This window comes from Nitrospirota bacterium (assembly GCA_016219645.1).
In the GTDB taxonomy this organism is placed as follows: domain Bacteria; phylum Nitrospirota; class Nitrospiria; order Nitrospirales; family Nitrospiraceae; genus Palsa-1315.
Genome location: JACRLR010000026.1, coordinates 1 through 57,463 on the forward strand (window position 1 = coordinate 1; position 57,463 = coordinate 57,463).

56 protein-coding genes and 1 tRNA gene are annotated in these 57,463 nt (G+C 56.1%); 37 read left to right on the plus strand and 20 right to left on the minus strand.

Translation table 11 applies throughout. From position 1 onward, the window contains the following. The first annotated feature begins 185 nt into the window (after positions 1-185). Positions 186-500, plus strand: a complete 315-nt coding sequence (locus HZB34_10995) for a hypothetical protein (protein MBI5316488.1) — start codon at positions 186-188, stop codon at positions 498-500. Between the two features lie 432 nt (positions 501-932). On the opposite strand, the gene HZB34_11000 is transcribed toward HZB34_10995, so the two are convergent. The 6 genes from HZB34_11000 to HZB34_11025 all read right to left on the minus strand — a co-directional run bounded on the left by HZB34_11000 (position 933) and on the right by HZB34_11025 (position 8,582). Continuing rightward, a complete protein-coding gene (locus tag HZB34_11000; GenBank protein ID MBI5316489.1) occupies positions 933-2,777 on the minus strand; it encodes an adenylyl-sulfate kinase in 1,845 nt (614 codons plus the stop codon). Positions 2,778-2,915: 138 nt separating this feature from the next. Further along, positions 2,916-3,713 (minus strand): sulfate adenylyltransferase subunit 2, encoded by a 798-nt coding sequence (locus HZB34_11005; GenBank protein ID MBI5316490.1) that lies wholly within the window; start codon positions 3,711-3,713, stop codon positions 2,916-2,918. Positions 3,714-3,734: 21 nt separating this feature from the next. Beyond that, positions 3,735-4,796, minus strand: coding sequence for an anthranilate phosphoribosyltransferase (locus HZB34_11010; GenBank protein ID MBI5316491.1), 1,062 nt, complete (start codon positions 4,794-4,796; stop codon positions 3,735-3,737). Continuing rightward, on the minus strand, positions 4,796-5,503 hold the full coding sequence (locus HZB34_11015) for a phosphoadenylyl-sulfate reductase (GenBank protein MBI5316492.1): 708 nt from the start codon (positions 5,501-5,503) through the stop codon (positions 4,796-4,798). Before HZB34_11015 ends, HZB34_11010 begins: the two co-directional genes overlap by 1 nt. 124 nt (positions 5,504-5,627) lie before the next feature. Then, positions 5,628-8,123, minus strand: a complete 2,496-nt coding sequence (locus tag HZB34_11020; GenBank protein MBI5316493.1) for a sulfurtransferase TusA family protein — start codon at positions 8,121-8,123, stop codon at positions 5,628-5,630. A 9-nt stretch (positions 8,124-8,132) separates the two neighbouring features. Continuing rightward, positions 8,133-8,582 carry an Rrf2 family transcriptional regulator gene (locus tag HZB34_11025; GenBank protein ID MBI5316494.1) on the minus strand — a complete coding sequence of 150 codons (450 nt, stop codon included), beginning with the start codon at positions 8,580-8,582 and terminating at the stop codon, positions 8,133-8,135. Positions 8,583-9,330: 748 nt separating this feature from the next. Here HZB34_11025 and HZB34_11030 point away from each other — a divergent pair. Together HZB34_11030 and HZB34_11035 are read left to right on the plus strand one after the other, a co-directional pair. Continuing rightward, positions 9,331-9,681 (plus strand): 4a-hydroxytetrahydrobiopterin dehydratase, encoded by a 351-nt coding sequence (locus HZB34_11030; GenBank protein MBI5316495.1) that lies wholly within the window; start codon positions 9,331-9,333, stop codon positions 9,679-9,681. A 42-nt stretch (positions 9,682-9,723) separates the two neighbouring features. Then, entirely contained in the window at positions 9,724-11,583 is a 1,860-nt protein-coding gene (locus tag HZB34_11035; GenBank protein ID MBI5316496.1) for a RiPP maturation radical SAM protein 1, read from the plus strand. A gap of 20 nt (positions 11,584-11,603) precedes the next feature. Here the strand turns inward: HZB34_11035 and HZB34_11040 are convergent, their stop codons facing one another. The 3 genes from HZB34_11040 to HZB34_11050 all read right to left on the minus strand — a co-directional run bounded on the left by HZB34_11040 (position 11,604) and on the right by HZB34_11050 (position 13,285). After that, positions 11,604-11,936: a carboxymuconolactone decarboxylase family protein gene (locus HZB34_11040; protein MBI5316497.1), complete on the minus strand. Its 333-nt coding sequence runs from the start codon at positions 11,934-11,936 to the stop codon at positions 11,604-11,606. Positions 11,937-12,033: 97 nt separating this feature from the next. After that, complete coding sequence (locus HZB34_11045) at positions 12,034-12,318, minus strand: hypothetical protein (GenBank protein ID MBI5316498.1); 285 nt, start codon at positions 12,316-12,318, stop codon at positions 12,034-12,036. 148 nt (positions 12,319-12,466) lie between these two features. After that, entirely contained in the window at positions 12,467-13,285 is an 819-nt protein-coding gene (locus HZB34_11050) for an inositol monophosphatase (GenBank protein MBI5316499.1), read from the minus strand. Between the two features lie 197 nt (positions 13,286-13,482). Between HZB34_11050 and HZB34_11055 the strand changes: the two genes are divergently transcribed. Next, positions 13,483-13,992 carry a winged helix-turn-helix domain-containing protein gene (locus tag HZB34_11055; protein ID MBI5316500.1) on the plus strand — a complete coding sequence of 170 codons (510 nt, stop codon included), beginning with the start codon at positions 13,483-13,485 and terminating at the stop codon, positions 13,990-13,992. A 238-nt stretch (positions 13,993-14,230) separates the two neighbouring features. On the opposite strand, the gene HZB34_11060 is transcribed toward HZB34_11055, so the two are convergent. The 6 genes from HZB34_11060 to HZB34_11085 form a co-directional block, all read right to left on the minus strand. Further along, positions 14,231-15,199 carry a UDP-3-O-acyl-N-acetylglucosamine deacetylase gene (locus HZB34_11060; protein MBI5316501.1) on the minus strand — a complete coding sequence of 323 codons (969 nt, stop codon included), beginning with the start codon at positions 15,197-15,199 and terminating at the stop codon, positions 14,231-14,233. Positions 15,200-15,453: 254 nt separating this feature from the next. Further along, a complete protein-coding gene (locus tag HZB34_11065) occupies positions 15,454-16,125 on the minus strand; it encodes a response regulator transcription factor (protein MBI5316502.1) in 672 nt (223 codons plus the stop codon). Then, entirely contained in the window at positions 16,112-17,221 is a 1,110-nt protein-coding gene (locus HZB34_11070) for a hypothetical protein (protein MBI5316503.1), read from the minus strand. Before HZB34_11070 ends, HZB34_11065 begins: the two co-directional genes overlap by 14 nt. 100 nt (positions 17,222-17,321) lie before the next feature. After that, positions 17,322-17,786, minus strand: coding sequence for a transcriptional repressor NrdR (gene nrdR / locus HZB34_11075; GenBank protein MBI5316504.1), 465 nt, complete (start codon positions 17,784-17,786; stop codon positions 17,322-17,324). A gap of 31 nt (positions 17,787-17,817) precedes the next feature. Beyond that, positions 17,818-19,080, minus strand: coding sequence for a serine hydroxymethyltransferase (locus HZB34_11080; GenBank protein MBI5316505.1), 1,263 nt, complete (start codon positions 19,078-19,080; stop codon positions 17,818-17,820). 17 nt (positions 19,081-19,097) lie between these two features. Further along, positions 19,098-19,571 (minus strand): 50S ribosomal protein L9, encoded by a 474-nt coding sequence (locus HZB34_11085; GenBank protein ID MBI5316506.1) that lies wholly within the window; start codon positions 19,569-19,571, stop codon positions 19,098-19,100. Positions 19,572-19,777: 206 nt separating this feature from the next. Here HZB34_11085 and HZB34_11090 point away from each other — a divergent pair, with 206 nt between their 5' ends. Then, complete coding sequence (locus tag HZB34_11090) at positions 19,778-21,229, plus strand: hypothetical protein (GenBank protein MBI5316507.1); 1,452 nt, start codon at positions 19,778-19,780, stop codon at positions 21,227-21,229. A 63-nt stretch (positions 21,230-21,292) separates the two neighbouring features. Next, positions 21,293-21,379, plus strand: a tRNA-Leu gene (locus tag HZB34_11095). 125 nt (positions 21,380-21,504) lie between these two features. On the opposite strand, the gene HZB34_11100 is transcribed toward HZB34_11095, so the two are convergent. After that, the gene (locus tag HZB34_11100) at positions 21,505-22,425 is read right to left on the minus strand and encodes a MerR family transcriptional regulator (GenBank protein ID MBI5316508.1); all 921 of its coding nucleotides are present in this window, start codon (positions 22,423-22,425) and stop codon (positions 21,505-21,507) included. Between the two features lie 125 nt (positions 22,426-22,550). On the opposite strand from HZB34_11100, the gene HZB34_11105 reads away from it, so the two are divergent. From HZB34_11105 to HZB34_11165, 13 genes are all read left to right on the plus strand, one after another. Beyond that, a complete protein-coding gene (locus tag HZB34_11105; protein MBI5316509.1) occupies positions 22,551-22,847 on the plus strand; it encodes a hypothetical protein in 297 nt (98 codons plus the stop codon). A 58-nt stretch (positions 22,848-22,905) separates the two neighbouring features. Continuing rightward, the gene (locus HZB34_11110; GenBank protein MBI5316510.1) at positions 22,906-23,871 is read left to right on the plus strand and encodes a formylglycine-generating enzyme family protein; all 966 of its coding nucleotides are present in this window, start codon (positions 22,906-22,908) and stop codon (positions 23,869-23,871) included. An 84-nt stretch (positions 23,872-23,955) separates the two neighbouring features. Next, complete coding sequence (locus HZB34_11115; protein MBI5316511.1) at positions 23,956-25,473, plus strand: SDR family oxidoreductase; 1,518 nt, start codon at positions 23,956-23,958, stop codon at positions 25,471-25,473. 71 nt (positions 25,474-25,544) lie between these two features. Next, the gene (locus tag HZB34_11120) at positions 25,545-25,916 is read left to right on the plus strand and encodes a hypothetical protein (protein MBI5316512.1); all 372 of its coding nucleotides are present in this window, start codon (positions 25,545-25,547) and stop codon (positions 25,914-25,916) included. Between the two features lie 47 nt (positions 25,917-25,963). Continuing rightward, positions 25,964-26,758 carry an SUMF1/EgtB/PvdO family nonheme iron enzyme gene (locus HZB34_11125; GenBank protein ID MBI5316513.1) on the plus strand — a complete coding sequence of 265 codons (795 nt, stop codon included), beginning with the start codon at positions 25,964-25,966 and terminating at the stop codon, positions 26,756-26,758. Positions 26,759-27,242: 484 nt separating this feature from the next. Continuing rightward, complete coding sequence (locus tag HZB34_11130; protein ID MBI5316514.1) at positions 27,243-27,821, plus strand: hypothetical protein; 579 nt, start codon at positions 27,243-27,245, stop codon at positions 27,819-27,821. Between the two features lie 469 nt (positions 27,822-28,290). Then, positions 28,291-29,208 carry a TIGR01777 family protein gene (locus HZB34_11135; protein ID MBI5316515.1) on the plus strand — a complete coding sequence of 306 codons (918 nt, stop codon included), beginning with the start codon at positions 28,291-28,293 and terminating at the stop codon, positions 29,206-29,208. 109 nt (positions 29,209-29,317) lie between these two features. Further along, complete coding sequence (locus HZB34_11140; protein MBI5316516.1) at positions 29,318-29,815, plus strand: PDZ domain-containing protein; 498 nt, start codon at positions 29,318-29,320, stop codon at positions 29,813-29,815. 9 nt (positions 29,816-29,824) lie between these two features. Next, positions 29,825-29,962, plus strand: a complete 138-nt coding sequence (locus HZB34_11145; GenBank protein MBI5316517.1) for a hypothetical protein — start codon at positions 29,825-29,827, stop codon at positions 29,960-29,962. Next, a complete protein-coding gene (locus HZB34_11150; GenBank protein MBI5316518.1) occupies positions 29,962-31,407 on the plus strand; it encodes a deoxyribodipyrimidine photo-lyase in 1,446 nt (481 codons plus the stop codon). Before HZB34_11145 ends, HZB34_11150 begins: the two co-directional genes overlap by 1 nt. Continuing rightward, positions 31,404-32,357: a DUF523 and DUF1722 domain-containing protein gene (locus tag HZB34_11155; protein MBI5316519.1), complete on the plus strand. Its 954-nt coding sequence runs from the start codon at positions 31,404-31,406 to the stop codon at positions 32,355-32,357. Before HZB34_11150 ends, HZB34_11155 begins: the two co-directional genes overlap by 4 nt. Before the next feature lie 30 nt (positions 32,358-32,387). Next, entirely contained in the window at positions 32,388-32,897 is a 510-nt protein-coding gene (locus tag HZB34_11160; GenBank protein ID MBI5316520.1) for a CbiX/SirB N-terminal domain-containing protein, read from the plus strand. 78 nt (positions 32,898-32,975) lie between these two features. Next, positions 32,976-34,181, plus strand: a complete 1,206-nt coding sequence (locus HZB34_11165; GenBank protein ID MBI5316521.1) for an SUMF1/EgtB/PvdO family nonheme iron enzyme — start codon at positions 32,976-32,978, stop codon at positions 34,179-34,181. Between the two features lie 165 nt (positions 34,182-34,346). Here HZB34_11165 and HZB34_11170 read toward each other — a convergent pair whose 3' ends face one another. Continuing rightward, positions 34,347-34,988 (minus strand): DUF2628 domain-containing protein, encoded by a 642-nt coding sequence (locus HZB34_11170; GenBank protein ID MBI5316522.1) that lies wholly within the window; start codon positions 34,986-34,988, stop codon positions 34,347-34,349. Between the two features lie 143 nt (positions 34,989-35,131). On the opposite strand from HZB34_11170, the gene HZB34_11175 reads away from it, so the two are divergent. The 10 genes from HZB34_11175 (at position 35,132) to HZB34_11220 (ending at position 46,467) form a co-directional block, all read left to right on the plus strand. Continuing rightward, positions 35,132-36,328, plus strand: coding sequence for an acetylornithine transaminase (locus HZB34_11175; protein MBI5316523.1), 1,197 nt, complete (start codon positions 35,132-35,134; stop codon positions 36,326-36,328). Positions 36,329-36,360: 32 nt separating this feature from the next. Then, positions 36,361-37,332 carry an ornithine carbamoyltransferase gene (gene argF, locus HZB34_11180; protein MBI5316524.1) on the plus strand — a complete coding sequence of 324 codons (972 nt, stop codon included), beginning with the start codon at positions 36,361-36,363 and terminating at the stop codon, positions 37,330-37,332. Next, positions 37,329-38,540 carry an argininosuccinate synthase gene (locus HZB34_11185; GenBank protein MBI5316525.1) on the plus strand — a complete coding sequence of 404 codons (1,212 nt, stop codon included), beginning with the start codon at positions 37,329-37,331 and terminating at the stop codon, positions 38,538-38,540. The genes argF and HZB34_11185 overlap by 4 nt, the downstream gene beginning before the upstream one ends. Next, complete coding sequence (argH, locus tag HZB34_11190) at positions 38,540-39,952, plus strand: argininosuccinate lyase (GenBank protein ID MBI5316526.1); 1,413 nt, start codon at positions 38,540-38,542, stop codon at positions 39,950-39,952. Before HZB34_11185 ends, argH begins: the two co-directional genes overlap by 1 nt. Positions 39,953-39,954: 2 nt before the next feature. After that, complete coding sequence (locus tag HZB34_11195) at positions 39,955-40,215, plus strand: hypothetical protein (GenBank protein MBI5316527.1); 261 nt, start codon at positions 39,955-39,957, stop codon at positions 40,213-40,215. A gap of 277 nt (positions 40,216-40,492) precedes the next feature. Beyond that, positions 40,493-42,445: a B12-binding domain-containing radical SAM protein gene (locus HZB34_11200; protein MBI5316528.1), complete on the plus strand. Its 1,953-nt coding sequence runs from the start codon at positions 40,493-40,495 to the stop codon at positions 42,443-42,445. Next, positions 42,438-43,700, plus strand: a complete 1,263-nt coding sequence (gene lysA, locus HZB34_11205) for a diaminopimelate decarboxylase (GenBank protein MBI5316529.1) — start codon at positions 42,438-42,440, stop codon at positions 43,698-43,700. The genes HZB34_11200 and lysA overlap by 8 nt, the downstream gene beginning before the upstream one ends. A gap of 44 nt (positions 43,701-43,744) precedes the next feature. Next, positions 43,745-44,617: a 4-hydroxy-tetrahydrodipicolinate synthase gene (locus HZB34_11210; protein MBI5316530.1), complete on the plus strand. Its 873-nt coding sequence runs from the start codon at positions 43,745-43,747 to the stop codon at positions 44,615-44,617. Between the two features lie 21 nt (positions 44,618-44,638). Then, positions 44,639-45,442 carry a 4-hydroxy-tetrahydrodipicolinate reductase gene (gene dapB / locus HZB34_11215; protein MBI5316531.1) on the plus strand — a complete coding sequence of 268 codons (804 nt, stop codon included), beginning with the start codon at positions 44,639-44,641 and terminating at the stop codon, positions 45,440-45,442. A gap of 764 nt (positions 45,443-46,206) precedes the next feature. After that, on the plus strand, positions 46,207-46,467 hold the full coding sequence (locus HZB34_11220; protein MBI5316532.1) for a YHS domain-containing protein: 261 nt from the start codon (positions 46,207-46,209) through the stop codon (positions 46,465-46,467). Here the strand turns inward: HZB34_11220 and HZB34_11225 are convergent. Beyond that, a complete protein-coding gene (locus HZB34_11225; GenBank protein MBI5316533.1) occupies positions 46,464-46,775 on the minus strand; it encodes a hypothetical protein in 312 nt (103 codons plus the stop codon). The two genes, HZB34_11220 and HZB34_11225, sit on opposite strands and share 4 nt — an antisense overlap. Positions 46,776-46,971: 196 nt before the next feature. On the opposite strand from HZB34_11225, the gene fsa reads away from it, so the two are divergent. Beyond that, positions 46,972-47,619, plus strand: a complete 648-nt coding sequence (gene fsa / locus HZB34_11230) for a fructose-6-phosphate aldolase (protein ID MBI5316534.1) — start codon at positions 46,972-46,974, stop codon at positions 47,617-47,619. Between the two features lie 2 nt (positions 47,620-47,621). On the opposite strand, the gene HZB34_11235 is transcribed toward fsa, so the two are convergent. Further along, a complete protein-coding gene (locus tag HZB34_11235; protein MBI5316535.1) occupies positions 47,622-48,329 on the minus strand; it encodes a uracil-DNA glycosylase in 708 nt (235 codons plus the stop codon). A gap of 117 nt (positions 48,330-48,446) precedes the next feature. On the opposite strand from HZB34_11235, the gene HZB34_11240 reads away from it, so the two are divergent. From HZB34_11240 to xth, 5 genes are all read left to right on the plus strand, one after another. Then, positions 48,447-49,514: a lytic transglycosylase domain-containing protein gene (locus HZB34_11240; protein MBI5316536.1), complete on the plus strand. Its 1,068-nt coding sequence runs from the start codon at positions 48,447-48,449 to the stop codon at positions 49,512-49,514. Positions 49,515-49,618: 104 nt separating this feature from the next. Further along, a complete protein-coding gene (locus HZB34_11245) occupies positions 49,619-51,028 on the plus strand; it encodes a glycerate kinase (protein MBI5316537.1) in 1,410 nt (469 codons plus the stop codon). A gap of 87 nt (positions 51,029-51,115) precedes the next feature. Continuing rightward, positions 51,116-53,665: a hypothetical protein gene (locus HZB34_11250; GenBank protein MBI5316538.1), complete on the plus strand. Its 2,550-nt coding sequence runs from the start codon at positions 51,116-51,118 to the stop codon at positions 53,663-53,665. A 112-nt stretch (positions 53,666-53,777) separates the two neighbouring features. Then, positions 53,778-54,119, plus strand: a complete 342-nt coding sequence (locus HZB34_11255; GenBank protein MBI5316539.1) for a hypothetical protein — start codon at positions 53,778-53,780, stop codon at positions 54,117-54,119. 165 nt (positions 54,120-54,284) lie between these two features. Further along, the gene (gene xth, locus HZB34_11260; GenBank protein ID MBI5316540.1) at positions 54,285-55,058 is read left to right on the plus strand and encodes an exodeoxyribonuclease III; all 774 of its coding nucleotides are present in this window, start codon (positions 54,285-54,287) and stop codon (positions 55,056-55,058) included. A gap of 90 nt (positions 55,059-55,148) precedes the next feature. On the opposite strand, the gene HZB34_11265 is transcribed toward xth, so the two are convergent. Beyond that, complete coding sequence (locus tag HZB34_11265; protein MBI5316541.1) at positions 55,149-55,319, minus strand: hypothetical protein; 171 nt, start codon at positions 55,317-55,319, stop codon at positions 55,149-55,151. A 110-nt stretch (positions 55,320-55,429) separates the two neighbouring features. Between HZB34_11265 and HZB34_11270 the strand changes: the two genes are divergently transcribed. Both HZB34_11270 and HZB34_11275 read left to right on the plus strand, forming a co-directional pair. Beyond that, entirely contained in the window at positions 55,430-56,707 is a 1,278-nt protein-coding gene (locus HZB34_11270) for an NAD(P)/FAD-dependent oxidoreductase (GenBank protein ID MBI5316542.1), read from the plus strand. A 194-nt stretch (positions 56,708-56,901) separates the two neighbouring features. Next, positions 56,902-57,375 carry a PilZ domain-containing protein gene (locus tag HZB34_11275; protein ID MBI5316543.1) on the plus strand — a complete coding sequence of 158 codons (474 nt, stop codon included), beginning with the start codon at positions 56,902-56,904 and terminating at the stop codon, positions 57,373-57,375. Positions 57,376-57,463 lie beyond the last annotated feature (88 nt).

Here is a 57,463-nt window from a genome sequence, read left to right on the forward strand (position 1 = left end):
CCGAGGTTCCGGGCGGCCCGACAGCGGGCTAACCCCGAGAAAGACGCGCTCGGACCAGCGGATTCCCACCTGTTTGCCCCCGTTGATCCACCCAGGAACAGAGTTCTTCGTGCAAACATGAATTAATCAGACCTTCCCTAGCTGTCACGCTGGCCGGCATCCTAGCCTTAGTCGCCACCACAGTGCTGCCTTTGCAAGCGGTATTCGGGGAGGGCGGGGCGCGGCGGGACGTTGTGCGTCAAGAAGAGCAGAACCTCAAGGAGGCCCTTGAGCACGCGAAAGAAGCGGTGGACCATGGCAAACAGGGTCATGCTGAGACACTCCTGGCACATGCGGAAGCCGCGCTGCAACATGCCCTGAAGGGAGGCACGGATCATCCGCATGTGGCCGAAGGGATTGCACATCTGAAAGAAGCCATTGAGCATGGGAAAGCGGGCCATGCTGACGTAGCCACGAAACACGCAGAAACCGCTGTCATGCACCTGTCTCAGGGAAAGTAAGATAGTAAGGCAAAGAGGGTAGGTGAAGAAAAGGGAGTCAGCAACAGTGGGGGTGCTTAAGGGGTCTGACCCCTTTTATTCCTGATCGACCGCAATTCCAACCGTCCCTATCTCAAAAACCGCCAACTTCAACAGCTCCGCTTGATCCCCTGAACACTTCACAGAGAATCAAATTGGGGAAACCCAGCCGTTCTCTCGGCAACTGAGCGTCAAGCCATTCGGTATGGGGAGTACGCGTTCCCCGGAGGTAATCGACCCATACCGTCGTATCGAGAGTGAGGTTAAGGGGTCTGAGGTGGCCCGGATTTGACAGACACCTTGAAACGGGGAAAAGGGTGGGTGGGATGATCCCGACTGCGCGCGTCCAACGAGGGGAGTCTTCGACCGCGCGTTGCGCGAGCAAAGGGATCGTCCCAGCTACCCCGTTCCCTGCTAGATCGAATACTGAAAGATCGGCTTCGCCCCAATCGCCTGAGCCAGCACTCCACGGCGTTTGAGTTCTTCGAGAATCAGCCGAGTGGCTGCATCGAAGTCTACCGGACCTGAAAGTACGATATCGGTATTGGGCGGGACTTCCTCCGGTACCTTGCTCATATGAACGGCAACCACCGGGACCGGATGGACGAGCGTCCTGATAGCCTGTGCTGCTTCGACATAGGCCATGCCGAAAGGATTGGTCGTCGAGACCACAATTAACCCGGTATCGACAAGTAACCTCGCGACTTCTCCGTAGCGGCGAGCCATCTCTGTCGCCTGGCCTCGCTCCCCCTCCGAAAGATCTGCATCGAGCCCCCGTCGGAGATTCTCGCCATCGAGCAGGTATGCATGTCGGCCGTCCGCTACGAGTCTTGCTTCGATGGTTCTGGCAAGGAAAGACTTCCCCGTATGCCGCCCCCCGGTCACCAGCACTATGGCGGCCCGGTGGCCGTACTGTTGCGCGCGATCCTCGACGCCGACCTCGCCTTTCACCCAGGCGAAATCCCGTTGCCGCGCTTCTTCGCGGAGAAACTCCTGATCGTCACGGACCAACTCTGTCACGATCCCGCCGCCGGCAATGTCATACTCGTCCACGAGGACAAACCGGCCCGTTGCCTCAGACGAAACCGAGAGGTCAAATGCGACCGGCGCTTTCGTCCGAATCGTCAATTCAGCAACCTGGTTCTTATTCACGACCGCGCTGCCTTGCTGCTGCGCCAGATCCATCGTGTCGATGATTCGATGGATAGTGGCAATTTCACAATCGACTTCTTTCGTCGCCACTCTGAGCTGATAGCGCCTGCCCCGCTCCAACGGCTTCCGGCCCAGCCAGAATACGTTGGCTCGAAAGGCCGTCGATACCAGCGGGAGTTCATCTTGATGTGAGGCGATCTCTCCTCGTTCCACAAAAATCTGCTCGTCGAGCGTGACACCGACTGACTGGCCCGCATGGCCCTCGATCGGTGGAGGATCGATATTGAACGCCTCAATCGACTTGATCGTCGCCCGTTTGTTCGACGGTGAAAAGACCAGAGAGTCGCCGACCTTGACACGCCCGGCTGTGACGCGCCCTGTAATAATGCGGCGGGCATCGAACTTGTACACATCCTGAACCGGCAGGCGAAGCGGCTGCTCGGACCGCCCCGGCTCCTTACGAAAGGCACTGAGTGCGTCCAGCACGGTCGGACCGCTGTACCACGGCATTGACCCGCTCCGGTTGGCGATATTGTCTCCGAGTTTGGCACTGACCGGAATGATCTGCTGGGGAACCGCCTTGAACTGCCCGAGGAATTCCCGATATTCCTTTTCAATCCCGTCGAACACATCCTGCCGGTAACCGACCAGATCCATCTTGTTCACCACGACGGCAAACTGGCGGACGCCCAGGAGAGACAAGAGATAGCCATGTTTTTTGGATTGTTCCTTCACTCCCTCCAACGCATCGATCAGCAGCAACGCCCCTTCGGCCCTGGCCGCCCCGGAGATCATGTTCTTGAGAAACTCCTTGTGCCCCGGCGCATCGATGATGATGTAGTGCCGGCCCTTCCAGCCAAAGAAGGTCCGCGCCGTATCGATCGTGATGCCCTGCTCCTGTTCTTCAAGAAAGGCATCGAACAGGAACGCATACTCAAATTCCTTCCCCTGCTGCTGACAGATGGCTTGGACCTTTTCAAGTTTGCCATCCGGCAACGATCCCGTATCGGCATAGAGGCGCCCCAGCAATGTCGACTTCCCGTGGTCCACATGCCCAACAATGACGATATTCAGACTGTCCGATGGTTTCGAGATTGTTTCTGCCATTCCTAGACTCCAGAATGTTCAAACAGGCAGTCCAGCAAGGCCGCAGGGAGCCCAGCGACTGAGGCGTACCCTTGTGGTACGTCGCAGGGAGATGGGCGACTGAGAACGCCGCTGGATGCCTGTTTCAACATTCTGCCGCTACATGTAGCCATCTTTGCGAAGCAACTCCATCCCGCGCCCTTCGTCCTGTGCTCGACCCGATCGCTCTGCTACCGTCGTATGCCGCAACTCATCGATAATGTCGTCCACAGACTTCGCGGTCGACTTGATCGGGGTCGTACAGGGTGCACAGCCGAGACTGCGGTAACGGGTGCCGTCGCCTTTGTCGAGGTACAGATCCATGAACGGGATGTTTTCGAGCTTGATATATTCCCAAATATTGATTTCCGTCCAATCCAGCAGCGGATGGATCCGGATGTGGGTTCCCGGAGGAAAGGTCGTCTTGAATTGATCCCAGAGCTCCGGCGGCTGATCACGGAAATCCCAATCGCCGTGCTTGTCGCGCGGCGAGAAGTAACGCTCCTTGGCTCTCGTCCCTTCCTCATCTGCGCGCACTCCCAGAATGATACCTGTATAGCCCTTCTGCTCAATCAATTGCTTGAGCCCATTGGTTTTCAAAGCCGTGCAGCAGTTAACGCGGCCCAGCGTATGGTTCATTCCAGCCGCGAGCGCTTCCTTGTTCTGGCCCACGACTAAGTTCAGGCCCCACTCGCGGGCCATGCGGTCTCGATATTCGATCATGGCGGGGATTTTATAGCTTGTGTCGACGTGTAAAAGGGGAAACGGGACGTGGCTGAAAAAAGCCTTTCTGGCCAACCACAGCAGCACGGTCGAATCCTTCCCCATCGACCACAGCATCGCCAGGTTGTTGAAATGTTTATAGGCTTCTCTGAGGATATAGACGCTCTGATCTTCTAATTGACGAAGGTGTTGCACGGACTCAATCCTCTCGTATGCTCAATATGGTCGACCGGCTGCACCAATTTCCACCGGCTCCTGAGTCAATTCCTCCAGCTTTCGCGCCGCCGCCCCCTCTTCAATCGCACGTCGCGCCAGCGGCACACATGAGGCCCATGTCGCCCCCTTGCCTGCGGCATACAGAATCAACGATGCGTTCATCAATACCCAGTGGTAGGGTCCGCCAGGAACTTGATTGTGAAGAATCCGCCGGATCAGATCCGCTTCTTTCTCTCGCTGATCAGACGGAAAACCAGCCATATCGCGTGGTGTGCCCAGCGGCATCCCGACGTCTCTGGACGCGAACGAGAGAGGCGTAATCCTCTCATCTCGCAATTCCAGCACCCTGGTGATGCCTGCGACCGAGAGCTCAGGGTCGCCTTCAACGCCGCTCACCACCAACGCACGGGGGCAAGCCAGCATTCGCAATACTTCAGCCGTCTTTTCAAAATGGGGAGGATGGGATAGTCCGACGACCTGAGACAAGGCACGAGCCGGGTTCAAGAGCCTGGCTATAGGATGAAACACATTCCGCACCCCCAACTCTTGCCGCATTTCTAAAAAACGATAGACCGGAGGGTGGTAGAGGGCGATGTCCAGATAGGCAAATCCATGCCGTGCCACTGCCTCCGCCGCTTCTTTCGGCCCCATCTCAACCGGCAGGCCCAAGGCTTTGAAGACCCCGGCATTTCCTGCCCGGCCGGGAATCCCGTCATAGCCATGCATCAATACCGACGCGCCTGCCGACACCGCCACGATTGCGGCAGCAGCAAGAGCATGAAAGGTTTCTTGTTTGCCGGCGTAACTCGGCAGATCCACAACGCCGAGATCTCGCTGGATCGGGACAGGCGCCACATAGGAGCGCACGACTGCGGTCATCGAGGCCAGTTCGGTGACCGATTCCGTCTTGACCCGCATGGCAACGAGAAAGGCCCCCACCTGTGCCTGCGTGGCTTCCCCTTCAATGAGCGATTTCATCGCCCGTTTCGCTTCGTCCCAGGTGAGATCCTTGGCAGCTCTCGGCCCCTTCGCAATCTTGGCGATCAGATCCTGCATCGACATTATGAGGCCTTGTGTAACCCGCACTCGGTCTTGGTAAAAGTTTTCCACCGCCCCGCGCGGGAATCTTCGCCGGGCATCACGGGGCTCGTGCAGTATGTGCAGCCGATACTGGGATAGTTGCGGTCATGCAATGCGTTGTAAGGCACTCCATGGACACGGATGTAGGTCCAGACATCCTCCCAGGTCCACTGCGCGAGTGGATTGACTTTCGCTAACTGAAATTTCTGGTCCCACTCGATCAGCTTGGCATTGGCCCTCGTGACAGACTGGTCCCGCCTGATCCCGGTGATCCAGGCGTCGAACTCCTTAAGCACTCGCGTGAGGGGTTCCACTTTGCGCAACTCACAACATTGATCGGGCTGGCGCGTCCACAGGGCCTCGCCATACTGAGCCGCTTGCTGCTCCGGCGTGAGCAACGATTTCACCTGCATCACTTGTTGTGGCTGCAACCCGTAGCGCTCGATCACGCGATCACGCGTGGCATAGGTTTCGGGAAAGAGAAAATCCGTGTCGAGGTAGAAGAGTGGCACAGACGGATCAATACGGTGGACCATATCTACAAGCACAACATCTTCCGCCCCGAAGCTGCAGGCCAGAACAATCTTCGGCTCGTACCGTTCAATCGCAGCAGCCAGCACCTCTTGCGGCTGCCTTGCCTCGAACGACTCGCCCCACGCCTGTAGTTCTTCCGATGAGATATTTCCCATTGACTTCTTTCTACCTTCACTCACACCCCGTGCGGCGAGAAGGATGATTTCCAACTGCGCGCGTCCAACGAGCACTTTCCGAATGTGCGCGTTGCGCGAGCAAGGAAACATCCTTCTCGCCGCACTATTCCACTTTTTCGACCAAAATCCGATAGTGATCTGCGGCGGCTTCGAGCGGTTCCTGCACCAACAATTTATGCCCATCGTTTTTCAAGCTCAGGGGCACGTTCTTGATGGGTTCCCCCGCATCGAGCCAGACTTCCAATTGTTCGCCTGCATCCATCATTTCCAGTTTCAGCTTGGTCTTGACGTAATTCATCGGACAAGCCACTCCTCGTAGATCGTATACCGGCACGCTGGACGGGGCAGGTGCGGGAGCAGACAATACCGTAGGCGTAACCTCCTGTGCCACGCTGGTCGCAGCGCCTTCTGCCTTCCCCACTGGCGCCAATTTGAGATCTTTCCCCATCTGATCCGTGGCGGCACGACAGGCATCGACGAATCCCTTGGCAAAGGCCATCTTGTCGCGAGCCGATTCGCCCGTGGTGTCCTTCGGCCCTAAATCGCCGACGCTTTTCCTCAAGTCTCGATACATCGCGGGAACGATGCCTTTTTGCGCGATCCGGCTGTCGAATTCGATGAAGGTTTCTGCATCGGTCGAAGGTTCAAGCCCTTCCGTGACCAGCAACGCCTTGGCAGCGGCCAACACCGCGCGATACGACTTGTTCACCGAGACGGAATACTGATGGTTATCGACAAGCAGTTTCGCCTGATACAGCTCTTGATCGGCTTCCAGAATGCCGTTTTCAATCATTTCAAGTGCGCCGCCGGCACACTCACCGGGACCGAGGTCCTCCAAGACAAACTCGTCTTCCCCTTCCCAGTCATAGTAGAAGGTCGGATCATCTTGGAAAGACGGGACGATCGTGTAAGGGATCAATTCATCCTTGAGTTTGACCTTGCCGACGCGATCGATGAAGGCCGGCAGCCCTTCGCCGGATACACGGTCACGCCGATACACTTCAATCAAATGTGTGATGGCCGCTGACACACTCTTGGCCGGCAACTTGACCACCATCTGTCCGATCTTCGCCGTCCCGTCGACCCGTCCACCCAAATGCAATTCGTAAAATGGCGCAACGTGCTCGCCGATTCGTTTTCCCACTCCGTGCAAGCCGATCGTGGCGATATGGTGCTGCGCGCAGGAGTTATGGCAACCGCTGATCTTGACGCTGACATCTTTCAGATCCTCAGGAACCAACCCGGCCGGGAACACCTCTGCCAGGGCTCGCGCGAGCCCCTTGGAAGACGTGATCCCCAGACCGCACGTATCGGTGCCTGGGCAGGCGATAATATCTTCGACCAATTCGGCGCCGGGGTCGGCTAAGCCCTGTGAGGCCAAGTCATCATAGAGGTCGGCGATGCGCGACTCCGGTATCCATCGAATGACCATGTTTTGATTGATCGTCGTCCGAATGTTGCCGTTGGAGTAGCGATCCGCAAGATCGGCGATGTGCAGCATCTGTTCTGTCGTGAGATCGCCCATGAATAATTTCGTCACGGCGGCGACGTAGCCTTCCTGCTTCTGACGAACCACATTGGTGCGTCGCCACATTTCAAACGGCGTCTCCGGTCGCGTAGCCTGGTGGTGTCCATTGTTCTGCGCCGCTGATGGCTTCGCCCCATTCGACGTGGGCATGATCAGGTGGAGCGGCTCGTCAGGATAGGAGAGTAACTTGATCGGCTCATGGGTCGGACGGGCATGCCCCATTGAGACATACGCCTCTTCCCACCGACGTTTGAATTCCTCGAACCCCAGCTTTTCGATGACAAACTTCATCCGGGCTTTCGTGCGATTTTTTCGATTGCCCAAGGTGTCGAACACCCGAATCACGGCTTCCACACTTGGGATCAGCTCATCCATCGGCGTGAATTCCCGAAGAACCTGCGCGAGTCTGGGAGCTGACCCGAGACCGCCTCCTGCAACCATGCGAAAACCGACGGCTCCGTCCGCGCGCTTGGCTGCAAGAAGCCCGATATCGTGAATCGGCGTGAGCGCGCAGTCCTGCTGACAGCCGGAGAAGGCAATCTTAAATTTGCGCGGGAGACTCTGGTTGAGTGGATTCCTCAAGAGGTGGAGCGCGACGGTTTTCGCATAGGGCGTCACATCGAATACTTCCCCTCGGCAGATTCCGGCGAGATGGCAAGCTGTGACGTTACGCACCGTGTTCGCGCAGGCCTCTCTCGTAGTCAGGCCGACTTCCGCCAATCCACGCATAATGGCCGGCACATCCTGTAATTCGACAAAATGGAGTTGGATATCCTGGCGCGTGGTCACATGCCCGACACCAGTGGCATATCGCTCGGCTAATTCCGCGACCCGACGAAGCTGGTTGGACGTCAGTCCCCCGAAGGGGATCTTGATTCGGACCATCTGGACGCCGGCTTGTCGTTGACCATAGATGCCATATTGGAGCCGAAATGGTCTAAACAGATCGCTTGAAACATCACCGGAAACCAGGCGGCGGGCCTCAGCCTCGAAGGTCTCGATCTCTTCCATAATGGCAGGAGCAATAGGCTCTATGTTTATGGGCACTATGCTAGGTGGTGTGCGATTCATAGGTTGACCTCATATGTGGTACATCAACGATCGCTCTTGTTCGAGCAACCGTTGCTGCCCGGCTAGTTCTTCCACGCTTATGGCTTCGAGCACTCCTCGCTCAGCTCGATAGACCTGCTCCCATACCTTCCCAAGTAACAGTTCCTGTTTGTTCAGTCGTCGCGCTTCTGCCCGGTCAGCTCTACCTCTTAATGGCAGGAGCGGACCGTCGAGCGCTTCAAGAATCTCGACGACTGATACATCGGAGGGTTTCTTTGAAAGTATGTACCCCCCCTGCGCGCCGCGAAGGCTCGATACTAAACCGGCCTTCTTCATCCCGTAAAGGACCTGTTCAAGAAAGCGAGCAGGAATTGCCTGTCGTCGTGCGATCGATTTTGCCTGGACTGGTGCAGCCCCAAAATGCATCGCTAAATCGACTGCCGCCATGATTCCATAGGTTGCCCTGAGAGATACCTTCATACATGAGTATTCCGGTCGGAATTAAAATTCATTGCTCGTTTAATACCCCACGGAAGGCCTTCCTGTCAAGCCACCTGTCTCCAATGGGTAGCGCAAATTTTTTCTCCGGCCTTGCTTCAATGACAGTGAGAGGAATGTGAACAATTATTCTTCTTGAGCGTCTTTCCCATTGACACAATTTCTTAATAGGCGTAAGAGGAACCTACGGCCCATTCATTCGATCAGGGGTACCGGACAGAACGCGCGACTGTCAACGGGTGCCCCGCCAACTTTCTCAAGAGAGGAGGGTAGCGATGGATGACCTGACTCCACCTGGCCACACAGGCCCGCCGACTCGAGGGCGGGACTCTGATCGGTCGTGCTAGCCGGTTCTCCACTGGCTGTGCCGTTACGGCACAAAAATCCAAGAAGGTACAAGCCGCTAAAAGATGGAGAACTCGACGCTGGTGCGAGGAACACAAGCGCCTGGGACGTATTTTTGCTCCCCCGATCAGTTGTCCAATGCTCAAGCCGTCGCGCGGGCCTCAGTTTTACCTGGGCCGAGACAGTCTACATAAGAAATCTGGCGTCCTAAGCGCCACAACATGGGCGACCTCCCACCTTAGTGCAGGGTCGCCCATGTTGTTCTAGGCTTGCAAAGAGTCCCTCCCTGTTCTTTACGAACTTGCCCTTCCTCTCGAGCCCCCTTTAGAATACCGATCTAGACGTAACCCTCGGATGCAGTGATGTCCAACCAGGAGGTGGCGCCATGGGCCTTGCTGACAACAAATGTATCCCCTGCCGCGGCGGGGTGCCACCGGTTCCGCCCGATCGTGCTCAGACTCTATTGAAAGAGCTTGGCCGTGGATGGTCATTGAATGGACAAGGACATCTGGAACGGCTCTACACATTCGCCGACTTTGCTCAAGCGTTAGCCTACGTGAACAGGGTGGGAGCCGTGGCAGAAGCGGAGGGGCACCATCCTGATCTCTATCTCGCCTGGGGCAAGTGCAAGATCGAGATCTGGACACACAAGATCGACGGTCTGACGGAGAGCGATTTTTACTTGGCAGCCAAAGCCGATCGGGAGTTTGAGCCGTTTCGCGCGGTGGCTGACTAACCGTGAGCCGGATGGTTGTCGCATGACCTTACGAGGCATGAAATGAGCGACAAAGCCCAAGTGGCGCTCGTCAACATGCCGTTCAGCTACTCGAAGTTTCCTTCCATCCAGCTGGGAACCCTGTCCGCTCTGCTCAAGTCTCAACAGATCCCTGTCGACTGCCATCACCTGAACGTGCGATTCGCCTACCAGATCGGCGTCCCCCTATATGAAACGATTTGTGAGAAGCGGGGGCTCTTCGGTGAATGGCTATTTTCATACCTCTTATTCCGCGATAATCCGAAGCGCGCTGAGTATGCCCGCCTGTTCAAGCCGGTGTTTGAGCAAGTCACCAAGGAGAGCGGCTATCCAGCTTCATTTTTCGAAGACATGATGGAGAGGACTGCACCACAGTTCTTGACCTGGGCGCTGACTACCATCGACTGGGGCCGGTACAAGATCGTCGGCTTCACGTCGACATTCGATCAAAACGTCGCCAGCCTCACGATGGCGAAGTTGATCAAGGATCTCTATCCTGAAATTGCGATCGTCTTCGGCGGAGCGAATTACGACGGTGAGATGGGATTGGAATATTTCCGAGCTTTCCCCTTCATCGATCATGTCGTAATCGGAGAGGGAGAAGAGGCATTTCCGGCGCTGGTCCGAACGGTCTTGGAGGGAAGGGGCGACAAGGTACCAGACGGCGTTGCATACCGACAAGGCCACCAGATCCAATTCACACCGAACAGCTCCCTCTTTACCGACTTCACGAGCACCGGCCCCCCAGACTACGACGACTATTACCACCTGCTTGCCGAACTCGGTGAGGCGGCCCAGGGATTGGATCGTATCCTGCTCTACGAGGGTTCTCGCGGCTGTTGGTGGGGAGAGAAACACCACTGCACGTTTTGCGGGCTGAATGCCCAAAGTATGAAATTTCGCGCCAAATCACCGGAGCAGGTCTCGCAAGAGATGACCTACCTGTCCCAGAGATACGACACGGCACGTTTCCGCCTGGTAGACAATATCATCGACATGAAATACATCGACAGCCTGTTTGGAAAATTCGCTGCAGACCATTGCGATCTGGACATCTTCATCGAAACCAAGAGCAATCTCCACAAGAGTCAGATTCGCACGTTAGCTGCCGGGGGTGTGAAATGTATGCAGCCAGGGCTGGAAAGTCTAAGTCTTCATCAGCTCCAGACGATGGATAAGGGCGTGACCCCGATGCAGAATATTATCTGCCTCAAGTGGAGCGCCTATTACCACATCACAGTGTCCTGGAATATCTTGCTCGGGTTTCCCGGAGAAACCAATGAGGACTACCGGCGGCAAATCGAACTTCTTCCATCATTGTTCCATCTGCAGCCGCCGGAGGGGGTCGGAAGATTCTGGCTGCAACGCTTCAGTCCCTACTACAGCAGGCCCCATGAGTATGGTGTCCGCATTACCGGTCCTGGGATTGCCTACGAGTATGTCTATGACGCCCGACAGGTTGACCTGAGCAAGATTGCGTACGATTTCGAGTATGAGCTAGACAATTGGAATGTGGATCAACAGGTATTCCAAGAATTGGTCGCCCTGGTGGAGGAGTGGCAACGATTAGCCGGTTCGAGTGATCGACCGTTTCTGTACTATTCGAAGGCTATGGACTATGTCACAGTCTACGATGGTCGAAACCCAAAGGCGCCAATACGGCGGCGCTTCGATTGGCCTGCGGCTGAAATTATCGAGGTCTGTAACGAAACGGCCAAGAGCCCTGACCAGATCCGTACCCTGTTGGCACAGCGGCTGCACATGAATGGAGGCTACGATGAAGAGATGAATCAGGCCCTTGGGGTATTAACAGCTGCACGAATCCTCTACGAAGAACGTGGGAAATACTTTACCCTCGCCGTTCCAGAACACTCCTACCTCTAGCTGATTGGCACACCAGCCCGTCACATCGAGAGCTTCTCAGCTACATTGCGCATCTGGACTCCGTGCGCCAGCGAAGCACCACCTCGAATGGCACAGGCAACATGGGCAGCTTCCGTCATTTCTTCGATATTCGAGCCTTTTTCAAGGGAGGCTTGCGTGTAGGCATCAATGCAGTAGGGGCATTGAACGGCATGGGCGACGGCGAGGGCAATCAGGGACTTTTCCCTCTCGGTCAGAGCCCCTTCAGCAAACACAGCGCTGTAGTACGCCATGAATTTTTCCCAGAGATCTTTGTTGCCCTTACCCATCTCGGCGAACTTTCCCAGGTCGTGGGGATGATAATAGGTCTCCATCCGTTACTCCAAATTATGAATGCTAAATTTTGAATGTTGAATGATCGTGCGCCGTTCATTCATAACTCACAATTCCTCACTCCACTTTGCACGAGTGCTAGGCGTTGCTGGGCGGTTCAGAATCCGCCCGCATGAGCACCTGCGAAAATCGTGTGCCGACGATCCCAGTCACTTTTGCCATAAGGTCTGTGACTTCTTGCCACTCCCGCGGCGGAAGATCTTGTTTGAGTTGAGGATGGATCGCCCATTGAGCATCGACTTGTGTGCCCTTTCGGCTCACGAGCACCCGTAGCAGCTCCACTTCCTTGATGTGTGATTCGACATCCGCAGGTTGGGATCTATTTCCGTTTGATTCTCCCGATGGGGACGTTGAACGTGCCATATCGCCAATCTCCTTCCATCCTGTCGGTAGAATCATACCGCATCGCCATTCTATCTGTACATCTGCTGAATGGCTTCCGGGGCCAGCCGAGACAGTTCGGCCATCTGAATCGTCTGATGCGAGCGCAGCGGAATTGATGCCTTACGCCTTATGAAGGAGTTGGGTCTTCTTGAAGCAAGTCGAGCATGGCCTGATGGATCGGCCCATTGCTTGCGACCAATTCTTGCCCATAAATCGAATGGGGAGCGCCTTTGAAGTCCGTCACCGTGCCGCCGGCTTCTCGCAGAATGACGACTCCAGCTGCCATGTCCCAGGGGTTCAGTGTCACTTCCCAAAACCCATCAAACCGGCCGGCCGCAACATAGCACAGGTCCAGGGCTGCCGTTCCTGTTCGACGTAATCCCTGCACTTTCAATGCGAATCGTGCAAAGTGATTCAAGTTATTGTTCGTGGTCTCGCGAATGTTGTAGGCAAATCCCGTTACGAGGAGTGCACGATCGAGATGGTCTGTTGTGGACACAGAAATGGGAATCCCATTGAGGTAAGCCCCATGGCCCATTTGCGCGGTAAAGAGTTCGTCTCGAGTCGGGTCGTAGACTACCCCGATAATCCCACGTCCGTCGCATTCCACCCCGACGGAGACACAGTAGGCCGGGAACCCATGGGCGAAATTTGTTGTGCCATCGAGCGGATCGATCACCCATTTGTAACGGGATGGACAATGCTCGCTCAGTCCGCGTTCCTCGGCAAGGACAGGATGATCCGGGAAGGCGGCGTGGATAACGTCGATGATCTGTTGCTCTGCCTGATGGTCCGCGTTCGTGACAAGATTGATGGTCTGCTTTAGTTCAATGTGGAAGCCGTTGCGCGTACATTCCGCTAGAACGGCTCCTCCCTGTCGAGCTGCGTCGGTGGCGACTGAGAGGAGACTGTCGAGAGGGACATCCTGACCTGACGGTAAACCCATAAGGCAGCATCATAGCACGAGACTGTGTGCCACCCAGGTGTCTTGATGGGGGGATCGACCGAACAGAACGCAATCGTGGCAAGCATGGAAACGTTTTAAAGCGATCATGCCATACAAGTCTTTATTGCAACTTTCTCTATTGACTTGCTACGAAAGCAATGCTATAAAGCAAGCATGCTTCATCCTGGGGCAAGTGCATGGAAGAACTCACCGATATATTGGTTGGGCTTGAACAGCGAATCAGCGCGTACAAGAACCGTCTGCAAGAGCTCGAAAAGAAACGTCGTCGACTGGACGACGAAATCGCCACGATCAAAAAATACTTGGAATTGGCGGAAACCCTCTATCGTGTGGAAGCCGATAAAGCCAAGCTCGCCAGTCTCTCTAGTCAATTCTATTCCGACGAAAAAGGTGCTCGACAGCGACCGAATACGGATGTCACCGACCAGTCGAGAGAAATCCTCATGGGGCGGAGCAAGTATTCGGGGAAAAGCGTGTCGGAAGCGGCATACGAAATGCTCCGCGAGGCGAACCGCCCGATGCACGCAAAAGAACTTGTGCAGCGGTTGGTTGAGGGCGGGCTCCAGATCAAGGGGAAAACGCCACTGACCTCAGTGGCCACCTCATTGAAACGGGACAAGCGGTTCAAGAAAGTGGGTCCCAATACGTTCGAAGCATTGGAACAGTCTTTGATCCACGCAGTGTAGTGTGTCAAGTGAGTGAGACCTCAAAATGCACGAAGGGGGGTGAGAGTCTTGGCGACGAAGAAAGCAGCAAAGAAGAAGAAGAAGTAGTCCCCGCCTTGATTCTAGCGTCGGGAGCGAGGCTACTTGCTCCCGACGTTAAGTCACATCAGAGTCACCTGCACGTCATACAACATCACGCCAGTTCGGCAAACCTGCGCGCTAGCATTCTATGCTAGGAGCCTAAGGAGAATGCGTGTTATCAGGAAGCTTGGAGGGCCACCAGTGATGCGAATCGCGGTGCGGTCATGGCAGAACGATGCCCAGACACAGCGACTGTATCGCCAGTATTGAGTAACACCCAGCTGTCGGGGTGAGTGAGAATCTGCTGAACGAGACGCGTGTGTAGCGCATGCCCCGAACGCTCGGCGAGCAAGTGTCCAATAAACGGTACTCCGAGCAACGAAAAATCTCCGATCAAGTCTAGGATCTTATGACGCACGAACTCATTGGCAAAGCGAAGGCCCGACTCATTAACAATACCGTCTTGAGAGAGCACGATCGTATTGTCCAGATTGCCCCCCTTCCCGAGCCCGCGCGCCCAAATGGCTTCCACCTCTTGCATGAACCCAAATGTCCTGGCATCCGCAATCTCATGCTCAAAAGCATGGGCTGAATGCTCATAGCCGTAGGTCTGAGTCTGGATCAAAGGATGATTGTAGTGGATGGAATACGTGATTTTGGTGGTTGAGGACGGTTCGATGCGAACTCGACGTGCCCCATCCACGACTTCAAGAGGCCGTGTGATTTTCAGATAGGGTTGCCGCCGGCTTTGAGACACAATTCCCACTGACCGAATTAAGCGAACAAAGTGTCCCGCGCTGCCGTCCATGACGGGAGCCTCACCGGCAGTAAGCTCAACATACACGTTATCGATATCGAGCCCGGCCAATGCTGCCAGGACATGCTCAATCGTCTGTACTTGAAACCCGTTGCCGCTGATCGCCGTACAGAGTTCCGTAGGCACCACATGTTCAATGGAAGCTGCGAGAGAGGCTCCGTCCTTGCCGTTCCGGTTTATGAAAACAACACCGGTATTTGGTGCGGCAGGCCTGAGCGTGAGGGTAACGGACTGTCCGGAGTGCAACCCAACTCCTACACAACTCACTGCAGTCGCTAAAGTTTGCTGAGCCCTCACAACGTCACCTCGATAAAATTCATGTGGAAGCATCAGCAACTCGTGTGCCAGCGCGAATTGTTACATAAGCACAATATAACATATTGATTATACAATTTAATCTATCTTCTGTGGCAACATAAAGTCATGTTGTAAAAATCTAACACTTGTGACTTTTACAATAGTTAGCGAACTGAAATTCATGTCCTTATTCGTCGCAGCCACCAGGACTCACATGGAGTCGATCACGAGATTTTGCAGGAAAGGTCGCTAAAATACCCCCCCCCTGTCCTGGCGGACCCCAATCATTATGGCCGAGGGTCCAACTCGATCAAACCCTTCCGAATCGCCAGGATGGCTGCCTGCGTACGATCGTAGACTTGTAGTTTATGGAAAATATTGCGCACGTGATTTTTGACGGTCTTTTCGCTCAGATCCAAGTGATTGGCAATTTCCTTGTTCGTCTTGCCGTCTGCCACCAAGCGTAGCACCGTGATCTCTCGTTCGCTCAGATCGTGCTCGACCCATCCAGGCTTTTTCCCTTTCTTCTGAGACATGAGGGAAAACTCCGCCAAGATCTTGCTCGCCACAGATGGATGGATCAGTGATTCGCCCTTATAGATTGCCCGTATTGCAGCGAGGATCTGCGAGGACTCTGAATCCTTTAAGAGATAGCCTGTGGCACCGGCGCGCACCAAATCGAAAATGTATTGCTGCTCGTCATACATGGTCAGGGCCACGATGCCAATGTGAGGGAACTCGCGCTTGATTTGTCTGGTCGCCTCGACCCCACCCATCCGGGGCATGCTCACGTCCATCAACACGACGTCAGGAAATAAGGTCTTCACCTTCTCGACAGCCTCCATACCATCCTGAGCCTCGCCTACGATATGAATGTCGTCTTTCATCTTGAGGATTGCGGCCAGCCCCTCGCGTACGACGCGATGGTCGTCTGCGATAAGCACCTTAATCTTCTCCATGGGTCTTCCTCTCCTTTTTATCCAGAGGGATGTCCACAACGATGGTCGTGCCATGCCCTTTTTGGGACTCTATCTTGCCCTCACCGCCCACGAGCCGAGCCCGCTCCAGGATTCCACGAATGCCGAAGTGATCCCATTTGTCGGGATCGCGCAGCACGGTGTCCATGTCGAATCCCACGCCGTTGTCCACGATGGTGACGCGGAGGAGCTTGGGGTCGATGTCCAGCCTCACGGTGACCCGAGTCGCTTTCGCATGTTTCTCCACGTTACTGAGGGCTTCCTGCACAATGCGAAACAGGAAGATCTTCGTACGCGGGAACAAGAGCTGTTCATCGCCGGATACATGGAACTGGGTCTTGATGTGATACTGAGTCTCATACGAGGTGAGATAGTTGGTCAGGGCAGGGAGCAACTCCATCTTCTCGTAGTGGAGCGGGCGGAGATTGAAGATGGCTTGCCGCGCTTCATGAATGGCCAGCTTCAGTTGTGCTTTGCTTTCGCGCAAGGCGGCCAGGCTGGCTTTCGGATCTTTTCGAATCAGTTGTAGACTCAGGTCCAGCTTGAAGTTTACCCCGGCCAGATTCTGCACGAGGCCATCGTGCATTTCGCAGGCAATACGCGTCCGTTCATCCGTCACCGCCACACCTGTCTCCTTGACATAAAGTCGATAGAGCGACTGGTATTTATTCAAGGATTTCTCGATCTCTGCCGTGGCTCGGATGCGGGCTTCGATGAGTTCCCACATGAATTTAGCACTTGCCCCGCCGATGATGGTGACGCCCATCTGGTGGAAATCTTGGAGCGACTCCCAGACCTTCGCGTTCCCTGACACGTCGATGAGGAGGTCTACATGTTCAAGGTCTAGGAGCTGCCTGTAATCGCGGGTGACAGGAATATTGAGCCGCCTCGCCAGTGCAATGCCAGGAGCGTTGGCCTTGATTTCCGCCACGCCCACAATCTGGACTAGCGGATCTGCCGCAAAGACCTCCATCAGCGCCGTGCCGCCACGGCCCGCCCCGATGATCGCGACATGCGTGGCGCCCGATGTTCCGGTTTTGCGCAATCGTCTGGGAGATAGGGCTTGGGTTGTCGGCATCTTGACGCCTTCTCGTTCAGAAATTGTACCCTGTTGTGGACCGACGATGCGCGGAAGGGCATGAAGAGCAGGATGAGGGGGGAGGAGGGACCTACCGCCCTCACCGCTCGCGTCGTTGCTGGGCCAACGTTCTCAGCTCATCCATGAACTGGTCGATGTCTTTGAACTCACGATAGACCGACGCAAAGCGAACATAGGCGACCTGATCCAATTGATGAAGCTCCTTCATCAACTCTTCACCCACGATCCGACTCTCGATTTCGGTTTCCCCCATTTCCTGAATACGTTTCTCAATGCGATCCGTCACGGCTTCGATGGTGGCAGTACTGATCGGCCGTTTTTCGCAGGCCTTCTTGAGGCCGGCGAGAATTTTTGTACGGTCGAACGACTCCCGGCGGCCGTCCTTTTTGACCACCATGGGAAGAATCTCATCGACGCGTTCGTAGGTGGTATAGCGGCGCTTGCAGCCGAGACACTCCCGGCGGCGGCGAATCACCTCGCCTTCCTTCGCCATGCGCGAGTCGACGACCTTATCTTCGAGTTCATCGCAGAACGGACATTTCACAGGCGGTTATCCTGCCCCGTCTGATGTGGATTTAGTAGGTATGAAAAAACGGGAAACGGCTGCAAAGCGCTTTGGCCTGAGTGCGGATTTCTTCGAGCATCGCAGGGTCTTGCCGATGCTGCAGCACCCGGTCAATCAAGCCCACAATCTCTTTCATCTCGGCTTCCCTCATCCCGCGGGTAGAGACAAGCGGAGTTCCCAGCCGAATGCCACTGGCGACGGCCGGCGGCTTTTCGTCGTAGGGTACAGCATTCTTGTTCACGATAATGCCGGCAGCGTCCAGTGCTGCATCCGCCTCTTTACCTGTAATACCTTTATTGGTCAGGTTCATTAACATGAGATGAGTATCCGTGCCGCCTGACACAATCTTGTACCCATGGTCGAGGAGTCCTTGGGCCAGCACTTTCGCGTTGGCGATCACCTGTTGCTGATACCGCTTGAAACCGGGCGAGAGGGCTTCTTTGAAGGCGACGGCCTTCGCTGCGATCACATGCATAAAAGGCCCACCCTGTATACCTGGGAAAATAAACTTGTCGACCGCTTTGGCATGCTCAGCCTTGCACATCACGACACCGCCTCGTGGCCCGCGGAGGGTCTTATGAGTGGTCGTGGTGACAAAATCTGCATAGGGGACAGGATTCGGATGGAGCCCGGCAGCGATCAACCCGGCAATGTGGGCGATATCAACCAGCAGATAGGCGCCGACCGACTTCGCGATCTGTTGGAATCGCGGAAAATCGAAGGTGCGCGCATAGGCGCTAGCGCCTACGACGAGCATACGTGGACGGCATTCCTCCGCAAGCTTCTGCACCACGTCATAGTTGACGGTTTCAGTCTCACGGTCCACGCCATAGGAAAACACACGGAACAGGATCCCTGAAAAATTGACCTTGCTGCCGTGCGTGAGGTGGCCGCCTTGGGCGAGGTCCATTCCCAGGATAGTGTCTCCTGGTTTCAATACAGAGAGATAGGCTGCCATATTGGCCTGGGATCCTGCGTGCGGCTGTACGTTTACATGTTCCGCACCGAAGATCTGCTTGCAGCGCTCAATGGCGAGATTCTCTACCGTATCCACATGCTGACACCCGCCGTAGTAGCGTTTCCCCGGATACCCTTCGGCATACTTGTTGGTCATGAGGGATCCCTGGGCGGCCAGGACGGCGGGGCTGGCGAAGTTCTCCGAAGCGATCAAAATGAGTTTGTCGCGTTGCCGCTCTTCTTCGGCAGCCATCGCGGCATACACAGCCGGGTCTGCCGTTTTGAGCGCATCCAGCGAACCAATCACATCTTTCATGAGAGATGATTCTCCTGTTAGGCCTCTGCAGGGGCCTCTTCAGCTTCCTGTTTCTTGACAACATGGATCACCACAGCTGCTGTCACATCCCGAGGAAGCTTGATCGGCACGGTGAAGGTGCCGAGTTCCTTGATTGGATGGTCCAGTTGGATCTTGCGCCGATCCACCGTAAATCCCTGTTCCAGCATTTTCTCCGCAATGTCTTTGACTGTGACCGACCCGAACATCTTGTCGTCCTTACCGACCTGCGCCTGTATCGTCAGAGACAAGGCTGAGATACTCTTGGCATGGGTTTCGATCTCCAGCTTTTCCTTCTTTGCCCGTTCGCCTGCTACCCGCTTGATATGCTCAAAGGCTTTGATACTGCGACTATCAGCCAGCACTGCTTTCTTGCGGGGGATAAGGAAGTTCCGAGCATACCCGTCTCTCACGTCAAGCAAATCACCGAGATGTCCGACCCCGTCCATCGTTTCTTGTAGAATAACCTTCATGCCTCTAACTCCTTCTGTTGGAAAGGGAAAGAGGATACTGAGGGGCTAGTAAAAAGTCAATTCACGATGTGCATGTGATAGTACATGGCCTTGGTTGCCAAGCCATCGCGAATTCTGAGAACACACAATTATGGCAGGCTGGACAGGTATAAGAAGCCGACCGTATGATGGCGAACGGATAATACGAAGGACTTTCCAGGGATTTCATGACCGCACGAGACCTGATTGAGACGTGGGCGCTTCGGATTGAGGCCGAACAGAAATCGGCCAGTAGCACGACGCCCGACCAGCCGATTACTCAGGTGGCATGCCGACTTGTCGACACCATCGGCACGCTTCATCTATATGAGCTGACGCTTCCGCATGGGACATCTATTGAACATGACACTCCCTGCTCGATTATCCCTCACGATGACTTGGAGCCGACCGAGGGCATCGTGCTTGGCGGACAAGGGCATGTGATCCTTATGCAGACATTCGATGCCATTGGACAGTCCTGTACCGAGGCGACCGTGATTCCCGATCGGGCGGGGCGCCTGGTGACCTCGGCCAAGCGGCTGCGCGACATAATCGCACAGCCGGACTCCTATCGCCTCGGCCCGGCAGACCGCCTCGCTCCATTCCTCGGAGCGACAAGGGGAACGGAGGAAATTTCTGTGACGAGCGCAGGATCGTCGGCTCTCACGACAGTCTGGGATGACGATCTCTCCCAGCGCAGACAACGATTAGCCTCCCTGGCGATTGAGTTCATTCTCACCAATAAACGCACGCTGGTCGTTTGTCCCAATCACCAGACAGCAGACTCATTTGTCGGGGCAGCCGCCCGAGCCATAATAGCCGCAGGCCTCAAACATCAGACCTGGGTAAGTCGCTACGAAATTGCATTAGCCCAGCAGGTCGAAGGCATCGGGATTCATGAGCTGGGGTTCGAAGCCCAGATGGATCAGTTCTATACCAAGTCGCGTGCGGATAAGGCTGCACTTAGGCGTAAGTACGAACGGTTTCGAGAGTTGACACCGGTGCTGGCGTATAAGGGGCAGAAGCAAAAGGACCTCGATGAGGTGCGTCTCTTGGAATGGCGATTGCTGACACAGATCAGCGACTTACAAGCCAAGATCAGCGAGGTCCAAACCACACTGGCTGAGTACGAGAATCTGCCACTCTTCCAACGACTCAGCCTGCAGGCTGTCGGGAAAAATGTCGATTCTCTGCAGCAATACCTCCAGCTGTACGAAAGTCAGTGCGCCGAACTGCGGAAGGAAGTCGATGTCGCCAAGGTGCGTATCGCTGAACTTGTACCGGAGGCTGCTGTGCCGAAAGATATGCGGCCGGAGTTTAGCGATCTGAAGGAAGAGATCACCCGGCTTGGCGGAACGAAAAAGATCCGGGAATTGCTTGCTGCGGAAGAAGACACAAACCGCCAAGCGTTTCTTCAGAATAGACGGGTCCTGGTGACCACAGCATCGCGGGTGCTCAATGATCCTCTGTTCAGTCGAGTCCGGTTCGATGTCTTGATCGCCGACGAGGCACCGTGGATCGCAGCGGCTCCCCTACTCGGCGCCGCCGGACTTGTCCGCGAGCGGATTGTCATCAGCGGGGACCGGCGCGACATCGAGGCAGCAGGGCTCTGGAGACCACGCGAATCGCAGATCCGGTGATCGAAATGCGCTTGCTTGACGAGGGCCTCAAGAATTCAGGATAATCAGCTTCCACCTCGATGTGCCGAAGTGGCGAAACTGGCAGACGCACTAGATTCAGGGTCTAGCGCCCGCAAGGGTGTGCGGGTTCAAATCCCGCCTTCGGCACCAAACTCACTCCCATCCCAGATTTCTAGCCATAAACAACTGCTCGGCCAGGATGGCGTTCGTCACCCATTCGCTTTCTGCGCCATTTCTTGGATGAACGGCACGTATCACACAGCTGCACGAGTTTTTTATGGACGAGCGGCAAGCATACGGGCTGAAAGAAGAATCGTCAGGCGGCTGTGGAGTGCGGTGAGATCATCGAGCAGTTCGATCTTCGTATCACGAAGGCGATCTCCGAAGGCGAGGGCGCCCTGGCCACCCACGCCAACAGACCAGCGGGTGGCAAGCTTCTCAAGCTCCTTGATTTGTTGGAGCGTGGCGGCCTCCGACTTTATCTCAGTGAGAGAGAGAAGCACGAGGTCGGGCTTGATCTTCTCGCAGAAGGTCGCGAGGTCTGAGCTGGGAAGGTCGGAGCCGAGGTAGTAGACGTGGCAGCCTTTGGTCGCTGCAATATATGCCACAGCCTGGGCGCCGATCTCATGTGTTTCGCCCTCCGGGCAAGCGATCAGGACTCGTGGACCGAATTCATTCACCGGAAGTTGATTCATGACCGAAAACAACTTCTGTTGGATGATCTTCGTCACATAGTGTTCGACCCCAACAGTCAACTGGCCTTGATGCCAGAGGTCACCGACTCGACGCTGCAATGGAAGCAAGATCCGCTGGACAGCTTCCTCAAATGGAACAACTGCCACTGCGCCATTAAGCCTCCGTTCGAACCCTGCCTTATCGAGCGGCTCAAGCGATCTAACCAACTCATCCAACAGACGCTCATGGGGATGCTGCCCTTCCGCAGACACTGGCGTTGCCACGCGCATGCGGGCGATCAGTGAATCGCTTCCCTCCTCTGCGAGCGCGCCGATCGTGGCTCCTTGCTCCATCTGTGCTTTCACAAACCGTAGGAGCGCAACCTCTTCATCGCTATATTCTCTATAGCGGTTAGAACTCCGTGAAGGTTTGACAAGTCCATATCGCCTCTCCCAGACCCGAATCACGTCCCTCGAAAGCCCAGTCAGTTTCGCAACTCTATGAATTCTATGAGTATTCATACTCATAACATCATTCTATTATGACGTCCAATGTTTGTCAAATATTTTACTGAAAAACACTTGACACATTGGACATAATGCTTTATACATTAGACATACATTGGACACTGTATAAGGAGGCGATCATGGCAAGAGCGTTTCTGGAGAGGACAACTGAGAAATATCCGGCGCATTCAACCGCCTCTTCTGCCGTTCAGTATCAATCGACCTGCATCAGATGCGGTGGACTCATGGTGACCGATTTCTCTATGGATGTACTGTTTTGTCTCGACGAGACGGAGTTTGCCGCGATTCGCTGTGTCCAATGTGGTGAGATTGTCGACCCCGTCATTCTGCGCAACCGAGGAGTTCAGCAAGGGCCGAAGACAACTCAGCTTGCAGGAAGGATGTTGCCAACCAATTGCGTGACAAAAGGTCGATAGACCTGTGTTCAACCAACGAGGGTAGTCCTGGTGTTCCTAAACCAACGGGGGGTGTCCCATGAGGAGTTACAGAGTGCTTCAGGTCGGATTGGGGGTGGCATTGGTGGCAGGAGCCATCTCCGTCGTCACAGCGGCGGACATGCCAAGCAGCGATAAGGACATGGTACTGATACCAAAGGGCGAGTTCACCATGGGGAGCAACGAACATTCAGATGAAGCCAAGCACCAGGTCGTGCTCGATGCCTATATGATCGACAAGTTTGAAGCGTCAAACAAGCGGTACAAGGAATTTATGAAAGCCACCGGTCATCCGGCGCCGGCCTATTGGGATGATCCTCGGCTCAGCAAAGCTGATCAGCCGGTGGTCGGCGTGAGTTGGACTGACGCAAGCGCGTTCTGCAAGTGGGAAGGCAAGCGGCTCCCAACGGAGGCGGAGTGGGAGCGAGCAGCCAAGGGTCCGCAAGGCGACAACCATTATCCCTGGGGCCATACACTCGACCCGAAGAAGGCCAACTATGGGCAGAACATTGGCCGGACGACCCCTGTCGATTCCTATCCCGAAGGAGTGAGCGGGTTTGGAGTTTACAACATGGCAGGGAACGTCTTCGAATGGGTCGAAGATTGGTATGACTTGAAATACTATAAGGAGAGCCTTGCCTTGAATCCACCCGGCGCCGAGAAGGGTTACAACTTTGCCAATCAAGGCCCGGTGAGGGTGCTGCGCGGCGGTTCCTGGCTTGCACCGGCAACCTCTCTTCATACCAGCCATCGGTTCTGGAATCAGCCCGAGAATAACTCCTATGGGGTCGGCCTGGGATTCCGGTGTGCCAAGTCAGTCCAGCAGGTTTCGGATGACGCCATGCAAGCAGGACGCGACGCGTTCATTCAGGCATTAATCGCCATGGGTGTAGAGAAGCACGTCGATGCGATGGCCTCCATCGAGAAGGCGTTGGCTGCGGAGCCTGGCAACAAGGAATACCTGGCGACACGCGATCTGATCAACAAGAGCATGAAGAAGAAATAGGTCAAGCGCACGCGGGGGGGCATCGCGCCCCCCTCCGAGGGCCGACGTCGTGACGGGAGGACTGAGGTGAGTAAGTCTGAACCCATGGTGGCAAGCAATTCGACGTCGAACCCCGCTGCGATTCCTGAGAAGTCCCTCATTCTTCTCACAGGGGCCAGCGGGTACGTCGGCGGGCGACTCCTGCCGTCGTTGGAGAATGCGGGGTACCGCCTGCGCTGCCTGGCCAGGCATCCAGAAATTCTCAAGCCGAAGGTCAGCCCCTCAACGGAGGTGGTCGCGGGTGACGTCCTGAATCGCCCGAGTCTCGACGCCGCAATGCGCGGGGTCGATGTGGCCTACTACATGGTTCACTCCATGAGTTCGACCGGCTCTTTTGAAGAGACAGACCGGCAGGCGGCACGGAACTTTAGCGAAGCGGCGAAGGCAGCGGGTGTCAAGGGCCTCATCTATCTGGGGGGCTTGGGGAGCGATGACGAGGAACTCTCAGCCCATCTGCGCAGTCGGCACGAGGTCGGAGATATCTTGCATCAGTCGGGTCTGCCCGTTTGTGAATTTCGCGCGGCGGCCGTAATTGGGTCCGGCAGCGCCTCGTTCGAGCTGATTCGCGCGCTGGTGGAGCGCCTGCCGATCATGCTCACCCCAAAATGGTGCAAGGGGAAAACGCAGCCCATCGCGATTGACGATCTGCTGGACTACCTGATCGAAGCGCTGCGAATACCCCTCTCCCACTACCGCATCTACGAAGTCGGCGGGGCGGACCAAGTTTCCTACGCCGAGATGATGCTCGCATATGGGCGGCAACGCGGGCTAAAGCCTCTGATCATCCCCGTGCCGGTTCTCACCCCTTGGCTGTCTGCTCTGTGGCTGGGGTTGATCACGCCGGTATACGCACGTATTGGGCGGGCGATTATTGAGAGCATCGTCCATGTCACGGTGGTACGGGACAATGCCGCACTCACAACCTTTTCTGTACGTCCGATGGGAATCGATGAAGCCATTCACCGAGCCTTAGCCCATGAAGAGAGGCATTTCGCCGCCACGCGCTGGTCCGATGCACTCTCCTCATCGGGCAAGGTGCCGTCGTGGGGGGGGGTACGGTTCGGCACGCGTCTCGTCGATTCGCGGACGTTGACCGTCGACGCGCCTCCTGAAGTCGTCTTCAAATGCATTGAGAGAATCGGCGGGGACAATGGCTGGTACGCATGGAACTGGCTATGGCGGGTGCGCGGATTCATCGACCTGCTCGAAGGGGGGGTGGGCTTGAGACGAGGGCGGCCGTTTGCCACCACCCTGCGCGTCGGGGATACGGTCGACTCATTTCGTGTTGAGGCAATTGAGTCGAACCGCCGTCTGCGGCTCAAATCCGAGATGCATTTGTACGGGCGGGCGTGGCTGGAATTCGAGGTGACTGGTACAGGTTCTTCAACAACGATCCGGCAGACCGCAATCTTTGATCCAGTGGGGCTGATCGGGCAGACCTATTGGTATACGCTCTACGTCCCGCACCAGTTCGTGTTTAGTGGGATGCTGCGGGGAATCGCAACTGCCACGTTGCAGGAAATGAGTAGACCTCAAACGGTTGGAGCTCCGCTCTCTTCTTGATAAGTCGATGAAGCGCCATGCGGAAATGTTGGAACGGTTGTTGTCGATGGGTCAATTGTGACGTAGGAGCAATGATGATACACGGCAAGATTCTTCTTCCAGGGATTGTGCTGATTGCGCTACTCGGGGCTTCACCCCTCCGGGCTGATCCCATCGATACGGCCAGGCATCCACAGCCAGATAAGATCCAGACGGTCCATCAGGCTAATCATGAGGTGGACCAGGCGTGGGAGATCTATCATCGGGCGGCGTTGGGCGGAACGGTCGCGTCCCCTGCCCTACAGGCCGAAATCGAGCAGCACCTCCATGAAGCCAGAACTCTCGTCAGCCAGGCGCAGGAGGCAGCCGAGCGGGGAGATAAGCGTCAGGTGCAGCGTCTCGTGAACCAGGTGAAAGTCCATGCCACCAAGGCCATCGAGGGAAGCAAGGAGCAGAAGAAATGACGCAAGGCCTGAGGAGAAGAGGAACTCGCTGGAGCACTATTGTTGCGATGATGGCCCTCGCCTCTGCCGTTGCCATTGCGCCTGTCACAGCAGCACCGGCGATTCCCAAAGAGGTTGACCCGGTCCCCATGGTGACGATTCCAGCTGGAGAATTCTTGATGGGGAATCCAGAAGGAAAAGGGCGGGCAGATGAGTGGCCGCAGCGATCTGTGTACCTCGACGAATTTGCGATCGATCAAGTCGAAGTGACGAATGAGCGATACCTGGTGTTTGTCAAGACCACCGGCCACCGGAGCCCTCCGAACTCCTATGGCACTGGCCCGCTCCTGTCCGTGAAGGGAATTGAACAGCTTCCGGTCGTGCAGACCACCTGGTATGACGCCAAGGCCTATTGTAGTTGGGCTAAGAAGCGGCTCCCGACGGAAGCGGAATGGGAAAAGGCCGCTCGCGGCACCGATGGTCGTCTCTTTCCCTGGGGCAATGAACCAGGGACGTCAAAGCGCGCGAACTTTGACCGTGAGTGGGAAGAGGAGAAAACCTTGCATCCAGTCGGATCCTTGCCAGGGGGAGACTCACCCTACGGGGTGAAGGACCTATCTGGTAATGCTCGAGAGTGGGTGCAGGATTGGTATGACGCTGACTACTACCAGCTTGCGCCGGATCGGAACCCGCAGGGTCCTGAGAAAAGAGGCGTGGTTCGATCGATTCGCGGGGGGTCCTGGCATAGTCCGATGTCGGACATCACGACGACGGCGCGCGGGCGAGGCGGATTCGCGCTGCAGACCCATGGTACAGGCTTTCGCTGTGCACGGAGTCTCGCAGACCAGACCCAGCAGAAATAGACGGCGACAAGGTGAAGCGATGAGACCAGAGGACCGCAGCAGAGATAAGGAGGCCGGTTTCTTTTCCCGATCTTGGCAGGCGCCGCGAATCCTCGCTGCGTCTCCCGCTGAGGTAGATAGGCCCCTTCCTACACCCCGGAGGGGCCTATCTGCTCGGTGAGTCACCGAGACTGGGGACGAGAATACATGGGGCTGTCGGCGGTGAGAAGGAGGACAATGTGGACCTGATGATCTTCTGCGCAATGGCACTGGTGACGCTGCGCTGTTGGACACGTGTCTCGCGATGGAGAATGGTAAAAGCACGTGTGCAATTCACCCACGGCTTATCGCTGCGTCGCCTAAAGAAGCGTCTCTGATCCCGTCGTCGCACGGAACCGGCGGATGCAGGAGGCCAGGCGCGGATAATGGAGCATTCTTTATACCGCCACCGAGGTCGGATTCAGGAGCGAACCATCGCAAGAGCCGAAACAGGAGGGTTCGACCCATGATGAGGCAAATAACACAGGCATGCGCGACGGTGCTTCTACTTGCCGCCGGACTGTCCTGCCCCGACATAGCCGCCGCACATGGAGTCAGCAGCGGAGAAGATGATCCTTGCCTGCGCCGGGTCGGTGAACACCTGGTCCATTTCAGCGCGTATCAGCCGCAATACCAACTGAACGATCAATACTGCACGGACATTCCTAAGGAAGGCGACACCTTCCTGGTCGTGGACCCGGCGCTGCGTAACGAGCCGGTCGGGATGCGGGTCGTGAGGGGAAACGGAAGGGATGAAACCCTCGCTGAGATTGTGGCAGATCTGCGTCCGAGCCATCACCAGGACGGCGTGCTCCGTGGCGAAGTGCGACTGGACGAAGGGCTGTATACGGTTATTATTGCGGCGGAGAAGCAGAATTTGATGCGACGCCCGCAGTACCTCTTGCGGGTCCATATGACCGACTACCAGAAGCTGATGGGCTCCGTGGGAGTACCACTGTTGGGTGTGTTGCTGGCGGGATGGCTCGGATACAAACTCTTTCGATCGAAATGGCTGCGGGATTGGTGGGTCGCCCTTCGGTCATAGGGAGTGGCCCCGACCCGCGAGTCCATGGTTCAACGAAGTTCAGCGAGTTCTACGAACGATTGAAGCGTAGGTGTGACCAACCACGGAGCTTGTCGCCCTGTGGCTTTGAACGGGAGGCCTGACAAACGCCCACGCTCCGTGTCGCAAGTCAGCGGAGGCAGCTGTACGCGTTGTGGGGGGTTGATGGTCACAGAGTATTATATGGACCTTCAGGACGATACAGGTCACATCGGCATCACCGGTATTCGTTGCTCCAGCTGTGGCGAGGTGATTGACCCGGTCATTCTTCGGAACCGATTGAACCAGACCCCTGATCTCTTGCATGTCGTGAAACGAAGGACATACTCTCAACGGGTGGGTCACGGTGAGTCAGATGGGCAAAATCAGAAGGGCCGTGGAATGACAGACAGGCTGATGATTGACCACTTGTTGGCTCCCCCCCGTGGTGGTCCTGACAGGGAATGAAACCGTGCAGATTGTTGTGACTGGCGGAACAGGATTCATCGGTCGGCCCTTATGTGCCTCGCTCTGTCAGGAGGGCCATCGGGTCACGCTCCTCACGAGAAGAAGAGAAGAGGCACTACGTGTGTGTGGCTCAACCGTCACGGCCGTCGAGTGGAATGGCCGAGAGGCGGGAGCCTGGGAGCGCTGTCTCGAAGGTGCCGATGCTGTCGTCAATCTTGCTGGTGCGCCGATTGCTGATGGCCGCTGGACCAATGCCCGCAAACGAGTCCTTGCCGAAAGCCGGGTCCTCACCACTCGTCTTCTGGTAGAAGCCATGTCGCGTCGCACTTCGAAACCCCGTACGCTGGTCAGCGCCTCCGGTATCGGCTACTACGGGGCCGGTGACGATCGTGTTCTGGATGAAGGTGCCGCGCGCGGCCGAGGCTTTCTGCCCGATCTCTGTCTTGCGTGGGAAGCGGAGGCACTTCGGGCTGCAGAGTTCGGTGTGCGAGTCGTTCTATTGCGGACTGGAATGGTGCTCGAACAAGACGGCGGCGCCTTGCCGAAGATGCTGTTGCCATTCCAGTTCTTCGCGGGCGGCCCGATCATGCCGGGAACTCAGTGGGTATCGTGGATCCATCGACGTGATCACATCGGTCTGATCCAGTGGGCACTCACGACGCCGAGTATCTCCGGCCCCGTGAATGCGGTAGCTCCCGAGCCTGTGACGATGAATCGGTTCTGTAACGTACTCGCACAAGTTCTCCACCGACCATCCTGGCTGCCCGTTCCAGGCTTCGCGCTACGCATGGCGCTGGGCGAACTCGGGACGCTCATGACCACGGGCCAACGGGTCAATCCGGCGAAGGCGCTCTCCATGGGCTATGTCTTTCACTATCCGAAACTGGAACCAGCTTTACAGGCGATCCTGACGAAGGGGTAGAGGAGGTGCGTCATGGCTCCAGTGATCGGTCTATTTGAATCCACTCTGTTTGCGGGACTCTGTGCAAGTGGACTCGCATATTAATTGTCATTCACAAGGAGGTAATCACATGATGACCAAGAAGATGCGCGTCACAACCACTGTATTGCTGAGCGTGCTGACTGTCATGCTGTGTCAGATTTTAGGGAAGACGAATGAGGTGTGGGCTGTTGAGGGGCAGGACAAACCAGAGAGTCAGGCCCAGCGACCGCATGGAGACGATGCCAACATACCGAAGGGCGTGATCGGCGTGTCGCTGCATGTTGGGGCGGACCGTATCGGGGATCCGGCTTCGCTATACGTGGCCCATGTGTATCCAGCTGGTCCTGCACAGCAAGCAGGCCTTAAGCACGGAGACGAAATCCTGACGGTGAACGGTGAGGCGGTCACCGGCAAGACCTATGAACAGGTCATACAGATGGTGCGAGGAGAAGCGGGGACCGCAGTGAAACTCGGCACCAAGGGCGAAGATGGCATCCGTGAACTGTCCATCACCCGTGTCGCAAGCGAGACTCTCTATAAGGACCAAAAGGGCCAGATGGGATCGCATGGCAGTCCAGCTCGATAGGATGCAGTCATGAAGCAGACTGGAACTGGGGGAGATATTCAGTTGCTGGGAGGATCACTCCTGATCATCGGTACCGCAGATCTCGTCTTCATCGATGAGTCCACGTCCGAAAACAGGCCGACGCCGGCGCCACAGGAGTTACTCTAATGCGCGGGATTGTCTGGTTTAGACGGGATCTGCGGCTCCACGATCAGCCGGCCCTGACCGCGGCCTGTGAGGCCTGCAGCGAAGTGATCCCGCTCTTTGTGTTCGACGAACCTCTCTTGCAGTCCCATGTCTTCGGCTCCGCCTGCGTGAATTTTATGCTTGGATGTCTTCAAGATCTGGCATCGTCGTTGCGTAATGGAGGGCTGGCGCTGCAGTGGCGTCGCGGCGAGCCGGTGGAAGAAATCGTTGAAGCCACGCGCGAATGGCAGGCCGATGTCGTCTATTGGAATCGTGACTATGAGCCAAGAGCCATTAATCGAGACCGTGCCGTCGAACAACGATTGGCGCAGATCGGTGTCATCGTCCGGACGTTCAAAGACCATGTGGTCTTCGAGGCCGAAGAAGTTCGAAGCGCGACCGGCGAGCCGATGCAGCGGTATAGCGCCTATCGTGCACGCTGGTGGACGAAGTGGCAAGCAGTGAAACCGACCGCCCTTCCAGTTCCCCGGGTCTTGAGGGCTAAAAAGGCTGCCTCATTGCCCATTCCGCCTCCGTTGCCCACCGCAAGCGACTTGGGATATCAGCCGGTGACGCTCTGGATCGAGCCGGGAGAGCGAAGCGCTCAGAAACGATTACGTTGCTTCGTCGAAGACCCCATTCACGCCTATATCACGGGGCGAAATCTTCCCGCTGTCGACGGCAGTTCGATTCTCTCGCCTCACCTTCGATTCGGGACCCTATCGGCCCGCGCCGCGGTACATGCGGCCCTGGCGTCGTTGGGACAGGGCAGACGCGTCTCTCGTCCCGATGTCTTCACCTGGATCGACGAATTAGTCTGGCGGGAATTTTTTCAGCAGGTCCTGGCGGCTTTCCCCCGTGTCGTCGACGAGCCATTCCGCCAGGTTCCGGCACCAGCTCCACGTGCGCCTGGCACCGAACGCGATCGATTCTATCAGGCTTGGTGCGAGGGTAAGACCGGCGTTCCGATCGTGGACGCGGGCATGCGCCAACTGAACCAGACCGGATGGATGCACAACCGTGTTCGGATGATTGTCGCCTCGTTTCTCATCAAAGATCTGCGGATTGACTGGCAGAGCGGCGAGTGGTACTTCATGCAACGCCTCATCGATGCCGACGTCGCGGCCAACAACGGCAACTGGCAATGGTGCGCCTCGACCGGCACGGATGCGATGCGAGGGTACAGGATTTTCAATCCCCTGTTGCAGAGCAAGAAGTTCGATCCGAAAGGCGAGTACATCCGGAAGTATGTACCGGAGCTTGCGGCCGTTCCGACTGACCGGATCCATGCGCCACATCTGATGACCCATGACGAACAGGCTCTGGCCGAATGCCGCACTGATATAGACTATCCTTCGCCCATCGTGGATCACCGGCAAGCCCGCGAGGAATATTTGGCCCTCGGCAGACTACAGAAGGCGAGATGACGACCGCGCCCCTCCGTCTTGGGATCAGCCGTTGTCTCCTCGGAGACGAAGTCCGATTCGATGGGGGGCATAAGCGGGACAGTTTTCTGACCGATGTGCTTGGCCGCTATGTGGAGTGGGTCCCGGTCTGTCCGGAGGTAGAGGCAGGACTGGGCACCCCTCGCGAGGCGATGCGGCTGATCGGCGATCCTCAAAATCCCCGGCTCGTGACGATTAAGAGCGGAATGGATCACACGCGCGCACTGGAAACATTGACCAAAGATCGTATCGAGGAACTTGAGGGCTTGGATCTATCCGGATACGTCTTTAAGAAGGGCTCGCCGAGCTGCGGCATCGAGAGAGTCCGAGTCTACAATGAGGATGGGATGCCCAGCCGGAACGGGGTCGGGCTGTTTGCGCGGGCCTTCATCGAGCAGTTTCCACTGATTCCGGTCGAGGAAGAAGGGAGGCTTTGCGATTCGACGCTGAGAGAGAACTTTATCGAACGGGTCTTCTGTTACCGACGCTGGCAAGACCTCGTGCAGAGCGGCGTCACGAGGCAGGCGCTGGTGGAGTTTCATACGATCCACAAGTATTTACTCTTGGCCCATCACCCGCAACAATGCGAGGCGCTTGGGTGGCTGGTTGGGCAAGCGGAGCGCCACCCCCCGAAGGAGCTTGCACTTCGGTATGGCGATCTGTTCATGAAGGCCCTGGCGGTGAAGGGGACGGTGCGAAAGCACGTGAATGTGCTTCAACATATTCTCGGATATTTCAAGGAGCGACTCAGCGCATCCGAGAAGGCCGAGCTGTTAACTGTGATCGGCGATTATCATCGGGGGCTCACGCCCTTGATTGTTCCTCTGACACTGATCAAGCACTATGTTCGAATCTTTGACGTGAGTTATATTCGCGAGCAGGTGTATCTCAATCCACATCCGAAGGAGCTTATGTTACGCAATCACGTGTAGATCTTCTTGTCTGAGGAAAGGAGTGTGCTGATGGCAACTGTTATACGGGGAGTAATTCTTGTGGGACATGGGGGCATTCCCAAGGGCTGCCCGCAGGAGTTAATCACGAAACTGAAACGCTTAGAAGCGCAGCGGCGGGCGGCGGGCGCACCGATGTCGGCAGAGGAACATGAACTGGATACGAGAATCCGCCGATGGCCGAGAACACCCGAGACGGACCCCTATCAATCGGGACTCGAGGCAGTGGCTGCTGAGTTGCGAGCCAACCTGGGCAATGTGCTCTTTGCCGTGGCCTACAACGAGTTCTGTGCCCCGACCTTGGAAGAATCGGTGGAAGAGCTGATCAAGAAGGGCGCGACCCACATCACCGTAACGACAACGATGTTTACGCCCGGCGGTTCTCACTCGGAAGTTGAGATTCCTGAAATCCTCGGTCATCTGCGGCCGCAGCATCCGGAGGTCGAACTCCGCTACGCCTGGCCGTTCGATCTGACGCTTGTTGCGAACACCTTGACGGAACAGATAAAGCGCTTTTCCTGAACAGGATCGTGGGGAAGCAGCAATAGCAAGCAAGTCTATGATGGGCCGACCGGTGAATACAGGGCAAGGAGGAGAGGCATGGGAGTGAGGCAAAGCGAGCAGATGCGGTTGCGTGCTCTCGGTTTGCTGGTGGCTATCACGTTCGTGGTGTGGGTCGCAGGCCCGGCCCAGGCGCAGCAGAAGAAGATCACCGGTGAAGATGGGGCGCCGATGGTGCTCGTGCCGGCGGGGGAATTTACCATGGGGAGCAACGATGGTCGTGGCGATGAAACGCCCGTCCATCAGGTCTATCTCGATGCCTATTACCTCGACAAGTATGAGGTGACGGTCGGGCAGTACGCGAATTTTCTGAAAGCCACGGGCTTTAACGGGCCGCCGATGTGGGCGACCATGGGCCAGCCGTCCCATCAGAAGCGCCCGATCGTGAATGTCGATTGGTCGGATGCGAGTAACTATTGCGAGTGGGCCGGCAAGCGGCTGCCGACGGAGGCGGAATGGGAGAAAGCGGCGAGGGGGACGGATGGGCGTATCTATCCCTGGGGCAATGAACCTCCCAATACGCTCCGGGCGAACTATGGGCAGGAGAAGTGGAACAACCATACCGCGCTGGTGCCGGTGGGGCAATTGAAAGACGGCAAGAGCCCCTATGAGATCTATGATCTGGCGGGGAATGTCTGGGAGTGGGTAAGCGACTGGTATGACCCGGACTATTACGCAACCAGCCCCCCTCAGAACCCGAAGGGGCCGGAAAATGGTAAATACAGAGTGTTACGGGGCGGCTCGTGGGACCTCGCTCCGGAGCACCTGCGATCCACGCGCCGGGATTTCAATATACCGTTGGCCCCCACCTATGAGTCACCGGCCTATCGGAACTTCAACAGCGGGTTCCGCTGTGCGAAGAATCCAGGGCTGGCTGACCCCGGGGGACTAATGACATTGAGTCCGGTTCCGGCCGATTATGCCGACAAACATATGCCGGCTGGCTGGTGGACAGATACTAATATCATCGAGGAGGGAAGGCAGATTTATTCCCAGGAGGGCTGCCGCAGTTGCCATAAGGACGGCAAACCGGTAAAAAGTGGGGGAGGGCTTCGTGACCCAAAAAACACCAGCCGTTTCTCAGACAGCTACTGGTTCTGGCGAGTGGCGGAAGGAGTTCCAAAGACAAGCATGAAGGCCTGGAAGTCGTTCCTCTCAGAAGAGCAGATCTGGCAGGTGATCGCGTTCGTGCATCAGTTCTCGCATGGGGGGAAACCCTCCGAACACACGGATTACAAACCCTGACGGGGGTCTAGGCTGAACACCCTGACAAGGCTGAGAACGACTCAGTACGTACCAAGTCGTTCTCAAAAGAACTCATCAGACGACCTTCGCCTTTGCCAGGATCCATGCACACGGAACGTTCACTTCCGGCACTGGCTGGCACCTGCCCGCCATCCTATCCGCTCGTCACACGCTGCTTGCCGAGACTGGCTTCGCTGGCTTTTCCGGTGAGCGATCTCCGCCTGGCGGTCCCTCCTGAACCATTTTGATCATGGAGATGATGAACAGCACGTAGAGCGCGATGCCGACGTAGATCAAGTAGGGCTGGACACCCCCAGCCTCCTTCAATGCCTCGTCCCGCTTGGCCTGATCGCCCCAGGCACCCTGCTTGATCCGACCGACTTGCTCGCGGCAATGCCAGTAATAGACATAGTTCGCTGTTGCTCCGGCCATGACACTCCAGATGAGCCCCACGGTGATGTCGCCGGTCAAATAGGTCGAGATCATTGGGCCGAGAGCATAGACCAAGGCATAGGTATACATTTTTCTATAGAGAAACCAGAGGAATGAAACATAGAGAAAGGCCGGCCAGTTCCAGGTCAGGGCAAACTTCGGCTTATCTCCCAACCCGAACTTTCTAAAATGGTGCAGATAATGGTCGGCGTAGGGACCGATGAATTGACGCCAGAGCTGCTCATCGGTGTGTATCACAGGTGCGATCGGGGCGGCGATCGGGGCTTCAGACTCGATGGCTAATGTGCTGCCGCACTGGTGACAGAATTTTGCGTCTTCTTGGTTCTGCTGTTGGCAATGTGCACAGGCTTTCATCCCGCACAGAATAGCACAATACAGACAATACCTGGTACAGAGGGCGGGCGATTCCGCCTCGCATCGTCTACCTTCCACTACAAGTTGCTTCCAGCGGGAGGCCTATGCTACCTTCCCTTACTTTACAAAGGGATACGTCTATTATGCCGACAGAGGAACTGAAGCAGGATGCCGCACGTTATATGATGCAGACCTATACGCGTCAACCGCTTTCGATTGTGCGGGGACGTGGGACGAAGGTGTACGACCTCGAGGGGCGGGAGTATCTCGATTTCGTCGGTGGGATTGCGGTCAACATTCTCGGACATGGTCACCCGGATCTGGTGCAAGCGATCCAACGCCAAGCCGCGCAGCTGATCCATACCTCGAACCTCTACTACACTGAGCCACAAGTGAAGCTCGCGCAGTTCCTGGTGGAGCATTCCTTTGCCGACAAGGTGTTCTTTTGCAACGGCGGGGCCGAGGCCAACGAAGCCGCGATCAAGCTGGCCCGCCGCTACTCTCATGACAGGTACGGAGCAGGGCGGTTCGAGATCGTCACGATGACGAACTCGTTCCATGGCCGAACAATGGCGACGTTGACCGCGACCGGCCAGGACAAGGTCCAGAAGGGCTACGAGCCATTGCTGCAGGGTTTCAGCTACGTCCCGTTCAATAGTCTGGGAGACCTGGAACGGGCCGTGACTGACAAGACTGCAGCCATCATGCTCGAGCCGATTCAAGGCGAGGGGGGCGTCTTTGTCGCGGACCGTGAATATTTGAAACAGGTGAGAGATTTATGCACAAAAAAAGATGTGCTGTTGATTTTCGATGAGGTCCAGACCGGAATGGGACGGACAGGGACGCTCTTCGCCTATGAGCAGTTGGGGGCGCAGCCGGACATTATGACCTTGGCAAAAGGGTTAGGTGGCGGTGTGCCCATCGGAGCCTGCCTTGCCATTGACTCCGTTGCAAAAACCTTTTCGCCCGGAAGCCACGCCTCGACATTCGGCGGCAATCCGCTTGCCTGTGCCGCAGGACTGGCCGTCTGCCACGCTCTAATGGACGCACGAGTACTTGAACATGCGCGGAAAACAGGAGAGTATTTTGCGAAGAAGTTATCCGACTGTAAAGCCCGACACCGCGTGGTACGAGAGGTGCGCGGTCTCGGTCTCTTGCAGGGGATCGAGCTTGATATGGATGCAAAAACCGTCGTGAGCGAGTGTTTGGCTCGCGGCATTCTGGTCAATGCGACCGGCGAGCACATACTGCGGTTCGTACCACCTCTCATCATCAGCCAACCGGAAATCGATCATTTGATTGAAACGCTTGCTCAGATTTTTGACGCACAGGCATCATAAGTATCTGTCATACCGTAATGGACATAACAAGGATGACCACACGAGCGACAGAAGTACGGACCGGGAAAAAAGATCTTCTGGACATTGCTGCCATCAGCAAGGCGGGCGTGGAGAGCTTGCTGTCGTCGGCGATCCTCTTGAAAGACAAACTGCGGCGTGGAGTTCCTCATCCCCTCCTTGCCGGGAAGACGTTAGGTCTCCTGTTCCAGAAGCCGTCGACAAGGACTCGGGTATCGTTCGAGGCGGGCATGAATCACTTGGGCGGCTATGCCATGGTTCTGCCCATGGCCGATATCCAGCTTTCGCGTGGGGAAAGTATCGCCGATACGGCGCGCGTGTTGTCGCGCTATCTCGACGCGATCGTCATTCGTACCTACGACCACTCCATCGTGGAGGAATGGGCGAGGGAAGCGACGATGCCGGTGATCAATGGGCTGACCGACCTGAGCCACCCCTGTCAGGCTCTCTCAGATCTCCTGACCATTCGCGAGAAAAAGGGCCGGTTAAAGGGGATCAAGATTGCGTATATAGGAGACGGCAACAATGTGGCGAACTCTCTCATCGAGGCAGCGGCGAAGATGGGGATGCTCATCACACTCGGCTGCCCAGCGGGATTTCAGCCAGAGCAGCATGTCGTCGATAGGGCAAGGGTCGCGGCAGCAGACACCGGGGCAGTGATTGAAATCGGGCACGATCCCAACATTGCGGCCAAGGACGCAGACGTCATCTATACCGATGTCTGGATCAGCATGGGTCGTGAGAGGGAGCATGTGCGAAGACTCAAAGCTCTGGCGCCTTATCAAGTGAACAGCCGGCTGCTGCATCGCGCCAAGCCTGATGCGATCGTCATGCATTGTCTGCCGGCCCACCGGGGTGAAGAAATCAGCGCCGACGTGCTGGATGGCCCACAGTCGGTCATCATCGACCAGGCAGAGAATCGACTGCATATGCAGAAAGCCATTCTCGCAAACCTAATAGGCAAGAGGAGGCGAACGAGACGATGAGTCAGGGCATAAAGAAGGTGGTGTTGGCCTATTCAGGCGGGCTCGATACCTCCGTAATCTTGAAGTGGCTACAGGAGACCTATGATGCCGAAGTCATCGCGTTCTGCGCGGATCTTGGCCAGGGCGAGGATCTTCAGGCGATCAAGGCGAAGGCGAAGGCGCTCGGCGTGAAAAAAGTCTATGTGGAAGATCTGCGGGAAACATTCGTCACGGACTACGTCTTTCCAATGTTGCGCGGCAATGCCATGTATGAAGGGTGTTACTTGCTGGGGACGTCGATTGCGCGCCCGCTCATCGCACGCCGCCAGGCAGAAATCGCGCTGAAAGAAGGCGCCGAAGCGGTCTCGCACGGTGCCACCGGCAAAGGGAACGATCAGGTGCGGTTTGAGTTGACGTATACGGCCATTGCGCCGAAACTCAAAATCATTGCGCCTTGGCGTGAGTGGGCCATGCGCTCACGGCGGGAATTGATTGAGTACGCTGATCGCCATGGCATCCCGGTCACCGCGACGAAAGCGAAGCCCTACAGCATGGACCTCAACTTGTTCCACGTGAGCTACGAAGGGGGCATTCTCGAAAATCCGTGGGAAGCGCCGCCAGATGAGATTTTCCAGATGACTGTGTCGCCAGAACGGGCGCCGAACAAGCCTCTCGAAGTTGAGATTGAGTATGAGGCCGGCAATCCAGTCGCCGTGGACGGAAAGAAGATGAGTCCGGCCACGTTGCTGGCCCATCTCAACAAGCTGGGCGGAGCACATGGGGTCGGACGTGTCGATCTGGTCGAGAACCGCTACGTCGGCATGAAGTCGCGCGGAGTGTATGAAACACCGGGCGGGACGATGCTGCATGTCGCACATCGCGGCCTCGAATCACTGACCATGGATCGCGAGGTACTTCATTTCAGGGACAGTCTGATTCCACGATTCGCCGATCTGATCTACAACGGCTATTGGTTCAGTCCCGAACGTGACATGGTGCAGACGGCCATGGATGAGGCTCAGAAGGATGTGTCAGGGACTGTGCGAGTGAAGTTGTACAAGGGCAACTGCACAGTGGTCGGACGAAAGTCCAAAAATTCGCTGTATCGTCTCGACATCGCAACGTTCGAAGAAGACGACGTATACAACCAGAAAGATGCCGAGGGGTTCATCCGGCTGAATGCGTTGCGTCTGAAAATCAGGGCTCAACGGCGGAAGGGTTCAATGTGATGGGACGACGGAGCAGACGTCTGCCGCAGCGTCCAACAAGCGAGAAGGCGTGGGCTGGACGGTTCCGACAGCAGACGAACCGTCTTGTGGAGACCTTTACCGTTTCTGTGGCGGTCGATCGCCGGCTCTATTCCTATGACATCCAGGGCAGTATCGCCCATTGCAAGGCGCTGGGAAAGGCGCGCGTACTGACCCCCTCTGAAACCAGGACGATCGTGCATGGTCTGGGATCAGTGAAGACAGAGCTGGACCGGGGCCGCTTTCGCTTCACCCAGCAGGATGAAGATATTCACATGGCGATTGAGCGCCGGTTGACAGAATTGATCGGCCCACTTGGCGGCAAGCTGCACACGGGCCGTAGCAGGAACGACCAGGTTGCGCTGGACATCCGACTCTATTTACGGGATCAACTTGGTCAGCTCGTCGCGCATCTGGAGCACTTCCAACGCGTCCTAGTGGGGAAAGCGAAGGCGAATCGAACAGTCGCCATGCCTGGCTATACGCATCTGCAGCGAGCCCAGCCGGTCTTGCTCGCCCATCATCTCCTGGCCTATGTGGAAATGATCGAGCGGGACAAGGGACGGCTTCGCGATGCATCGGTGCGTGTGAATGTTATGCCGTTGGGATCTGGCGCGCTCGCGGGAACAAACTATCCAGTCGATCGCCGGCTCACTGCTGAGCTGTTGGGTTTTCCCACCTTGACGCAAAACAGTCTCGATGCCGTCTCCGATCGAGATTTCATGATCGAGGTGGCATCGGCACTGGCAATCATCATGATGCATCTGTCTCGGCTCAGTGAGGAATTAATTCTCTGGTCGTCCCAGGAGTTCCGATTCGTCGAGCTTCCCGATGCCTTCTGTACCGGCAGCAGTATGATGCCCCAGAAGAAGAATCCCGATGTGCCTGAATTGGTGCGGGGTAAGACAGGACGTGTCTACGGCCATCTGATAAATCTATTGACGACGCTCAAAGCCTTACCCCTGAGTTATAACCGGGATCTTCAAGAGGATAAGCCAGCGCTCTTCGACGCCCTCGATACTGTCGTCGCATCGGTCGATGTCCTGACGGAATTGATGCGCCGGCTCACCATCAACCGGGATGTGCTCAAGCAGACCGTTCAGAGTGGCGGCATGCTTGCCACGGAAGTTGCGGATTATCTTGTGACCCGGGGTGTACCTTTTCGTGACGCACATGCGATCACGGGCCGTCTGGTGCGTGCTGCGCTGGATCAAGGCCGTGAACTCACCGATTTCTCGCTCGAGGAGCTGCAGGCATTTTCAGAGCGAATTGAAAAGAATCTTTTCTTACGGTTGACGGTCACCGCCGCGATCGACCGGAAGTCTCAGGTAGGTGGAACTGCCCGAACGCGAGTGGAACAGCGTATAAAAGACCTCGAGCGGATGCTCTCGTGAAGATGCGGACGACAAATCCGACACCCATCATGGCAGGGGTGCTGCTGGTCATGTCGGTTGGCTGTGGGGCTGTGGGGTCGCCGATTCCTCCTGAAAGGGTCGGTGTAAATGCGACCATCGAGCGCCAAAAGGCGTTAGAGTCACTGGAGGAAAAGCGGCGCAAGGACGCAGCGCTGCTCGAATCCACGGAACCGGAACCGGACTCAGCGCTCCAGGGACAGGATGTCAACCTCCCCCCGTTAGAACCTGTGGGAACAAGGTAATTTCAGAGGCCATTCTTGCTAGACCTCAGTGGCAAGATACAGCTATACTGAGACCTTTGAAAATCGAAGCTGCTCTCTGCTCCAGAGCATTCTGTGAGGGAGTGAACGAAGCTATATCATCTTGCGGATTGGAGTCCTTCGAGTCCGAGCATGGGAGCACAGTCCATTCCTGACGAAAAAGCAAAGTAAGACGGCCATTCGAGCCGCTCAAGACATTTCAACGGACCTATTGACCGCCTCAGCCAACTAGCCTGACAGAGGTAAGGAGGATCGATTCATGGAGCTTATTCAACCTACGCGGCACAGTCAGCTCGTTGGGCATCCACCAATGGTCAAGCTCGCACCGGGCAAGCGGCTGTTGCTGGTCGATCCTTATCCTCGCAATAGCCCCTATAGATTGACCGCGTCGGAACGACGCGCGGTGTGGTTTCCCAAGCTGAGCTTGCCGACCATAGCGGCCTATACGCCGGCCAATTGGGAGGTCAGTCTGGTCGATGAGGCGGTGCACGATATCGATTTCGACTTTCCCTGTGACATGGTTGGCCTCTCCATGTTTACCTGCTATGCCCCTCGCGCCTACGAGATTGCGGCAGAGTTTCGCAAGCGGGGTAGGACGATCGTCATGGGGGGAGTTCATCCCACCTACTGCCCCGATGAAGCGCTCCGACACGCGGATGCGATCGTCTGCGGTGAAGCCGAAGATCTCTGGCCTCAACTGGTTGCGGACTATGAGGCGGGGAAGATGCAGCGCATGTACAAGATGACGTCGTTCCCTTCGCTGGAAAATTACAAGAGCCCACGCGTCGAATTGCTGAGCCCTGACTCGTACATGACGAGACAGTGCAGTTTCACAACCAGAGGCTGTCATTTCGATTGCGAGTTCTGCAGCGTATCTCCGTTCAACGGAAAGACTACGCGGCGCCGGCCTGTGCAGGAAGTGATCACAGAGCTTCGAAACGTTCAGCGATGGATCCGCAGTGAAGTAGTCGAGAGATTGCGCGATGAGCCGATGTGGAAAGCCTTCCTCACCACGCTGAAGATTCGAGTCGGTATCGAGGACGGCAGCATCGTCGCGTTTGTCGACGACTTGCACAACAGCAACCGCGCCTATTGCCGTGAGCTCTGGGCTGCCCTGAAGCCGCTCAAGCTTAAATGGGGCTGCCAGTCTACGATGTTCCTGGCTGACGACGAAGAGATGGTCAAACTTGCGGCAGAAAGCGGCTGCGTGTCGGTGTTTGTCGGTATGGAATCGCTCGATGAAGAGGCGCTTGATGAAACGAACAAGCCGTTTAACCGGGTTCTGAAGTTCTCCAAAGAGATCAAGATGTTCCACGATTATGGGATCATGGTGAATCCAGGAATCGTGTTCGGATTCGACAGTGACGATGTGACCGTGTTTGAACGAGCGGTCGACTTTTTGACGAAGAACCAGGTGGAATTGGCCTACTTCAACGTGTTGACGCCTCTTCCCGGCACACAGCTGTTCGACCGATTCGAAAGGGAAGGTCGGATCTTCGATAGGGACTGGGCGAAGTACGACGGAAAACATGTCGTGTTCCAGCCGAGCAGGATGACGGTTGAACAGCTACAAGATGGTTTCCACTGGGCCAACCATCAGTTTTATTCGATCCCTTCCATCTGGAAGCGACTGTCCGGCACGAGTCAACGGCTGATTCCTCGATTCGAGATGAATCGGGAGTTCCGGAAACTGGTCAAGAGAACCTGCCCGAAAGCGTCCCTGTCGCCACTCGCAGGCGTATTGAAGAATCTCCAAGCGAAGCTTCCCGTGTTGGACAAAGAGCAATTGGTTCCAAGCGCGCTGCATGCGTTGAAACAGCATCTCGATCCAAACGCGCTCTCCGCGCAACAAATGATATTTCACATCAAGGCCAAGCGGCATGACAAGTTTGCGGCATTGTTCGTGGACCTTGATGGCACCCTCGACCGTCTGAATGCCTTGGAATTGATCAAGCGGATCAGGGAAGCGGCCAATCATGCGCGCATGGACATCATTGTCAACTTCGAACACCTCAAGCTGGCGACGCCAGACGCCCTCAAGACATTGATGGATTCGGACGCGATGAAGGTCGCGATTCCGAATGTGAAGGTCCGCTTTCGTAAGTTTAAGGATGCCTTTGAGGCTTCCGTTCAGGGTTTCTCCCTTGCAGGCTTGCAGGGCTTCTCGCTCGCAGGGCTCGAACATCTGAACGAAGATTCATCTGATGCATAGTTTCGAGTATCGACAGGGAGAACTCTATTGCGAACAGGTGCCGGTCAGCCGGATTGCAAAAGAGGTCGGGACACCCTGCTATGTCTACAGCTATGAAACCCTCGTCCGTCATTTTCGAGCCTACGATGGAGCCTTCAAGAACGTACCCCATGTGATCGCCTTCGCCATGAAGGCAAACTCCAATATCGCAATCCTCCGTCTCATGGCACAAGAAGGGAGCGGAGTGGATATTGTGTCCGGGGGGGAACTCTTTCGAGCCCTCAAGGCTGGGGTTCCTCCCTCAAAGATCGTATTCGCAGGCGTCGGCAAGAACGCTGAGGAGATTCGAGAGGCCCTGAAGGCCGACATCCTCATGTTCAACGTCGAATCTTCAGCTGAGCTGCGTGCACTGAATGAAGTAGCTGCTGCTGTCGGAACCAGGGCGAGAGTCGCCCTGCGGATCAATCCCGACATCGACCCAAAGACGCATCCCTACATCTCGACCGGTCTCAAGAAGAGCAAATTCGGAATCGCCGCCGACCGCGCCCTCGAAGAATTCGCGCTGGCTTCCTCACTTGCCAACATCGATGTCGTCGGGGTCCATAAGCACATCGGGTCGCAGTTGACGGAAGTGACGCCGTTTGTCGAGGCCGTGAAGAAGGTCGTCAAGCTGGTCGAGGCCTTAAAAGCCCAGGGTATCAATATCCGGTACGTCAATATCGGCGGCGGTCTTGGCATTACCTACTCGGACGAAACGCCGCCGCATCCGCAAGACCTTGCGGATGCCGTATCGCCGCTTCTAAGGGATCTGAATGTGACACTCATCATGGAGCCAGGCCGCGTCATCGTCGGCAATGCCGGCATCCTTGTGACGAAGGTATTGTATCGAAAAGACGGAGAAGCGAAACGATTCATTATTGTTGATGCAGCGATGAACGACCTGATCAGGCCGAGCCTCTACGGGGCCTACCATGAAATTCGCCCCTTGTCCGAGGCAGTGTTGCAACGGCCCAAGCACAATGTGGATGTGGTCGGACCTGTATGTGAGTCCGGCGATTTTCTGGCGAAGGACCGGTCATTGCCGGAAGTCAATCCGGACGATATGCTCGCGGTGATGAGCGCGGGGGCCTATGGCTTTGTGATGGCCTCCAATTATAATTCGCGACCACGAGTGCCGGAGGTCCTGATAAAAGGCGGAGAGATCCACGTGATCAAGACCAGAGAGACCTACGACGATTTGGTAAAGGGCGAAACTATTCCGGCATTTCTCAATTGATTGATAGAGAGGCGTGACGCCTGCGCCCTCTGGGAAAGAATCCCATGTTTATAGGTACTTTAACCGCCATTGTGACTCCTTTCCGCAATGGCAAACTGGACGAGCAAGCCTTCGGCGACCTCATAGAATGGCAAATCGCCAACGGGACGAACGGGATTGTGCCCTGCGGCACCACAGGTGAATCTGCCACCCTCACGCACCAGGAGCACCACCGCGTAGTCGAGCTGACCGTTGAGGTGGTCAACCGACGCATCCCTGTCATTGCAGGAACCGGGTCCAACAGCACTGCCGAAGCCGTGTCTCTCACGAAACATGCGAAGCAGGCAGGAGCCGATGGGGCGCTGATCATTACTCCCTATTACAACAAGCCGATGCAAGAGGGACTGTACCGACATTACAAGGCACTCGCGGAGTCCGTGGACCTTCCACAGATTTTGTATAACATTCCCGGACGTACCGGCGTGAACATGTTGCCGTCCACTGTCGCGAGGCTCTGCGGGTTACAGAACATCGTCGGGATCAAAGAAGGGAGCGGGTCAGTCCAGCAAGCCTCCGAGATAGTGAGTACGTGCGGCGACCGGATAACGGTCCTGGCGGGAGATGATGCTCTCACGTTGCCCATGATGGCAGTCGGAGGGAAGGGTGTCATTAGCGTGACGTCAAACATCGTCCCGTCCCAAATGGCTCAATTGGTCCAGGCATTTTTAAGCAGCCGTATTGACGAGGCTCGGCGGATTCATTCTGCTTTGTCGCCGTTGTTCAACGCCCTATTTTACGAGACCAATCCAATCCCTGTGAAAACTGCGTTAGGCCTGATGGGGAAGATCGACCCGGAGCTGCGTCTTCCGCTTTGTGCCATGGCAACTGAGACAAAGGACAAGCTTACTCGGGTCTTAAAAGACGCAGGCCTCATTTAACGCGAGGTATGAGGGGTTCGGATGATCAACGTCATCGTTGCAGGGGCTGCTGGTCGCATGGGCTGTCGGCTGGTTGCCCTAATTAGGGACTCGACCACCTTGACGTTGTCCGGTGCAATCGAAGGGAAAGGCCATCGCTCGATGGGCAGCGACGCAGGAGAGACAGCGGGCTGCGGACATGCAGGTATTCCGATCACCGACGATTTTGTGGCGCTTCTTGAAAAAGGCGAGGTCGTCATCGATTTCTCTTCTCCAGAAGCGACAATCCATCACTTACGCGCAACGGCAAAACATCGACGAGCCACGGTGATCGGCACAACGGGGTTTTCCACCCCCCAACTCCAAGAAATTACAGCTCTTGCGTCCCAAGCTCCCTGCGTGCTGTCGCCCAACATGAGCGTAGGCATCAATCTTATCTACAAGGTCATTGGCGAGATGGCAAAAACTCTGGGGAACGAATACGACATCGAGGTGATTGAGGCGCATCATCGTCACAAAAAGGATGCGCCGAGCGGAACGGCGCTTAAGATGGCAGAAGTCCTGGCAAAGGCTGTAGGCCGCGACCTGAATCAGGTCGGCGTCTATGCCAGAAAAGGTCTGGTCGGGGAACGGAAACAGAACGAGATCGGGATACAAACAATCCGTGCCGGCGACATTGTCGGCGACCACACAATTCTTTTCGGCGGAATAGGCGAACGGATAGAAGTGACACATCGAGCAAGTAGTAGAGATACCTTCGCAGGGGGCGCTTTACGTGCCGCCCAGTGGGTGGTCCGGCAACCTCCAGGCCTGTACGACATGATGGACGTGCTGGGTCTCCGATAGTTTCTCCCTCCTGTTCCAATTTCTCTAAATCAGGGATCCGGACGCCAACCTTGTGCCTCCGTGATGATGCACCAGACAAAGCACGTTGGGTTCATATCAGCCGAGGGGAGCAGGCAGAGAAGGGGGCTAGAGCATGGGCGGGAGGGAATCACTCAGATTCTGCACTACGTGCAGGTGATAGCTCGCTTCACAAACTATCGAGTGACTTCCTCAAGGTCAGGTTCGTCTGCCTGATTAAGATTGATCGCCCTTCGTTTGGCGATCGCAGCAGATAGACGGGCATAAACTTCATAGGCGGAGTCCGTCCAATCCTCGCTCGGCGGACATCCGCGAAAGGCAGCTTCAGCTGCCTTATGCTCGTCGTACGTGAGCGGTTTCGCTATCATAGCGCCGGTTAATGTCTCGCGGTAATCGGCCGAGGTTCCTGATCTGCTGATTTCCTGCGACCACAATTCAAACAAGCAAACACTGTGATTGCAAGACCTGCGTTCAGGTCCACTGCCCGTTCCGGTAACATCGCCCCACGGCATTTGTCACAAATCATCATGATGGCGGCAATCTACCATACTAAGGCATGGAAGCATATCCACCTGAAGTACTGGGTCTTCCTGGAGAGGTAGGCTCTTCCGCTCATATGGAGCTAGGCCATTTGAGGAGAGGGAAGGAATGGGAGTTCGTTAACGAATAGCCCTGAACCGGGCATGGGTCCTTGACAGCCGTGGTGCTGTCCCATAGGATTGTGGTGTTAAGAAAAGTCCACCACTATGTATAGAATTTTCCTCGCTATCGGGCTTCTTATTGTACTGTACTTTCTCGTCCGGCGCGCCGTCACCGCCGTCACGAAGATCAAGGGGCGGAGCGAACCGGATCGGCTCCCTCCTGGTAAAAATCACATGGTACAGGATCCCGTCTGCCTGGTATTTGTTCCAAGGGGAACGGCAATAACGGAAGAAATCGGGGGGCAGACGTATTACTTCTGCAGCCAGTCCTGTGCACACAAGTTTCAGGAAAAGCTCGCAGGCTAACAGCCCGAGTAACTGTAGTCGGAGAGTTTCTCTTCTTTGTCGAATTTGAGCGTGATCTGGCATTCGTTGGGGGAAAAATTAAACAGAGGCGGGCCTGACTTGCCACCGGCAATACGATAATAGGTCCATGTTTCGCCCCCAAAAAATCTCGGGGCCTTGCCGCTCGGTGCCCCCCAGTTCTTTTCAAACCAGGCCTTGTCCTTACCTTGAAGTTCGGCTGGCTTGAGTGATTGTTCAAGATAGGGGTTGCTACCGCCGCACCCGGCCAGGGCCAGACTAAATAGGAGCACCCAAACCCCTCGTTGCATCGCGCATTCTCCTATCGGCGGTAAAGATACATGAAGTAACAAGCCATCGGGAGCAATCGAATTCTAACCGGCCGTTCGGAGCCTGTCAAACCGTCGTATGCCGGCAGGAGATTGCAGTCAGGTTGAGTTCTTCATAGAATAGCCGATAACGAATCAATCGTGAAAATTTCTCATCACGACATGAAAGGACAAGCCCATGAAATTCTTTCTTGATACTGCCAACGTCAAAGAAATTCAGGATGCAGCCAGCCTCGGACTTCTGGATGGAGTGACGACAAACCCGTCGCTCGTCGCCAAGGAAGGGCGCAGTTTTAAGGAAATGCTCGTCGAGATCTGCAACATCGTGGACGGGCCGATTAGCGCGGAAGTCGTCAGCCTCGAAGCCGATGCCATGGTGAAGGAAGGGAAGGGGCTTGCGAAGATCCACAAGAACATCGTCGTGAAGGTGCCGTTGATTGCGGAGGGATTGAAGGCAACCAAGAGATTGGCCTCCGAAGGTATCAAGGTGAACGTCACGTTGTGCTTTTCTCCGACCCAGGCACTCCTGGCGGCAAAAGCTGGCGCCTGGTGCGTGTCACCCTTCATCGGTCGACTCGACGACATCAGTTCGAACGGGATGGAACTGATCCGACAGATCCTGACCATCTATCGCAATTATGACTATAAAACCCTGGTGCTGGTGGCCAGCGTTCGTCATCCTCAGCACGTGGTCGAGGCTGCGCTAGCCGGTGGGCATATCTGTACGATGCCCTTCTCGATTTTTCAGCAGATGGTAAAACACCCGCTGACGGACATCGGACTGAAGAAGTTCCTTGCAGACTGGGAAGCTCAGGCCAAAAAGTAGACCTATCGCCGCCCTCGTCTAGGCTCAGACTCGGCAAGCCGTTGCCGTGCCGTCGCAAATATTTGGTGGAACATCGGCTTGGTCAGTTTGCCGGTGAAGGTGTTTTGCTGGCTTGGATGGTAGGAACCGATTAGTGTCGTGTTCCAGGGTAAGACCTGGACCATTCCATGGGAAAACTTCGGAAGGGGCGAGGGAAGTCGCCTCCCCTCATCCCGGCAGGCTTTCAAATAGTGATCGAATGCGATCTTGCCCAGCGCCACTACCACTCTGGTGTTCTGTAATAGCCCTATCTCTTCACGCAGATAGGATCGACAGGCCGTGAATTCTTCAGGGTTGGGCTTGTTGTCCGGCGGTGCACAACGGACTGTGGCGCCGACGTAACAATCTGACAACTCTAACCCATCACCCCTGTGGTGTGAGCCTGGTTGGTTGGCAAAGCCAAATCGATGTAGAGCATCATATAGCCAGTCCCCGCTCCGATCACCTGTAAACACTCGTCCGGTTCTGTTACCACCGTGAGCTGCCGGCGCGAGCCCCAGCACGTAGAGCCTGGCGTGGGGGTCTCCGAATCCTGGGACCGGACGGCCCCAATAGGTCCAGTTCTCGAACTGCCTCCGTTTCCTTGCGGCAATTGCCTCTCGATAGACGACGAGCCGAGGACAGAGGGTGCAATGAGTGATGCGATCATTGAGGAGGGCCAGCGCACCCATAGCTGGCGCAGTCTAGCACGAATGGAAAGATTGATCATACTTGCCGGTCCCCTGTCAGGCTGTTAGCATAGGTCGTCGACTTCGAACCGTTCATTGTAGGCAGGAGGCAGGATTGGCATGACAACGTGGCTTCGGCGAATACTGGTGCTCAGTGGGCTGTGTGTAATGATGGCACTTCCGATAGCAGGAGCAGCCCAGCATCCGTTAGAACATTCCGACGCGAAAGAGACTGCGCTTCGATCCGGACCCAATGTAGAACCGGATCGAGAATTGAATCTTCTCGATTCGCTTGAGAATCCCAATGAGTCTGAGGGTCGCCTGGTTATTCTTCCAGAAATCAAGCGAGAAGGAGAGCGCTACTTCCTTAGCTCATTCAAGCTGCCTGACAAGCTGACCTTCGCCGGTCAACCAGTCCCGCTTGATAACTGGCAGGTACGTGAACGCATCGAATACGAGTTCTATCAATTTTTGGAAGACCAGGGTGAAAGTATCATTCTCGCCAAACGGACCGGGCGTTGTTTCCCTCCCGCCGAGAAGCAGTTGGCGGAAGCGGGGTTGCCGGATGATCTCAAATATATGCTGCTGGTGGAGAGTAAGTGCGTGGCCGCTGCTTATTCCAAGGCGAAAGCGTCAGGGCCGTGGCAGTTCATTCCTTCAACCGGACGACGCTACAGCCTCAAGAGCGATGCTGTGCGGGACGAACGACGCAACTTGGAAATGTCCACTGAGGCGGCAGTCAAGTATCTCAAGTATCTCAAAGACTTCAAGGAGAACGATTGGTTTATGGCCATGGCATCATATAATGCCGGCGAAGAACGGGTGCGCAAACTCCTCAAGGAACAAAAAATCACCGACTATTGGAAGATGCACGGGCCACGGGAAACGATGCGCTATGTTCCGAGAATCATCGCGGCGAAAGAAATCTACTCGCAGCCGGAGAAATATTTGGGGCTCAGCAAAAAGGACCTGTACATGCCGATGGAAACAGAAACGGTCACCGTCACAGTAAAAGAGCCGCAGCGTGCCCTCACCTCAATTGCCGAGGAATTTGGGAGCTATTTCTTGGAGCTCAAGATGCTAAATCCTGAATTCAAGAGGGACGCGCTTCCACGCGGAACCTATCAGATAAAAGTTCCACGACAGACTTGTCCCACTCGCTGCTTCGTTCAAGATAAGATCCCCTAGCAGGGGGGCTGGTCCGGTCAGTCCCCTGTGCTCGCGCAACGCGCGGTCTCAGAAGACCCTCGCCTGGGCTCGTGGCACGTCCCTACGTGTCAGCGGGTGGGAGGGTGAAAACGTTGCGCGCAGTGGGGGACTCACCGGGCCAACATAAGGTGATGAACACAGCGGGCCTAATCAACAGCGTGATACAGATTCCATCCTCTCCTATCCGGCCACTTCTGAAGAAACTTATCGTTCGAGGGCTGACCTCAGTCAATGCCGGTAGGGCGATCCGCCGAGCCATCTCAAAACACGGCAACGTGTTGATCATTGGCCGGCGTCGGTATGACCTGCACCGCTATGAGCGCGTGGTCGTGGTCGGGGCAGGAAAGGCAACAGCCTCGATGGCCCAAGCGGTGGAACGGCAGCTAGGGCCTCGACTCGACGGCGGATTAGTCGTAGTAAAACACGGCCATCGCCTGCCGACGAAACGTATCATCGTGGCGGAAGCCGGCCATCCAGTTCCTGATCAATCTGGTCAGCAGGCGGCAGCCAGGCTCTGTGCCATAGCCTCAGAGCTCGGCCGACGCGATCTCTTAATCGTGCTCCTATCAGGCGGTGCGTCCAGTTTGCTCCCATGTCCTATTCCAGGAGTTACGTTGGCCGACAAGCAACGGACCACAAGGGAACTGTTGCGATGCGGCGCGAGTATCCAAGAAGTGAATACCGTGAGGAAACACCTCTCCCGCATCAAAGGCGGGCGTCTCGCCGAGTTGACCAAAGCCTCTGTTGTGACGCTGATTCTATCAGATGTATCGGATGACGACCTCAGCGCCATTGCCTCGGGGCCGACAGTCCCGGACCCGACAACCTATCAAGACGCTAAGGCGGTTCTGAAACGCTATCGCATCTGGCGAGCGGTCCCTCAGCGAGTGCGTCGGCATCTCGACCGGGGATGTCAGGGGCTCGTGAACGAGACCCCGAAGCCCGGCTCTTCTCTGTTTCGCCGAGTCTATCATTGTATTATCGGAAACAACGGAGCAGCTGTCACAGCCGTGGCCCGGGCAGCCAGAGAAGCAGATCTTCGCACATTCGTTCATACCCCGGGCTTAACCGGAGAGGCCCGTGAGGCAGGGAAACGATTTGGTGCATTGGCGAAGCAGATTGCTCGCAGTGGCAAACCGTTGCACAGGCCCTGCTGTGTAGTGGCTGGTGGGGAAACCACCGTAACCGTCACTGGAAAGGGAACAGGCGGACGGGCCCAAGAATTTGCCGCAGCCGCCGCTCTGGAAATCTCTGGTCTCGCCAGGGCATGGGTTGTGGCAATCGGCACCGACGGTACCGACGGTCCGACTGACGCGGCTGGTGCTGTCGTCGATGGTGATACCGTGGCCCGTGCGCAGCGCTGTGCGATCGATATCGAGGACGCATTGAAACGCCACGACATCTACCCTGCATTGAAGAGGCTCCATCAACTCATTACCACCGGTCCAACCGGCACGAACGTCAACGATCTTTACCTCCTCCTCCTGCTCTAGGTAGTATCCATTTCAATGACTCGTCCCCTCCTCCTTCCCTTGGCCTCCTGCACTCAACCGTCTCTTGTTGGAGGGAAGGCTCTCGGCTTGGCGCGGTTGCTCGCAGGAGGATTCCTCGTTCCCCCCGGATTCTGCGTGACGACAGAAGCCTACGACCGCGCGCTTCGCGCGACGGGTATTTCTCCAACCGACCAGTGGCAGGCTGCCCAAAACTCCTCCGGGGCTGAACGCCTACGGATACTCTCCCACTGTCACCACCTCATCCAGAACTGCGACATCGCTGAATTGACGGCACTGATCATCGCTCAGGCGCGAAGCTTGGATCTGCCGTTGCCTGTGCTGTGGGCGGTGAGATCGTCAGCAACGAACGAGGATGGGGCTCAGGCGAGCTTTGCCGGGGTTTATCGTACGCGCCTCGGTATCCCGCTGGAGGAGATGGGCTTGGCGGTGAAGGATCTGTGGCTATCGATCTGGGATGAGCGCGTCCTGAATTATCAGGCGACGTCGGGATTGAGCGGAACGCCCCCCGCTATGGCCGTTGTGATCCAACCGATGCTGGAGGCGCGAGCCGCCGGTGTGTCTTATTCCATCCATCCCCTCACTGGACGAACAACTCAGGTGGTAATCAACTCGGTTGCGGGGCTTGCGGCAGCCCTCGTGGATGGGCGCGTCACACCGGATCAGTATGTGGTGGAGATGGGCAAAAACGGTCAACCGATCCGGATTTGCGAACGGACGGTCACCGGACAGTCGCAGGCACTGCAGGCGACCAGCCAAGGTCTTCGCGAATTGCCGTTACCGGATGATGCAGTTGGGCGCGCAACATTGTCGGATGACCAACTGTTTGCTCTGGCCCGTACAGCCAAAGAGATCGAATTACAATTCGGCCATCCAGTGGATCTCGAATGGCTCTACGACGATCGTCGCCTATGGTTGCTCCAGGCACGCCCCATTTTTGGTTTGCCCCGATCCACCCCATTCACCAATGATGACTGTGAATGGTCTCGTGCGAACTTTAAAGAAACCATGCCGGAGTTGCCGAGTCCTCTTGGGCTGTCGTTCCTTGAGATGTTCATGGACCGCTACATTCTGGCACCCTATCGGAATCTTGGCTGCCGAATTCCCGAAGGCGTCACATCGGTCCGCATATTCCAGGGACGACCCTACATCAATATGACGCTATTTTATTCCCTTATCGTACAACTCCGGGGAGATCCTGCTCCGTTTACGGAACAGATGGGGGGTGAAGTCCTGACCCGGGTTCCTGAGGCCCACCCTCTCGGGTGGTTGACGATCACCCGTGCCGCAGTCGTGATGATGGCCGAACTGAGAAAGGTCGTCCACGATGGGCCGGCTTGGTTTGCGGAGATGAAATCGATGGCTGCCGAGCATCGCGCCGATCGACTTCGAAATATCTCCAGCGAAGCCATCGCTCTGCATCTCGATACCATAGGAAAACGGCTCGATGAACAGGAGCTGACATTTGGCATCGCGGGAGGGGTGTCGCAGTGCTTGCAAACGTTGGGCAGCCTGTTGCCTCAGTGGTTAGGTGAAGATTGGAGAGCGCTGCTGAACGGGGCGCTGCAAGGTCAGGCAGCAGTGATTAGCGCGCAACAGATTGTCCGATTGGCTGAAATTGCGGACATGGTCCGACGGGACCCTCGATTGACTGCGTGGTTTACCGAAGAACAATGGGACCCGAACGAGTTTCGTCGCCGCCTCGAGGGGACTGATGTCCTTCATGCTTTCGACCGATATCTCGAGGACTATGGCCATCGTGGGGTCGGTGAATCGGACCCCATGTCACCCCGATTCAGAGATCGGCCGGAGTTGTTATTGTCTGTATTGCGCACACAAATTCTGGCTCCAACCAGTGCTACTCCGGTAGACATTCTTCAGCGTCAAGCCGCGGTGCGGGAGCGGGCACTGTCACAGATTCGCGCGAGGTTTGGATGGCGAATCCATCGGTGGGCTATCTTTTCATGGTGGTATCGACGACTTTGCCGGTTCTTCGCCCTGCGGGAGGCGAACCGGCATCATCTGATGTACTACTCAGCGGCGGTGCGCAGCTTACTGCTTCGTCTTGGCGAGTTGCTGGTAGAACAGGAACGGCTCTCGTCCCGGGAGGATATTTTCTACCTCACGATCAACGAACGCGCAGAATGGTCCACCGGAGGGCTACGTGACTGGCGAGGACTGATTGAGGCCCGCCGGGCCGAGCGAGACCGTTACGCTACGGTCAGCGTTCCAGACACGATTCGGGATTGGAATGCATTGGTCCGTGGCACAGACACACCCATGCCTATGGATTCGGAGAAGATCCTGCACGGGATTCCCATCAGTCCAGGACTGGTCGTGGGACCGGTACGATTCGTCCGATCGATGGAGGACTGGAGTCGGGTCTGTCGCGGCGACATCCTAGTCGTCTCAGCCATTGACCCCGGCATGACGCCGTTATTTGGCGTGGCATCGGGGCTCGTCGCCGAGATGGGCGGGACATTGTCCCACGGAGCGATCATTGCTCGCGAGTACGGATTGCCCGCAGTGGCCAATGTGCATGGTATTACCACCAGGCTTAAAGAAGGGGATCGAATCAGCCTGGACGCGGAGCGAGGACAGATCATCATTCAAGATTAGCCATTTTGCGTTCAAATTGACAGACCGTATAAGTCGTGCGACGCTGCATTTACCTGGCAAGGAACTCGAGTTGGGGGCCCAAACCCAACGTCCTTTGATAAGGAGGTGTCTCGTGCATACGATGACCGTTGTCGCGTTTGCAGCATTATGTTTGCTTGGGACCAGTTCGCCCGTACTTGCGGACGATACCTTGAAGGGTGAGCTAGCTTCTATAAAAAGTGAGATGAAAACCGAGAAAGATGCGATGAAGGCTCAAGATAATGCGATGAATAGCGAAATGAAGTCAAAGAAAGGAGGGGTGAAAGGCCCGATAACGCAGTATAGAGAGAAGATGAAGGCCAAACGCCATGAAATGATGGAGGAAATGAAGGCACATAGGGAAGCCGCAATGGCTAATCCGCCCGCTCCTGCTACCGTACCTGGTCCTGTTGCCACTCCTGCACCTGCACCATAATTGTCGCAGGTGCGACGGTTGATTGCCTGGCCCTCGGGAGACCTCCCTTTCTGAGGGCTGGAATTTCCCTTTCTGCCTGTCGCTTTTATTAAACCTGTCACTCGCCTTGTTCCCCCACGGACCTTTTGCTAGGATGCGTTGGCCTCACCATCCATCGGGCTTTGCATGAAAATCGCTACCTTCAACGTCAATTCACTCCGAAAACGTCTGCCGATCGTGCTGGGTTGGCTTGCCCAGCAGACGCCCGATGTGCTCTGTCTTCAGGAAACCAAGGTCCAGGACAGCGAATTTCCGCTGTTGGCATTGGCCGAATCTGGGTACGAAATCACGTATCGAGGAATGAAGTCGTATAACGGCGTCGCGATATTGAGCCGGAAGAAACCGGAGTCGGTGGCATACGGGTTTGACGATGGAGGTGAATCGGAGGATGCGCGGATCCTGCGTGTGATAATCAAGGGGATTCCCATCATCAATACCTACGTGCCGCAGGGCTTCGAGATAGACTCACCAAAGTATCAATACAAGCTCGGCTGGTATGATCGACTGCGCAAATATTTCGAGAAGCACGTGCCCCCGAACAAACCAGCTATCTGGTGCGGTGACATGAATGTGGCTCCTCGGCCGATTGACGTGCACAGTCCCGAGAAACACCTCAAGCACGTCTGCTATCACGAGGATGCGCGCCGGGCCTATGAGCGGACATTGGCGTGGGGATTTCAGGACGTGTTTGTGAAGCTCTATCCCGATCGACAACAGTATACATTTTGGGATTATCGGGCGCCTGGCTCGCTAGAAGCAAATAAAGGCTGGCGCATCGACCATATTCTGGCAACGGCCCCACTGGCAGAGAAATGTCAAAGGGTAGACGTGGACATCGAGCCGCGGCGAGCGAAAGACCCCTCAGATCACACATTCTTATGGGCGGAGTTTTCGGTCTAACCACGAACGCAACGTCCACACCTGCCCAATTCGATTGGTGTGGCAAGTCGCCCGCACCGACCGAACTGGCTCACAAGCTTGAATGGACCTTCAAGCCGCCTTCAGGACCCGCTGCTTCACACCCAATGAGATTACGCGATTCTGTGCGATCAACGGATCAAGGACCAACCCACAATTGATACAGCGGAGCACCGTGGCTTCCTGAGAAAGCTCAGGTCGCCACTCTTTCACCATCAGCCCTTTGCATTTTTGACAGGTCATCTGGTTCACCTCCTGCTTTCATGTGTTCATGCCGATGAGTCGGCCTGGCATAGGGGGAACTGTAACATCGGAAGATTAATAGGGTGTTAAATGGCAGTTAGAACTCTCTAATGTCTATCCATGATGGTAGGCATGACATTGCGGTAATCGGTGCGGGGGCCGCCGGGCTGGCGGCCGCGATTTTCGCAGCTGAAGCAGCTGTAAAGGGTGATCGCCCGAGGAGAATTGTGCTGTTCGATGGCGCAAAGACCATCGGGGCCAAGATTCTTCTATCCGGCGGCGGTCGCTGTAATGTCACCCACGATGTTGTGACCGCCACCGACTATTTCGGCAAGCGCCATATCATCAGGAATGTGCTGGCAGCCTTCACTGTCGAGCAAACAATCAGCTGGTTTGCCTCACTAGGGGTCGAGCTCAAACGCGAAGAGACCGGCAAGCTCTTCCCCGTCACTGACAAGGCGCGAACCATCCTCAGTACCCTTGTCACCCGTTGTCACGAGCTAGGTGTTACCCTTCTACCTGATCATCGCGTGACAAGCGTGGAATCGCCTACAGAGTCTGGATTTGTCCTGCAACACAGCCACGGAACGCTGCACGCGGGGCGCGTCATCCTGGCGACTGGAGGCCGATCGATTCCCAAGTCTGGGAGTGACGGTTTCGGGTACAATCTTGCTCGGCGCCTTGGCCATTCAGTAACAGCTACTGCCCCGGCACTCGTCCCTCTGGTGCTCGCGGGCACGATGTTCCACAAGGCGCTCTCCGGCCTCTCACAAGAGGTCGAATTGACGACGATGGTGCAGAGGCGCAAAGTCGATCAGCGGATAGGAAGTTTGCTCTGGACGCACTTTGGCATCAGTGGCCCAGTAGCTATGGACGCAAGCCGCTTTTGGACATTAGGGCAAGAAACTGGTGAGAGCCCAGCCCTCTATGGCAATTTTTTTCCAGGCGCGACGCAGGACCACGCGAAGCAGTGGTTCATGGGTCAAGCAGCCGGTACCCCTCGACGATCCCTTGTCAAGACTCTCGCGCAACGAGTTTCGGAGCGGTTTGCCGAGGCGCTCTGCATTCATATCGAATGCGATCCGCAGAAGGCCATTGCGCAACTGCCCCGGAATGATCGAGATCGACTGATCGAGGCACTCTCAAAGTTCCATTTTCCGGTGGAACGAGATCGCGGCTGGAACTATGCAGAAGTGACGGCAGGGGGAGTCCCTCTCGAAGAGATCAGTTTCAGGACGATGGAATCCAAGCTGACCCCGGGCCTCTATCTGATCGGCGAGATTCTCGACTGCGACGGCCGGATCGGCGGCTTCAATTTCCAATGGGCGTGGACGACAGGATGGCTCGCAGGACATGCAGCTGCCAAGAATATGCCGGCAGACATCTAGGTCAGCCGATGAGCCTGAGATTTCTCTCGACGCGGCTGCGCATGGAACCTTCCTTTTCTTGACAGTATGGAGAAGATCATCTATCCGTTGACAAGCGAGGGTCATCCTGTCGAACAGCCCAAGCGGTCGGAATCAGAGGAATTGATGATATGGGGCGCATTCTGAGCTGTCCACGGTGCCAGAAGGATGGTCCTTTGCGGTCTCACCCGCAATCGCCGCGCGAGCACCTCGCCTCCTTCATCTTTGTAGCGCCGTTCCGCTGTCCATCGTGCAGTCATCGCTTTCTGGCGTCCCGTCTAGGGCTGGATCATCCCACGCATCCGATCGATCGACGCGAACACCTCCGGATTCCCGTGCGACTCTATCTTTCCTTCTCAGGAGGCAAAATCCGCGGTGAGGGAACAGTGCTCGATCTCTCGATGGGTGGTTGTATTGTCAGGAGTGAAACCCGGGTCCATACGGACGAAATCTTCTATCTGCAACTGTCACTCGGTGAAGGCGAACTACCTCTTGAAGTAGCTGCGATGGTTTGTTCGGTGACCGCCCGCGGCATCGCCTTCAAGTTCCTTCGCGCTGCTCAAGAGAACAAGCGCTTGCAGGCCTTTGTCCAAGCCCAGACAACAGATCAGCCGGATAAGCACTCGCTTCACACCGGTGCCGCCGCCTGAGCAGGCCTCTGAACCTGTTATCCATCCCAGCATTATCTCCACAAGAACAATAGGCGAGCGAGACGGGTCAAAGGACGTGGAGATCAAT

Excerpts from the sequence above, each read along its gene's own strand:
- HZB34_11145 (MBI5316517.1), top strand. The coding sequence starts at position 29,825 with ATGAAGCAGACTGGAACTGGGGGAGATATTCAGTTGCTGGGAGGATCA.
- HZB34_11150 (MBI5316518.1), top strand. The coding sequence starts at position 29,962 with ATGCGCGGGATTGTCTGGTTTAGACGGGATCTGCGGCTCCACGATCAG.
- HZB34_11105 (MBI5316509.1), top strand. The coding sequence starts at position 22,551 with ATGGCAAGAGCGTTTCTGGAGAGGACAACTGAGAAATATCCGGCGCAT.
- HZB34_11060 (MBI5316501.1), bottom strand. The coding sequence starts at position 15,199 with ATGCTTCCACATGAATTTTATCGAGGTGACGTTGTGAGGGCTCAGCAA.
- HZB34_11090 (MBI5316507.1), top strand. The coding sequence starts at position 19,778 with ATGACCGCACGAGACCTGATTGAGACGTGGGCGCTTCGGATTGAGGCC.
- HZB34_11020 (MBI5316493.1), bottom strand. The coding sequence starts at position 8,123 with ATGAATCGCACACCACCTAGCATAGTGCCCATAAACATAGAGCCTATT.
- HZB34_11110 (MBI5316510.1), top strand. The coding sequence starts at position 22,906 with ATGAGGAGTTACAGAGTGCTTCAGGTCGGATTGGGGGTGGCATTGGTG.
- HZB34_11160 (MBI5316520.1), top strand. The coding sequence starts at position 32,388 with ATGGCAACTGTTATACGGGGAGTAATTCTTGTGGGACATGGGGGCATT.
- HZB34_11225 (MBI5316533.1), bottom strand. The coding sequence starts at position 46,775 with ATGCAACGAGGGGTTTGGGTGCTCCTATTTAGTCTGGCCCTGGCCGGG.
- HZB34_11220 (MBI5316532.1), top strand. The coding sequence starts at position 46,207 with ATGTATAGAATTTTCCTCGCTATCGGGCTTCTTATTGTACTGTACTTT.
- lysA (MBI5316529.1), top strand. The coding sequence starts at position 42,438 with ATGCATAGTTTCGAGTATCGACAGGGAGAACTCTATTGCGAACAGGTG.
- HZB34_11065 (MBI5316502.1), bottom strand. The coding sequence starts at position 16,125 with ATGGAGAAGATTAAGGTGCTTATCGCAGACGACCATCGCGTCGTACGC.
- HZB34_11070 (MBI5316503.1), bottom strand. The coding sequence starts at position 17,221 with ATGCCGACAACCCAAGCCCTATCTCCCAGACGATTGCGCAAAACCGGA.
- HZB34_11125 (MBI5316513.1), top strand. The coding sequence starts at position 25,964 with ATGATGGCCCTCGCCTCTGCCGTTGCCATTGCGCCTGTCACAGCAGCA.
- HZB34_11130 (MBI5316514.1), top strand. The coding sequence starts at position 27,243 with ATGATGAGGCAAATAACACAGGCATGCGCGACGGTGCTTCTACTTGCC.
- HZB34_11035 (MBI5316496.1), top strand. The coding sequence starts at position 9,724 with ATGAGCGACAAAGCCCAAGTGGCGCTCGTCAACATGCCGTTCAGCTAC.
- fsa (MBI5316534.1), top strand. The coding sequence starts at position 46,972 with ATGAAATTCTTTCTTGATACTGCCAACGTCAAAGAAATTCAGGATGCA.
- HZB34_11235 (MBI5316535.1), bottom strand. The coding sequence starts at position 48,329 with ATGGGTGCGCTGGCCCTCCTCAATGATCGCATCACTCATTGCACCCTC.
- argF (MBI5316524.1), top strand. The coding sequence starts at position 36,361 with ATGACCACACGAGCGACAGAAGTACGGACCGGGAAAAAAGATCTTCTG.
- HZB34_11170 (MBI5316522.1), bottom strand. The coding sequence starts at position 34,988 with ATGAAAGCCTGTGCACATTGCCAACAGCAGAACCAAGAAGACGCAAAA.
- HZB34_11155 (MBI5316519.1), top strand. The coding sequence starts at position 31,404 with ATGACGACCGCGCCCCTCCGTCTTGGGATCAGCCGTTGTCTCCTCGGA.
- HZB34_11185 (MBI5316525.1), top strand. The coding sequence starts at position 37,329 with ATGAGTCAGGGCATAAAGAAGGTGGTGTTGGCCTATTCAGGCGGGCTC.
- HZB34_11140 (MBI5316516.1), top strand. The coding sequence starts at position 29,318 with ATGATGACCAAGAAGATGCGCGTCACAACCACTGTATTGCTGAGCGTG.
- HZB34_11210 (MBI5316530.1), top strand. The coding sequence starts at position 43,745 with ATGTTTATAGGTACTTTAACCGCCATTGTGACTCCTTTCCGCAATGGC.
- HZB34_11265 (MBI5316541.1), bottom strand. The coding sequence starts at position 55,319 with ATGACCTGTCAAAAATGCAAAGGGCTGATGGTGAAAGAGTGGCGACCT.
- HZB34_11085 (MBI5316506.1), bottom strand. The coding sequence starts at position 19,571 with ATGAAGGTTATTCTACAAGAAACGATGGACGGGGTCGGACATCTCGGT.
- HZB34_11040 (MBI5316497.1), bottom strand. The coding sequence starts at position 11,936 with ATGGAGACCTATTATCATCCCCACGACCTGGGAAAGTTCGCCGAGATG.
- HZB34_11240 (MBI5316536.1), top strand. The coding sequence starts at position 48,447 with ATGACAACGTGGCTTCGGCGAATACTGGTGCTCAGTGGGCTGTGTGTA.
- HZB34_11055 (MBI5316500.1), top strand. The coding sequence starts at position 13,483 with ATGGAAGAACTCACCGATATATTGGTTGGGCTTGAACAGCGAATCAGC.
- HZB34_11165 (MBI5316521.1), top strand. The coding sequence starts at position 32,976 with ATGGGAGTGAGGCAAAGCGAGCAGATGCGGTTGCGTGCTCTCGGTTTG.
- HZB34_11010 (MBI5316491.1), bottom strand. The coding sequence starts at position 4,796 with ATGTCGATGCAGGATCTGATCGCCAAGATTGCGAAGGGGCCGAGAGCT.
- HZB34_11270 (MBI5316542.1), top strand. The coding sequence starts at position 55,430 with ATGTCTATCCATGATGGTAGGCATGACATTGCGGTAATCGGTGCGGGG.
- xth (MBI5316540.1), top strand. The coding sequence starts at position 54,285 with ATGAAAATCGCTACCTTCAACGTCAATTCACTCCGAAAACGTCTGCCG.
- HZB34_11015 (MBI5316492.1), bottom strand. The coding sequence starts at position 5,503 with ATGGGAAATATCTCATCGGAAGAACTACAGGCGTGGGGCGAGTCGTTC.
- HZB34_11045 (MBI5316498.1), bottom strand. The coding sequence starts at position 12,318 with ATGGCACGTTCAACGTCCCCATCGGGAGAATCAAACGGAAATAGATCC.
- HZB34_11100 (MBI5316508.1), bottom strand. The coding sequence starts at position 22,425 with ATGAATACTCATAGAATTCATAGAGTTGCGAAACTGACTGGGCTTTCG.
- HZB34_11025 (MBI5316494.1), bottom strand. The coding sequence starts at position 8,582 with ATGAAGGTATCTCTCAGGGCAACCTATGGAATCATGGCGGCAGTCGAT.
- HZB34_11195 (MBI5316527.1), top strand. The coding sequence starts at position 39,955 with ATGCGGACGACAAATCCGACACCCATCATGGCAGGGGTGCTGCTGGTC.
- HZB34_11030 (MBI5316495.1), top strand. The coding sequence starts at position 9,331 with ATGGGCCTTGCTGACAACAAATGTATCCCCTGCCGCGGCGGGGTGCCA.
- HZB34_11175 (MBI5316523.1), top strand. The coding sequence starts at position 35,132 with ATGCCGACAGAGGAACTGAAGCAGGATGCCGCACGTTATATGATGCAG.
- argH (MBI5316526.1), top strand. The coding sequence starts at position 38,540 with ATGGGACGACGGAGCAGACGTCTGCCGCAGCGTCCAACAAGCGAGAAG.
- HZB34_11120 (MBI5316512.1), top strand. The coding sequence starts at position 25,545 with ATGATGATACACGGCAAGATTCTTCTTCCAGGGATTGTGCTGATTGCG.
- HZB34_11000 (MBI5316489.1), bottom strand. The coding sequence starts at position 2,777 with ATGGCAGAAACAATCTCGAAACCATCGGACAGTCTGAATATCGTCATT.
- HZB34_11115 (MBI5316511.1), top strand. The coding sequence starts at position 23,956 with ATGGTGGCAAGCAATTCGACGTCGAACCCCGCTGCGATTCCTGAGAAG.
- HZB34_11200 (MBI5316528.1), top strand. The coding sequence starts at position 40,493 with ATGGAGCTTATTCAACCTACGCGGCACAGTCAGCTCGTTGGGCATCCA.
- HZB34_11050 (MBI5316499.1), bottom strand. The coding sequence starts at position 13,285 with ATGGGTTTACCGTCAGGTCAGGATGTCCCTCTCGACAGTCTCCTCTCA.
- dapB (MBI5316531.1), top strand. The coding sequence starts at position 44,639 with ATGATCAACGTCATCGTTGCAGGGGCTGCTGGTCGCATGGGCTGTCGG.
- HZB34_11080 (MBI5316505.1), bottom strand. The coding sequence starts at position 19,080 with ATGAAAGATGTGATTGGTTCGCTGGATGCGCTCAAAACGGCAGACCCG.